The following is a 56,521-nucleotide window of genomic DNA, read 5'->3' on the forward strand; positions in this document are numbered from 1 at the left end:
GCCGCCATGATGGCGAGCCTTATTCCCAACTCCCATTATCTTGATGAAACGCGGACCTGGTATCGCAAGCAGTGGGATGGACTTGATGTTTCGACACCTGAAGGAAGGCGAGCACGTTTGGCGTTCATTGCCAATGAAGGTGCATTTTTACTTAGAAGCTTCAATTTCTTCGAGCTGACGCCGGAAGAGTGGCAGTCGATCTTCAATGATATTCAAGGACTTTTGCCTGAAAAAGATTGACTCTTCTGCCACCTGACAGGCATTCGAAACGCCTGAACAGAGGAAGAAAACGTGACAGTTCATTTCATTGGAGCCGGCCCCGGTGCCGCCGATCTTATCACCGTGCGTGGTTTGCGACTGATCGAAAGCTGTCCGGTCTGCATCTATGCAGGATCGCTGGTACCCAAGGATGTTGTTGCATCTGCACCAGAAAATGCGCTGCTGATTGATAGTTCCTCGCTGACACTTGATGAAATCATTGCGGCGATTGAGGCGGCTCATGCGAAAGGGTATGATATTGCACGCGTGCATTCAGGCGATCCGTCGATTTATGGAGCGATGGCTGAACAGATGCGCAGGCTTGATGCGCTCGGCATTCCTTATGATGTGACGCCGGGTGTTCCTGCTTTTGTTGCGGCTGCGGCTGCGATGAAACAGGAACTGACTATTCCAGAGGTCAATCAAAGCATTATTCTGACCCGGACTTCGATAAAATCATCTGCCATGCCGGTAGGTGAGGATCTCGTCACACTGGGAAAATCCGGTGCGACTTTGGTCATTCACCTGTCGATCCGAAACCTTGCGAAGATCGAAACGGAGCTGGCGCCATTATACGGATCTGACTGTCCAGTGGTCGTTGCATACCGAATTGGTTGGCCAGATGAGCAGATTCTGCGCGGAAAGCTGTCCGATATTGCCGAGAAAGTTGCGCTTTCTGGCGTGAAACGCACGGCGATGATCTTTGTCGGGAGAGGTCTCGACTCGCAGAATTTTCGCGACTCAGCGCTTTATCATGAAGCGCACAGCCATGTTGCTCGCTCAAAATCTTAAAGCTGAACGCGCAAATTCAATTGCTTTATCCACGGTGCCGACGACAATTTTGGCTTCAACAGGTGGACGTGCGATCATGATGACAGGTATGGCAAGATCACGCGCTGCTCGGATTTTTGCGTAAGATATACTGCCGCCGGAATTGCGGCTGACAATCAGGCCAATCTTTCGTTCACACAGGAATTGCTTTTCAGATTCATAGTTTCCGGGTTTTGCCAGAATGATTTCACATTCGTGTGGCAGCATAACTTCCGGCGGATCGATCATCCGTATGATGAAGTGAGCATCGCCCCGTTCTGCAAAGGGTTCGATATGTTGTCGGCCGAGTGCGAGCAAAACGCGTTCACCTGCCGGGATCATGCTTGCAGCCTGCGCTTCGCTTGCGACCTCAATCCAGTTATCACTACTTTCCTTTTCCCATGCCGGACGTTCGAGCCGAAGCAGTGGAACATTTGCGATATCGGATGCCACGACAGCATTGTGTGAAATGCGGGTTGCATAGGGATGGGTGGCATCAATCACGAGATCGATTTTCTCGGTAACCAGATAAGTTGCCAGCCCATCTGCCCCTCCAAATCCGCCAATGCGCAGCTTGCCGCTGACGGGAGCAGGGTTGGCCGTTCGGCCTGCAAGCGAGGTGATAGCTTCAACCGGCAGAGCCAACAGCGAGGAAGCAAGCTTTGATGCTTCCGCTGTGCCGCCAAGAATGAGTATTTTAGAGGCGGGCAAGGATATTGCCTTTGCGATCAGTCACAATGATTTCGACTTCAACGGGTGCGCCGCGTAGGGTTTCCAGAGCCACCTGCTTTGCTTTTTCAGCAATTGGGGTCGCCATATCGATACCAAGGCTTTGAGTCATTTCAAGTACTTCCAGCGCAGTGTTCGCAAAAAGAATCCGGTCCTTGATGTCGCTTGGCGCGCCGGCCTTTTGGGCCAATGACCAGAGGAAGTTTTTGTCGACCTGTGAGCGCGAAGAATGAAGATCAAGCTCTCCCTGAGCAAGTTTTGTCAGCTTGGCGAAACCTCCTGCAAGGGTGAGCTTATCGATTGGATGTTCACGCAGATATTTGAGTACACCACCGGCAAAATCACCCATGTCGAGAATGGCGAAATCCGGCACATCATAAAGTGCCTGTGCTGCGTCTTCAGAGGTTGAACCTGTCGCAGCGAGCACATGTGTTTGCTTTTCTGCACGCGCTACATCGATGCCGCGATGGATCGAATGGATCCATGCGGAGCAGGAGAAGGGATGTACAACCCCTGTTGTTCCCAAAATCGAAATGCCCCCAATGATGCCTAGGCGCGGGTTCCACGTTTTTTGCGCAATTTCTTCGCCACCTGGAACGGAAATCGTAATAACCAAATCGGCAGGCAGGCCATATTCAGCGCATATTTGTTCGCATATCTCTGTCATCATGCGGCGTGGAACAGGATTGATTGCCGCTTCACCTGGCGGGATTTGCAGGCCGGGCCGCGTAACAGTCCCCACGCCTTCGCCTGCCTGAAACACGATGCCAGTGCCGGGAGGGGCAGGGAAAACCGTTGAAATGATTGTTGCGCCGTGCGTGACATCCGGATCGTCGCCTGCATCCTTGACGATACCCGCCATGGCATAGCCTTCCCCCAGTCCTTCATATTCAAGCTGGAAATAGGGCACTTCACCTTTTGGCAGGATGATGCCGACCGGATCGGGGAATTCACCGGTAATAAGCGCAGTCAGTGCTGCCTTGGTGGCAGCTGTGGCACATGCGCCCGTCGTCCAGCCGCGACGCAGTTCTGTTTTTTCAGGGCTTTTATTTGAAGGGGCGGTTTCATCGTTCATGGACGCCTTATAATGTATCTGATAGCTGTGCCGCCAGATAAAGTTATGGTTGATGATGATGAATAAGCCTGAACATACGCCGGAATGTATTGTTGCGAAGAGCAAAGTCAGCTTGCCCGCGATACAGCCCGGGCATGTTTGGCTTGTCGGTGCCGGGCCAGGTGATCCCGGTCTTCTCACTTTGCACGCAGTCAATGCGCTGCGGGAGGCGGATGTGATCGTCTATGATGCGCTGGTTGATGAAGCCTGTCTTTCACTCAAGCGCGATAACGCAAGTGTTGAATACGCAGGCAAACGAGGTGGCAAGCCTTCACCAAAACAGCGCGATATTTCGCTACGACTGGTGGAGCTGGCTAAAGAAGGCAAGAAGGTTCTGCGGCTGAAAGGTGGCGATCCGTTCGTTTTTGGGCGCGGAGCCGAGGAAGCGCTGACGCTTGTTGAACATGGCGTGCCATTTCGTATTGTTCCGGGCATTACAGCGGGGATTGGCGGTCTTGCCTATGCAGGAATTGCGGCCACGCATCGCGATATCAACCAATCAGTCACATTCCTCACAGGCCACGATGCAACAGGGCTGATGCCAGACCGCATTAATTGGGAGGGCATTGCCCGGTCTTCTCCTGTTATCGTGATGTATATGGCGATGAAGCATATCGACCTCATTACAGAGCGTCTGATGACAGCAGGACGCTCGCCAGATGAGCCGGTCGCATTTGTCTGCAATGCCAGCTTGCCGGAACAGGTGGTTCTGGAGACAACATTGTCAGGCGCGGTTGCAGATGTAGAAGCATCGGGTCTCAAGCCACCGGCAATCGTGGTTGTGGGAGAGGTTGTGAAGCTGCGTGCGGGACTTGACTGGGCCGGTGCATCTGAGGGGCGAAAACTGACAAGCGATCCGCTGCATCTTAGCAGGGAGAAGAGCGCATGAAGGGTTTTATGATTGCAGCGCCAGCTTCCGGATCGGGAAAAACCACTTTGACACTTGGGCTACTGCGCGCTTTAAAGCGGCGTGGCGAGGCGGTTGCACCTGCGAAAGCTGGCCCTGATTACATCGATCCTGCCTTCCATAAAGCTGCGAGCGGCGTGGATTGCTTCAACCTTGATCCATGGGCCATGCGGCCAGAGCTTATCAGTGCCATTTCATCCCGTATGACCGAGGGCAACAAGGTTCTTGTTGTTGAAGGCATGATGGGACTTTTCGACGGAGCGCTTGATGGAAAGGGATCGTCGGCAGATTTGGCACGAACTCTTGATCTGCCAGTGGTTCTGGTAGTCGATTGTGCTCGCCAATCCCACTCGATCGCTGCCCTTATTTCGGGTTTCAGTCAGTTTCGCAACGATGTTCTGATTGCTGGTATTATTCTTAACCGGGTTGGCAGCGGCAGACATGAGGCCATGCTGCGCGAAGCGATCAAACCGCTCGGTATTTCCGTTCTGGGTGTAATTCCGCGAGATGAAGCGCTGGTTCTGCCTTCCAGACATCTTGGGCTTGTTCAAGCAGCGGAACATACCGATCTGGAGCGTTTCCTTGAACATGCTGCGGATGCGGTTGATGCGCATATTGATTTAAACGCATTAGAGCGCATCTGGTCGCGGCCAAAGCATCATGAGGCTATGGCGAATGTTCCCCGTCTCGCGCCGCTTGGAAACCGCATTGCAGTAGCGCGAGACGACGCCTTTGCCTTTGCCTATGCGCATTTACTTGCAGGCTGGCGCAGGCGTGGTGCCGAGCTTTCATTCTTTTCGCCGCTTGCTGATGAAGCGCCCGATGAAAGCGCTGACGCAATTTATCTGCCGGGCGGTTATCCCGAGCTTTATGCCGGCAAACTGAGCCAGGTGAAGCATTTCCAGCAGGGCATGAGACGCGCTGCGGATCGTGGCGTGCGCATCTACGGCGAGTGTGGCGGCTATATGGTGTTGGGTGAGACGTTGGAAGATTCGTCTTGCGTGAAGCATCCTATGCTTGGGCTGCTTCCGCTTGAAACCAGCTTTGCAAAACGGAAAATGCACCTTGGCTATCGCAAGCTGGAACCATTATCCGGTTCGCCATGGCCGTTACCGCTTTTGGCTCATGAGTTTCACTATGCGAGCATTGTGTGCGAAGGTGAGGCTGAACGGCTGTTCCGCGTCCGTGATGCGCTGGGCGAAGAGCTGGGAGAGGCAGGGCTTCGTGTCGGCTCAGTTGCTGGCTCGTTCATGCATGTGATTGATTTTTCTGGAGAGAATGCCTGAACATGACTATCGAGCATGGCGGAGCGCTGGATCGAGCCATTGCACACTTCGGCGGCAAGGCGGAAGACTGGCTTGACCTTTCGACGGGCATCAATCCCGAACATTTTCCTCTCCCAGAATTGGCCCCACGCTTATGGAGCCGTTTGCCGGATGAGGGCCTATTGTTAAGGGTTCTGACTGCGGCACGTTCCTATTATGAAACAGGTCAGAATGCGCCCATTGTTGCCAGTCCGGGAACTCAGGCGCTTATTCAGATTATTCCGAGCTTGCTTGAGCCTGCGAAGGTCGCCATTTTGGGTCCCACCTACCAGGAACATGCGGAAGCTTTTAAAGCGGCAAACTGGAATGTGATCGAATGTGCGACGCTGGACGCCATCCCGGAGGATGTGCGGGTGGTGACAATCGTCAACCCGAACAACCCGGATGGCCGGATTGTTGCGCGACCTGATTTGCTCGGACTGGCGCGAAAGCTTGGTGAGCGTGGTGGTTTTCTGGTTGTGGATGAAGCTTTCGCCGATCCGCACCCGGAGGTGAGCATTGCAAGACATGCGGCCAATGCGCCGCTGGTCGTGTTGAAATCCTTTGGAAAATTCTTTGGCCTTGCAGGCGTTCGGCTTGGGTTCCTTCTGGCCAATGATGAGCTTGTGAAGCGTGTTGCGGACAGGCTTGGTCCATGGGCGGTGGCTGGACCGACGCTTGCAATTGCACTCCATGCTTTCGAAAGTGGTGCTGAACTTGAGGCGTTTCACGGACGCATCGATACAAGACGGGCAGAACTTGCCGCGATGCTCGCACATTGTCAGCTCGTGGAAGTCGGTGGCACTGCTCTGTTTTCGCTGGTTGAACACGAAAATGCTCATGCAATTTACGATGCACTTTGTGAGCGGCATATTCTTGTCCGAAAGTTTGCCTATGCACCAAGCTGGCTGCGCATTGGACTGGCGCCTGATCAGGCGGGCCTTGTGCGATTGGAACAGGCATTGCGGGATATTCTCCGCTTGAAAAAGTGATTCAGGAAAGCGCATCAAGTCCATGGAAATAAAGCTGATTATTCTTGCTTTAGCGCTTGTACTGGATCGTGTGGTGGGCGATCCGCCACAGCTTTGGCAGAAAATTCCGCATCCGGTGGTGCTGTTTGGCAAGGCAATCAGCTGGGGTGAAAAACGTCTCAACGATGACAGTCTTTCCGTCAATGCACTGCGCAGCAATGGCATGTGGCTGATAATCGGGCTGGTGATTTCCTGTGTTGTGGTGGGGTTGGCGTTAGACTATCTGCTGCCCTTTCTTGGTACGGCAGGTGCGCTGGTTGAAATCATCATCGTGGCAGTGTTTCTGGCGCAGAAAAGTCTTGCCGACCATGTGCGGGCGGTGGCTGCCGGTTTACGTGAAGATGGTGTGGAAGGTGGACGCAAAGCTGTTTCGATGATTGTTGGGCGTAACCCGGAGCAGCTTGATGAAGGCGGTATCAGTCGTGCAGCGATTGAAAGCCTTTCCGAGAATGCGTCGGACGGCATTGTTGCTCCTGCTTTCTGGTTTCTCGTGGGCGGATTGCCGGGGTTGTTCGCCTATAAACTTATCAACACGGCAGATTCTATGATCGGTCATCTCAATGACCGCTATCGTCATTTCGGGCGTTTCGCTGCCCGTCTCGATGATGTTGCAAACTATATTCCGGCCCGGCTGACTGGCTTGCTGACTGCAATTGCTGCTGCATTTACGGTCAATAAAAAAGCCGGGAAAAGAACACTATCCGTCATGTGGCGCGACGCGCGGCTGCACCGTTCGCCCAATGCTGGGTGGCCGGAATCGGCCTTTGCAGGTGCGCTTGAGCTGGCACTTGCCGGACCGCGCCAATATGGATCGGAAAAGGTCGAAGCACCGCTGTTTTATGGTGAGGGTAAGCGGGAAGCTGATGCAGACGATATCGATGCCGCGCTTTCGCTTTTCTGGTCGAGTATGAGCGTTATGACCGGAATTATTATCGCTGCAAGCCTGATGGGGCTTATCAGTCAGCTGTTATAAAATGCGTTCCATCATAGCGCTGCAGGCGATTTGGATTGTCACTGCGCATACCGTTACCATCGAATTTGATTGTGCCAAGAGCGGTTTCAAATGAGCTGTCGCGCAAGATATCAATAAGCGGCTGCTTTTGTTGCGCAGCTTTGCTTATCGCGGAAGCGGCGAGTTCAATGGTCGCAAAGCCGGTAACGGAATAGGCTTCCGGGACTTTGCCTGCTTGATTGATGGCATCGACTGCCGTTTTTGCTGTCGAAAGATCCTGCGGCTTCAAAGGTGCAATCATCAGGGTTTCAGTGCTCAGTGGTTGAGCGCCCGGCGCTGCATTGAGGACGCTGCCGCCCGCGATCACCAGCGGATATTTAAGTGTCACAGCACTTGTGCCGATAGCTGCAATGTCGTCGCGTTCCCCACCGACATAAACATGGGTTGCGCCTGCACGGCGTAGACGCGCAACAAGCGCGTTCTGGTTTTCTAGGCCGGGGCGATACGTGTCCGTGAAAACGGGCTGAAGCTGTTGATCCTTCAGGTGAGCCAAAACCTGTCCCGCTCGTTCGCGGCCTTCAATCGTACCATCGTCTATCACCGCGAAGGGCTGAGAGCGCCATAGGCTGCCCAGAAAGCTACCCGTTGCACGCATTTCCTTCTCCAGCCCCGTCGCAATGCGGAAAACCGGAAAAGGCGTTGCTGCACGCTTTTCTGTCAGGGTTTGTTCGCTGACGCCTGAGACGATGACAGGGATATTCTGCTGGCTCAAAACGGGGAGTGCCGCTTCCAATGCTTCCGAACAAAGAAAGCCGGCTGCGATCTGTATGTTTGCTTTGATAAAAGTTTCTGCAGCAGCTTTGCCGCCTTCTGCATCACACCGATCATCTACAATGACGAGTTGCACGTTTTTAGCCGTTGCTGCCACGCGAGCGCCTTCGACGAGCTGGTTTCCTAACGGGGAGAAGCCACCACTCAAAGGCGCCGCTATTCCAATGCGGATATCAGCTGTATTTTCCTGCGCTAATGCTGGAAGGCAAAGCATTGTGAAAGCCGATAGACCCATAGCGAAGAGTTTCGTTAGGCGGAGAACGCACAATTCCGGGCGGAAAACCGCTTTCTGTCTTTCCGGAAATTGCTGTCTCTTGATCACGCGATTTGTCTTCTTCAAACATTTCATGGCTAATTGAACGAAAAGTGGGTAGCGGTTTCCTCGCCTTTGTGCAATGCCCGTATATGTATACAGGCAATCAGATAATGATTTCAGGAAGCCTGGCAGACAATACGGATGCTTGCTGACGTGCAAACGGATAAAAACACTACTTCAAATACTGTATCGGTCGAGCCGAAGACTTATCGCGATGCGATGAGTCATTATGCAGGTGCTGTGCAAATTGTAACCACCGCGGGTGCGGCCGGGAGGCGTGGCCTTACTTTAACTGCTGCCTGTTCAGTTTCTGATAACCCGCCAACTCTTCTGATATGCCTGCAGAAAATGCATGAAGAGAACCTGCTTTTTATCAAGAACGGCGTATTTGCGGTTAATACGCTGGCAGGCTCGCATCAGCAGCTTGCCGATGCGTTTTCAGGGCGCATAGGGCTTACGCAAGACCAGCGTTTCGAGCTAGCACAATGGGACATAGTCGATACCGGTGCACCTGTACTCAAAGGCGCGCTGGCGGCTTTCGATTGTCGTGTGACAAGTGTGCAGGAGCATTCCACGCATCATGTATTGTTTGGCGAGGTCGTTGGCTTGCGTTCGAATGCTGACGAAGAAGCGTTGATTTATCTCAATCGTCGCTATCATACGCTGGAACTCTGAAATTGTTCGGGGGAGGGAGAATGTACAAGCGGGCTGGATTATTGGCGGGTTTGTTGCTGTTGACTGCGACATCCGCTTTCGCTCAAGGACCGCTCCCCCCGTTCAAAGATGATTATTTCGCCTATCCGGGCGTGCTAAGTAGCGCCGATAAGGGCGATTATAAAGTTATCGATTACAACGAAATGCGCGATATCAATGGTCGCGATTCCGTGCCTGAAAAGCGCGTTAAAGACGCTTATGTTTCGCTAAAAGCGCGTGCATATCAGAAAGATGTCGTTTTCCAGACGGCGGCAGGGCCGGTAAAGGCCATGGCAGCCGGAAAACAGAGCGGTGCATCGTTTATCGTCATCTATTTGCACGGGCGCGGCGGTAATCGTCTGCAAGGCATGAATGATTTTACCTTTGGCGGCAATTTCAACCGCGTGAAAAACCTTGCAGCGACTAATGGTGGACTTTATCTGACGCCGGACTTCAAGGATTTTGCGGCAACTGGCGAAGCGCAAGTGGCGGGGCTCTTGGAAGCTGCGAAAGCGACTTCACCATCTGCACCGCTTATACTGGCTTGCGGATCGCAAGGTGGGGCACTCTGCTGGCGTATAGCATCGAATGACAAGGCGGGTAATCAGCTCTCAGGTCTGATCCTATTGGGGTCTCTGTGGGACGAGGGCTTTTTCAAGTCGCCCGCTTTTAAAAAGCGGGTACCGGTTTTTTTCAGCCATGGCAGTCGCGATCCGGTTTTTACAATCGATAAGCAGGAAGGTTTCTACCGAGAAATCCGCAAGCGCTCGCCCGACTATCCCGTTCAGTTCCGTCGTTTTGAAAGTGGCAATCATGGCACACCGATCAGAATGAGCGACTGGCGCGAGATGTTGAACTGGATATTCACGAAACAATGATGATGTCGTTGGGGATGCTCAACGAAAAACCGGCATTGTGGCCTTCCTGCCACTCGACAATCCGTCAAAAGCGAATAGTTATCTCAGTTAAAATTTTACCTAATCAGCAGATCATAAGAGGTTGATCATGTACGGATGCACCCGCAACGGAGCCCGTTTGTTTTTTATTGCGATGCTGGCTCCTTTGGCTGCCGCTTGTACGACAACCACGCAGAATGCGACGGTTCCAGGAAAGTCAGAAGCACCAGTAACAGCTTCGACAGTTTCGCTGCCACGTTTCATTCCTACGTCGACAGTCGATTCGTCTTTGGCACAGCCTTGCATTACTGCTGCTGCCAACAAGTACTTCTTGCCTGAACGTGTGATTAGTGCCGTGAATTCTCGTCCGGGTGCCGGTGGTGGTACAGATGTTGACCTGAAGGTTGATCTGCGCACGGCAGTTTGTCAGGTTTCCGCAAGCGGTTCGGTTCGTTCGGTTATCGATACGTCGCCTAAGAGTGCTGATCAGGTTGCTGCTGAAGCTGCGGCTGCTCAGGCTGCATCGGCTGCGCCAGCACCGAAAAAGTCGAAGAAGAAGTGATTCAATAAAACTTCATAAGTTGCTAAAAAGGCAGGGATTTCCCTGCCTTTTTGTTTTTCATTTATTTAGGCTTTTCGCCATACCAGCGCGGCGTGTAAACCCACTCTCCACCTTCCGCGCGTGGAAAGCGGGCAGTGTGCGATGAGCCGACAATCACCACAGTTCGCATGTCGACATCATCAGGCGTGAGTTCACCGAGCGAAATAACGCGAGTTGTTTCGGCAGGTCTGCCAATATCGCGACCAAGTACTACCGGCGTTTCAGCATCGCGATACTGCCGGAGGATTTCCAGCGCACGGCCAAGCTGGTGCGGGCGGGCTTTGGAAATGGGATTATAGAAAGCCATTGCAAGATCGGCTTGCGCTGCCAGAGCCAAACGCTTCTCAATCACATTCCAGGGCTTCAGGTTGTCAGAAAGCGAGATGATGCAGAAATCGTGACCAAGCGGTGCGCCGATGCGGGACGCCGCTGCCATGGCCGCCGAAATGCCGGGTTGGATAACCAGTTCAACGCCGTGCCAAGCAACATCAGATGATTCATGCAGTGCCTCGACAACCGCCGCAGCCATGGCAAATACGCCCGGATCGCCGGAAGATACCATCACGACATTGCGGCCTGAAGCTGCAAGTTCAAATGCATGACGTGCACGCTGCATTTCTTCGCGATTGTCGGTCATGTGAATGATCTGATCGTCGCGGAAGGGGCCTGCCATACGGACATAGGTTTCATAGCCGAGTACGTCTTCGGCCTGTTCCAGATCACGCTGTACGGCTGGTGTCATCAGATCACGGGAACCGGGGCCAAGCCCAATAACTGTGAGCTTGCCGCGCTTGCGACCGATAAAAAGAACATCGGCAGGTGCTGATGCAACAACCAGTGTCAGGTTTTCAGTTGCTGTGTGTTGAACAGGGTTTTCGACAGAGGCCGTCGCAAGATCGGCATTGCCAGCAACAAAGCGTAATGGCGCATTCAGCGCTTTTGCTGTCTGATGGATATGCGGTGAAGCGCAATCTTTTTCGTGAGTAAGAAGCAGAGCAAGTGAGTCTATAGACAGGCCAGCATCGTCAAAGGCTTTCGTGATGAGGCTCGTCAGGTCTTCTTTTGGCTTTTCGATAGCGATGGCAATTGTTCGCGGATGATAGATCAGTTCATTTGGTTGTGGCGAGCGGGTTTCGGGCGTAATGCTGATTCTAAGCAGCCCATCGTCGGCAAGTGGCAGCTTTGAAGCGGTGAGCCAGCGAGAATTGCCTTTGATTTGTAGTGTTTGACCTGCAAGAAGGTCGGACATGAAAGTCTTGGCAGCGTCCGGATTGGCGAGTGTCAGTTCTGCCGGAGGATGAAGAAGGTTAATGCCAAAGCGCAACTCGCCAGTCGTGGTGATCGCGGGCGCGACTTCCAATGCATGAGCGATTGTTCGCGCCAGATCGTTGACACCTGACAGACCGCCAAGCAATGGCACGACAGCGCTGCCATCTTCCGCAACGGCGAGAACTGGTGGTTCGATGCGCTTGTTTTGCAGAAGGGGTGCAAGGGCGCGGATGATGATGCCTGAAGCGCACAAGGCGATCACAGGTCGGCCTTCTTCATAAAGTGCGCGGATTGCATCACCAAAATGAGCAAAGCTTTTGTCTGCACCTTGAACTCGTTTTTCCAGTCCCAGCACTTCCGCATTTCCAATTGCTAATTGCACTTCCCGCGCCGTGGAAATTGCAGCTTCGCTCAAGATCAGAATTGCAGGCTTCATGCGCCGTTCCATTTGCTGCCCGGAACGAGGATGATCGAGAAATAAGGGCAATCGCTACCACTCACCTCGGCCAATGGCGCAATACGCTGGTTTTGCATGGTTGCACGTTCGATATAGAGCGCACGATCCATCAGCCCAAGTTCGCTCAGCACATCACGAACCTTGTCGAGATTTTTGCCGAGTTTCATAATGGCGGCGGCCTCAGTACCTGCGAGACGTGTTTTGAGTTCTTCTGCGCTCATGACACCCGAAAGAATCGACAGGGTCTGGTTGCGGTAGACCAAGGGCGCGCCGAGCATGGCAGCGGCGCCCAGAACAGAGCAAACGCCAGGCACGACTTGCGTTTCGTATTTTTCAGACAGTCGGTCATGGATATACATGAACGAGCCATAGAAGAATGGATCACCTTCCGCGATTACGGCCACGTCGCGGCCTGCATCGAGATGGCTTGCAATCGTCCTAGTGATCTCGGCATAGAAATCGCTGACGATTTGCTCATAATCCATGTGGGCGGGCAGTTTTTCCGTTGTTACCGGATAGATAAGCGGTACCAAAGTCTGCTCTGAAGAGAGATAAGTCTCGACAATCGTCAGCGCATTGCCCTTTTTGCCCTTGGCAGCATGATAAGCGACCACGGGAGCCGATTTGAGCAGTCGAAGCGCTTTGAGCGTGATGAGTTCAGGATCGCCGGGGCCGACGCCCAGACCATAGAGTTTGCCTTTGAGAGCCATTATTCGCGCTCCGAAGCCAGTGCATTGACGGCAGCGGCTGTCATGGCGCTGCCACCGCGACGTCCGCGCACGATGACGAAAGGAACACCACGGCTGTTTTCAGCCAGTTCATCTTTGGATTCGGCAGCGCCCACAAAGCCGACCGGCATACCAAGAATAAGCGCAGGCTTGGGTGCCCCATTGTCAAGCATTTCAAACAGGCGGAAAAGGGCGGTTGGCGCGTTGCCTATAGCAACGATGCTGCCTTCAAGGTGTGGAAGCCAGAGGTCAAGGGCTGCGGCAGAGCGCGTGTTGCCAATCTTTTCCGCCAAGTCTGGAACCGATGGATCGTTCAGCGTGCAGATAACATCATTATTGGCTGGCAGTCGCGAACGGGTGATGCCTTCCGCAACCATGCGCGCATCGCAGAGAATCGGCGCACCGTTGAGCAATGCATCGCGACCGGCCTGTCCTGCTCCTTCTGAGAAGACGATGTCTTCAACAATATCAACCATGCCAGATGCGTGAGCAACGCGCACGGCGAGCTTTTCGAGGTCCGCAGGTATGCGGCTTAGATCGGCCTCAGCGCGGATGATGGCGAAGGAGCGGTCATAAATGGCTTGCCCATCGCGGATGTAATCTGTCATGGCGTCCGCTTTTGCTATTTGTTCAGCAGCTTTGCTGCCTCATCAATGGTGATGTTTGACGCCAATAGCCGTCCGAAGCGAGCTGGTCCAGCTTTGTCTTGCAAAAATAGGTCGTAATGCATTGGGGAGCGGGCGAGAAGCGTGTGTGGCAAGGGAGAAAGAGCAGCGCAGGATTTGGCGCAGCCTGTGATGTGAATCTGTGTGGTGTCGTTTTGTAGCTCACCTGCAAGCTTTTCTCCGTCTGCCTGTGTGTCTGAAAGGGCAGAAGCACAGCCTTTGGAACCGGAACAGGCCCGAAGGCGGGCGGCAGGGGAGGCTGGCTCGGTTGAGAAGCCCAAGGCATGTAGCTCGCTGATGATGCTCTTGCCTTCAGCTTCCGCAATATGCGGGATCAGGATGCCTTGCCATGGGGTGAGATGCAGTTCTTTGCTTGCAAGCTTGTTAAGCCCACGCAGTTGCTGTGGTGTCAGGCGACCAAGAAACGGCATGGCACCGACATAAAAGTGACCGTCGAGTTGGCGATGTAAGCCAAGATGCGCTTGCCCGATGGGTGCTTTGCGCTGCCAGCTTACGGGTGCATCAAATGGAAATGGAAGCGTTCGGAGAAATTCTGCGATCGGCATCACCTCGAAGAGGTGCTTCATGCGGGCAATGCCTTTTTGGCTCGCCGCAAGGAAATGTTGTAGCAGAGCCTCGATAAAAGGCAGGGCATGATCGCTTGGAACTGCGCCAAGCGCTTTTTTGTCAGGCGAGGAAGCCAGTCCAAACGTATAGGCCTTGCCACCTTCAATTGCCGAGAGCCAGATGTCGCCTGGATGCGAAACCATAGCGCAATCTTCGCCACCGTCGATCTGGAGCGAAAATTTGGGTGATAGCGCGTGATAAGTTTCATTTTTCTGCAAAATGGAAAGCAGCTTAGCCGCTAACCCGGTCACATTGCTGATTTGGTTGGGATCAATACCAGCAGTCGGGCTGACCATGACATTACGAACATCATCAGCCGCCGCGTTTTCCGCACCAAGCCCGGCCTCATGAAGTGCACTAATTACATTCGGCCAGACGTCGGGATGAATTCCGCGAAGCTGAATATTGGAGCGAATCGACAATTCAATCGCGCCTGTTTCAAATCGTTCGGCGATATCTGCGATAGCTTGAGCCTGTGCCACGCTGAGCCTTCCGAGTCGAAGCTTGATGCGGGCGATTGCGCCGTCCTTGCTCATCACCATGCGCGAAAGCCCCGGACAGGCACTACGCCGGTCGGGTCTGATAGCAATGGTCTGGCTATTTTGCTGGCTCAACATATTTGCCTTATACGCCTTCGCGCTTGCACTTGCTACTGCACCGCCATACGAACAGAGAAAAGGAGCAATGCTTATGAGCTGCTGGCTGACAATTATTGGTATTGGTGAGGATGGGCTGGCGGGGCTTGGAAAGAACGCCCGCGACGCGCTCACCAGTGCTGATGTGATTTTCGGCGGCAAGCGGCATCTGGCCTTTATCAATCCTGACGTTCAAGCCGAGCGGATTTCGTGGCCTTCACCGTTTGATGATGCATTTCCAATGATCGAAGCCCAACGTGGCAGGCAAGTTGTCGTGCTGGCAAGCGGTGATCCGATGTTCTTTGGCATGGGCGCTTCGTTGAGCCGGCATTTCTCGACACAGGATATGCAGATCATCCCGTTTCCATCGTCATTGTCACTGGCTGCAAGCCGCATGGCGTGGCCGTTGCAAGGGGTACGCACGATCAGCGTGCATGGGCGCCCGTTTGAACTGCTAGCACCGCATATATTGCCGGGCGAGAAAATTCTTGTCCTCAGTCATGATGGAACAACACCTGCAAAAACTGCTGCACTTCTCAAGGCCAAAGGCTTTGGTCAAAGCCGTCTGACGGTGCTTGAGCACCTGGGTGGACCAAAGGAAAAATCTATCAATGAGACCGCTGATGATTGGCCGCACGAAAACTGCGCCGATCTCAATGTGCTGGCAATTGAATGTATTGCTGCGTCCGATGCGGTAGTTTTTTCGCCTGTCAGCGGATTGCCAGACCGTGCTTTTGAAAATGACGGGCAACTGACAAAACGCGATGTACGCGCAGTGACACTCTCACGGTTGCAGCCTTTCCCGCATCAGATTTTATGGGATGTCGGTGCAGGTTGCGGTTCGATTGGTATTGAATGGATGCGTGTTCATCCGACTTGTCGGGCGATCGCAATCGAAGCTGATGAAAACCGGCAGAAACTCATTGAGCGCAACGCGTGCGCCCTGGGCGTGCCCGGTTTGCAGCTTGTGAAAGGGGAGGCGCCGAAGGCGTTGAGCGGCCTTGAAGCGCCAGATGCTATTTTTATCGGCGGTGGTGTAACGGACGCGGGCGTGATTGAAGCTTGTTGGTCATCCCTAAAGCCCGGTGGGCGATTGGTAGCTAATGCCGTCACACTGCAAAGCGAAATGCAGCTTTTCAACTGGCGTCAGCAGCATGGTGGTGAGCTGACAAGGCTGCAACTCGCGCAAGCAGGCGGCCTTGGTTCTTTTGATGCTTGGCGTCAGGCACTGCCTGTCACAATTTATTGCGGCTTTAAAACGAAATGATGACTTGAATCGTCATGTTATGTTCGGTTAAGGCTTGGTCGTTATTTCTGATGAGGAGACAGGCATGTCCGAATTGAGCCTGAACGCCAACGCTCGTATCGCACTCGACAACCCTGACCATATTGTTAATCAGCTGCTTGATCATTTTGATGAACATGGTGATGTGGTGCGGCAGGATACCAGCGCCAGACTCGTTCTTAGTTTCGGACAAGCGGAAGTTCGATGGGATCATGAGGCTGTCGACGTAGATGTTCGCAGCGACGATGACGCCGGCCTTGCCTATATGAAGCTGGCAATCGCTTCCCACATATTGGAGTTTCTCGACAAGGAAGATACTGCACCGAAGATACGCTGGGTTGGCGATGGTGCAGCCGGGGAACCGCTCCCATATTTTCGTGAAATGAAGGTCGTGTCTGTTTCCAACGTCACGCCCCACATGCGCCGTGTGCGTTTGCAGGGCAATGATCTCAAGCGTTTTTCACAACATGGCCTGCATATCCGTCTTCTTTTCCCGCAGAAGGCACTGGCGCAACCGCAATGGCCAGTCATGGGGGAGGATGGCCGTCCGGTCTGGCCGGAAGGCGAAGCGCAGATCGTGGCGCGTGTTTATACAATTCGCCAGATTGATGTCGATGCTGGCTGGGTTGACATCGACATGGTTATTCATGGCGATGATTGTGACGCGCCAGGGTCTGGTTGGGCAATGAGCGTCAAGCCGGGTGATATTGTCGGCATGACCGGTCCGGGTGGCGGGGATGCAGCCCAGGATGCAAGCTGGTATCTGCTGGCTGGCGACGAAACAGCACTGCCAGCAATCGGACGAATTCTGGAACGTCTCCCGGCGGGTGTTAAGGCCGTTGTACGTGTTGAGATTGATAATGCTGCGGAAGAGCAGGTTATTCAGTCAAAGGCTGATGTTGATTTACAATGGTTGCATCGTAATGGCAAAGAAGCAGGAACCACCACGCTTTTGCAGGATGCTGTTCGTGCGGTCGAATTGCCTGAAGGTGAAGAGAATATCTACGTCTGGGCAGGTTGTGAATTCAATGCGTTTCGCGCAATCCGCACCTATATGCGCAAAGAGCGCAATGTACCCAAAGACAAGCAGTTGATCGTTGCCTATTGGCGGCGTGGTAAGGACGGAGATAATGCTCGCCGCGGAGCGGATGATTGAAAAAGGGGACCTTCTGGTCCCATTTTTCTTTGGTTATCTGCGGAAGCCTTCGCTGGCTATCATCAGGTTTTTTGTATAGTCGGCGTTGATAGTGCCGTTTACCAAGTCTGTAGCTTCAAGTTGCTCGATCACTTCACCGTTGCGCATCACGGCAAGTCGTTCACACATATGCGTAACGACACCAAGATCGTGGCTGACCATAACGAAGGTCAGTTTGCGGTCACGACGCACCTGTTCAAGCAGGTTGAGCACTTCTGCTTGGACTGATGCATCAAGTGCCGAAGTTGGTTCATCAAGAAGCAGAATACTTGGTTCAATGATGAGTGCACGCGCAATCGCAATACGCTGGCGCTGACCGCCAGATAGCTGGTGCGGATAGCGGAAGCGAAATCCAGAGCCTAATCCCACTTCATCAAGAGCGCGAACAATGCGTTGTTCAGTATCGCCAATGCCATGTACTGCAAGCGGCTCAAGCAAGAGGCGATCGACTGTCTGGCGTGGATGCAGTGAGCCGTAAGGGTCCTGAAACACCATCTGAACATTGCGATAGAACGCTTTGTCGCGCGGTGTTCTGAGCTTCTTGCCATCAATTCGGATTTCACCGTCATCGACAGGTGCAAGACCGGCTACGGCACGCAGAAGCGTGGACTTACCGGAACCGGATTCGCCAACCAGACCATAGGATTCTCCAGGTGCCACATCAATGCTGACTGATTTCAGCGCGTGGAACTCATCAAAGAAAACGTCGACTTTATCGACGCTAAGAGCTGGAGTGGTACTCATAGACGCCATGCCTCCTCACGCTGCAAGGTGGGTAATGGATGGTGGTTTGACCCAAGTTTTGGCATGCAGTTGAGCAGTCCTTGCGTATAGGGGTGTTTCGCATTGGCGAGATCGCTCGCCGCGATTTCCTCAACGATTTTTCCTGCATACATGACGATCACGCGGTCGCAAAAAGATGAAACAAGCCGCAGATCGTGACTGACAAAGATCAGCCCCATGCCGCGCTCTGCCACGAGCTTGTCGAGAATACCAAGAACTTCAAGCTGAACCGTCACGTCGAGTGCCGATGTTGGTTCATCGGCAATCAGCATTTCCGGTTCTGCTACCAGCATCATGGCGATCATGACGCGTTGTCCCATGCCCCCCGATACTTCGTGCGGATAGAGCTTCATGACACGCTCAGGATCGCGGATTTGTACTGCTTCCAGCATGGCAATTGAACGGGAGCGTATTTCCGCACTCGAAAACTTGCCGTGGGCTTTCAGCGTTTCCGCTATCTGTTTTCCAATGGTCATCACCGGATTGAGCGAATATTTTGGGTCCTGCAACACCATTGCAACCCGCCCCCCGCGCAGGCTGCGACGCTCCCGCGGCGAAGCTTTAAGAAGATCAATACCGTCGAATTCAAGTTTTTTCGCGGTTATCTTCGCATGGGGTGGGGTCAGGCCCATGATGGCACGCCCGGTTTGAGATTTACCGGAGCCTGATTCGCCGACAATCCCGAGACGCTCACGACCAAGCGTAAAGCTTACGCCGCGCACGGCTTCAATGGCACCTGTGCGGGTTGGGAAAGTGACGCGGAGGTCTTCAACTGTCAGAAGTGGCTTCATTGGTTGTTACCCCGCGGATCAAGTGCATCGCGAAGGCCATCGCCGAGGAAGTTGAATCCAAGACTGACGATGAGGATTGCAATACCCGGCATGGCTGCAACCCACCACTGATCAAGAATGAAACGGCGACCTGAAGCAATCATTGCGCCCCATTCAGGCAATGGCGGCTGAGCACCGAGGCCAAGGAAGCCGAGGCCTGCTGCGGTCAGAATGATGCCGGCCATATCAAGCGTGACACGCACAATCAGAGACGATGTGCAAAGTGGCATGACGTGCCGCAGGATGATACGGAATGGTGAGGCACCCATCAGACGCACAGCGGAGATGTAATCCGAATTGCGAATGGTCAGCGTTTCAGCGCGTGCAATACGTGCGTAAGGTGGCCATGAGGTGATTGCGATGGCGATGATGGCATTTTCGATGCCCGGTCCTAATGCTGCAACAAAGGCGAGTGCCAGAATAAGCTTTGGAAAGGCAAGGAAAATGTCTGTAATGCGCATGAGAACAGCGTCAACCCAGCCACCAGCATAACCTGCAACCGTACCGACCAGAAGCCCGATAGGTGCTGCAATAATGGCAACCAGAAGCACGACATAGAGTGTCAACCGTGAACCGTAGATCAGACGCGAAAGAATATCTCGACCCTGATCATCGGTGCCGAGCCAGTAACCTGGTGTTCCCGGAGGGAGCAGGCGGGCATTGGCGAGGTCACCCGTATAAGGTGAGTGCGGTGCCAGTAGAGGAGCGAAGGCTGCAACCAGTAGCAGCGCAATGATGATAAGCAGACCCAGAACGGCAAGCTTATTGGCGGTGAAGCGCCGCCAGATCATATAGGATCGGCCGAGGCGCGCCTGCATACGCGATTGCGGACGCTCGGAGAGCAGCCATTCGCGCCATGAAAGATTGGATGTTTCTGTCATTTGGCTCATCGTGCGCGCGTCCTTGGGTCGAGAAGCCGATACAGCAGATCGGAAACAAGATTGAGCGCGATAAACACCGACCCGATGATGATTGTCCCACCGAGAACGGCATTCATGTCAGCATTTTGCAGTGAATTGGTGATGTAAAGACCAAGTCCCGGCCATGAGAAGATTGTCTCGGTCAGAACGGAGCCTTCGAGAAGACCAGCATAGGACAATGCAATGACGGTCACCAGCGGCACAGCCGCATTACGAAGAGCATGACCCCAGATGATGCGGGTTTCCGAAATACCTTTCGCACGCGCAGCCACAATGTATTCCTGTTCAAGTTCGTTGAGCATGAAGGAGCGCGTCATACGGCTGATATAGGCTAGAGAGAAATAGCCAAGCAAAGCCGATGGCAAAACGAGGTGCGAGACGATGTTTCGCAATGCTTCCCAGTCGCGCTGTAGGATTGCGTCAACCAGATAAAAGCCGGTAATTGGCGTAAAAGTATACTCGAATGTTATGTCAATGCGTCCCGGACCGGCGGTCCAGCCAAGGCGTGCATAGAAAACCAGCAGTGCGAGCATACCAAGCCAGAAAATCGGTACGGAATAGCCCACAAGGCCGATCACCCGAACGATCTGGTCGATAATGCTGCCGCGCTTAACTGCGGCAAGGACGCCAAGCGGAATACCAAACAGAGCGCCGATAATCGTGCCGATGGTTGCGAGTTCCATCGTTGCAGGGAACACTCGACGAATATCTGTCATCACCGGGTTTGTGGTCAGAACAGATGTGCCGAAATCCCCTTGCAGGACACCTTTTACATACAGATAGAACTGCTGGTAATAGGGCAGGTTGAAGCCCATTTCTTGACGCACACGCTCAACCACATGTGAGGGGGCACGGTCGCCGACGATAGCCAGAACAGGATCAATCGGCACAACGCGGCCGATGAAAAATGTGACGGCCAGAAGGCCGAGATATGTGGTGATGACGATCACCAGAAAACTGGCAATCGCCAAAGCGATGGAAGAGGAGCGCCGTCGGGCGCCCCTCTTTTTCTTTACAGGTGTTATTGTACTCAATTGTCTGACCGATTTTCAGCTCAGTCTTTGCTGACTGGTGCGAGGAAATTTGAGTCGAATGTTGGTCCGAGCTTGTAGCCCTTCACGTCGCCGCGAAGACCTGCAACTTCGATCTGCTGGAACAGCATCACAAACGGGCTTTCTTTGAGAGCTTCCTCTTGAAGCTTCTTATATTCGTCCGCACGCTTTTCATTGTCGCGTTCAAGCAATGCTGCCTGAGTCTGCTTGGTCAGTTCCGGAATTGCCCATGCATTGCGCCATGCCAGAGTCTTGGTGGATGCATCGTCACTATTGTCAGGATTTGATGTGAATGCTTCAGCATTCGAATTCGGATCCCAGTAATCCATGCCCCACTGACCGATATAGAGGTCGTGGTTACGTGCGCGGTACTTGGTCAGCGTCTGCTTGCCGTCACCCGGTATAATGTCGATCTTCACGCCCGCTTTTGCAGCCGACTGCTGGAAGGATTCGGCAATACCTGTAACTGGCTGCGTGTTACGCACATCGAAAGTTACCTTGAGGCCATCTTTCAGGCCAGCCTTTGCCAGAAGTTCCTTCGCCTTATCGACATCAAGCTTGTAAGGGCTTGCGTCGAGCGCGCCGAGAACACCCTTGGCCTGATAGGTCTGACGGACTTCGCCGATGCCCTTGATGAGGGTCGAACCGATTGCATCGTAATCAACCAGATATTTGAAGGCTTCACGAACTTCCGGCTTTGCGAGCTCGGCGTTCTTCTGGTTGAGGCTGATGTAATAGACAGTGCCCTTCGGAGCACTGGCGACTGCCAGATCCTTGTTTTTCTGTACAGCTTCCAGATCACCCGGTTCAAGGTTACGCGCAACATCGACGTCACCCGATTCAAGCATCAGGCGCTGCGTGGCGCTTTCCTTGACGTGACGATAGAATACGCGGGCGAGCTTGGCTTTTTCACCATAGTAATTGTCGTTGCGTTCGAGAACGACAACTTCATTGGCACGCCAATCGCGGATTTTGAACGGGCCAGAGCCGGCATAACCGGTTTTCAGCCATGCAGCGGCATAGTCAGTGTCATATTTGTAATCGTCGGTTGGCGTGACTTTAACAGAATGCTCTTCCAGCAGCTTCTGGTCAACAATCGCGCCGATAGTGGCGGTGAGGCAGTTCAGCACGAAGCTTGGTGCATAAGCCTTGTCCACTTTCAGTACGAAAGTCGTGTCATCGACAGCCTTGGCATTTTCGATGACGTTTTCGCCATTGAGACCAAACTGGGTCAGAATGAAAGCCGGGCTTTTGTCGAGACGTACAGCGCGCTCAAACGTGTAAGCCACGTCTTTTGCGGTCAGCGGATTGCCGGAAGCAAACTTGATACCTGGCTTCATCTTGAATGTGTAGGTGAGGCCATCTTCCGAGATTGTCCAGCTTTCAGCCGCACCCGGTACAACTTTTGACGTGTCATTTATATCAAGACGCACCAGCATATCATAGGCATTACCGATGAATTCTGCTGGTGACAGCTCAAAGGATTCCGCTGGGTCGAGCGTAATAGTGTCGTCAATCGCCCATGCCTGAACGAGCGTATCGGCAGGAGTTGCCGACAATGCCGGATTTGCAGCCATGAGTGTAGCTAGGGCTGCACCTGCCGCGAGAAGACGCAAACGTCCGAGATTCTTCATTCTAGTTCCCTTTCTATATTTCTGTTTGTGTTCAGGCGGCTTCGTGCCATGCCTGTTTTAAAACGCGTATCCAGTTGCCGCGGCAGAGCTTTGTAAGTTCCTCACCGTTGTAGCCTGCATTCTGCAAGGCGATAACAAGGTTCTGTTGTCCTGCTGCATCGCCGATTTCGGCCGGAATGGTTGCGCCATCATAGTCGGAACCGAGCGCCACGCAATCAATGCCCATACGCTCAACCATATAGTTGATGTGACGCACCATGTCTGAAAGCGGTGTATTTGCATTCTCAATGCCGTCGGGGCGCAGCATGGTCGTCGCATAATTGAGACCGACAAGCCCCTTGCTTTCACGAATGGCATCCATCTGACGGTCGGTCAGGTTGCGTGCAACAGGCGTCAAAGCATGGGCGTTCGAATGGCTGGCAACCAGCGGCTGATCACTGAGTTTTGCCACATCCCAGAAGCCCTTTTCAGTGATGTGAGCAAGGTCAATGAGAATGCCTTTGCGATTGCACTCCTTAACCAGCCGCTCACCAGCTTCCGTCAGGCCTGGGCCTGTGTCAGGGCTCATCGGGAATGCGAAAGGCACGCCATGCGCGAAAATATTGTTGCGGCTCCAGACAGGTCCGAGTGAGCGTAAACCTGCTGCATAAAACACATCGAGCGCTGCAAGATCTGCATCGATGGCTTCACAGCCTTCCATATGAAGAACGGCTGCGAAGGTATCGCTGTTGATCGTTGCATCAAGGTCAGCACCATTGCGGCAGAGTTTCCAGCCACCAGCTTCTTCAAGGCGCAAAGCAAGCGAAGCAAATTGGAGCGCGATGTCGAGGGAAGGGGTGCGTTCTAACGGAGGTGAAAGCGGTGTTATATAATGTCCATTGGCATCCACCTTGCCCAACTCGATGTGCTCGCCTGATGGAATATAGATTGCGCATATACCACCAGAAAGGCCACCTTTGCGAGAACGCGGCAGATCGATATGACCAATCTTGGTGCCGTCTATAAATTCCCTAATCGGATCACCACCGTGTCGCTGGTTTTCCCAAAGACGCAGAAGGACATCATTATGTCCGTCGAAAACGCGCTGCATATTTCATTCCTAGCTGAACGGCTGGATTAGCCTTGCCGGTCAATTCAAAGCCGGTTTGAAACGGGAAACGATATGCTGACAATTTTTTCGGAATTGCAGATGCCGATAGCCCGCTTGAACCTTTGATATATAAGATGTTGCTCGCCAGAGGAGTCAAGCTCTCTCCTGTAAATGCCGAGTTTTCCAGCATGTGAAATGGTGCAAAAACAAAGGGCTGCACAGTGTGTGCAGCCCTTTTGCAAAAACAGCATATGTTAATGCCTAAATGGAATGATCTTCTGCGGCAAAAACCAGTGGTCTTATTCCAACGTTTGTATGCCTTGGTTCATGCCAGTGAGCAAAGTTGGAATCAGGAAAACCACTAGCAACTATATGCATCTAGTGGATTTTTCGAATTTGACGTTTGAACCAGCACATGTGTCAGCCGGGATTCGAATGTCAAATTTACTAGAAGCGATAGTTCAATCCTGCCTTGATCGAATGATTCTTAAGGTTGTTCGTCTGGCTGACACCGTTTACCTTGGACTTTACGTCACCAAAGCGCTGGAAGTCATATTCAGCCTTAACCGAAAGTGGCCCGGAAATAGCCTGTTCAACACCAGCGCCGATAAGCGCGCCACCTTCCCAACCTGGGCCGGATGTAGTTGCGTCCTTAGGTTTGAACTTTGTTACGCCATAACCGGCGGTGCCGTAAACGAGTGTTTTGTCGAAAGCATAACCAACTTTACCCTTGGCATTGGCATTCCAGGACTGCTGTAGGCTGCCGCCATTGCCAATGCGGTGTTCAGCTTCTGCGAAGTTGCCTTCCAGCTCGCCACCAAACACGATGTTCCCGCTTTGCATGTTTTTGCCGACCACCGCGCCGCCGAGAAGGCCTGTGCGATTCGTGAACGGGCCGGGAACTTTCGATGATGAAGCACCAATCTGCGCGCCTACATAGTTACCCGACCAGTCGTGTGGACCAGATGCAACAGGTTCATTGTAGTTGTAATTATTGTTGTCCATCATATCGGCAGCGGACGCCGAGCCAGCAGAGATAGCGAGTGCGGCACCGAACGCCGCGGCGATGTGGGAACGCTTCAACATTTTTTACTCCAGTTTTTCCGCCGAATACGCTGACGGAAAATATTCATGAATTCTCTTTGAAGGACCGAATTCCGGCTTCCTTCAATCTGGTTATGTCCTCGCTTGTGATTGTGTCCAAATTTAAGAAAACTCGAGTGAATTCGCTAACCAAAGGCTGCGTTTCTGGGGGTATGATTAATGAAAAGATAACGCCAGAGAGCGTTTCGATCTGACTGAATCAAATCAGTTCTCTAACCTTTTGTTTTATCGCGCATTTTTTTCCGAAAACCGTTGCACACTTCGGAACGCTCTCTAAGCGCTGTTCATTCTTGCAGTTAGGTGTTCGAGAAACTAAAACTTAGCTTATATAAGCTTCAGTCCACGCATACTAACGTGGCCGTGTTTCCCAATGATAATGTGATCATGTACCGAAATGTTCAATGCCTTGGCAGCTTCGATTAGAAGCTTGGTCATTTCTATATCCGCTCGCGATGGTGTTGGATCACCTGATGGATGATTATGAACAAGGATAATTGCAGTCGCTGAGAGCTCGAGCGCGCGCCGCATGACTTCGCGAGGATAGACAGGTGTGTGGTCAACAGTTCCTTGTTGTTGCACTTCGTCTGCAATGAGACGATTTTTCTTATCGAGAAACAAGACTCGAAATTGTTCACGTGTTTCATAGGCCATTGCTGCAGTGCAGTAAGCAATAACCTGGCTCCACGACCCCAGTAACTCGCGTTCCATCACTGCGCTACGGGCAGATCGCTTCGCGATTGCCTCAACAATTTTCAGCTCCAGCGCTATCGAGGGGCCAACACCGGGAGTTTCGGTAAGCAGTTTTTCGGAGGCGCCCAATACTTCTGCCAAAGTCCCAAAGCGACTTAGCAACGATTTTGCCAGAGGTTTTGTGTCTGCGCGTGGAACGACCCGAAACAACAGCAGTTCGAGCAATTCATAGTCCGCCAGCGCGTCGGGTGCGTTCTTGAAACGCAGCCTCAATCGATCCCTATGGCCTAAATGGTGAGGTTTCTCCAGAGAAGCTAGAACTCTGATACCTTCATCGAAACCGGGAAACTCAAAATTTCCCGGATAATTATCTTTTGCTGCCATTCTGTTTAAACCCCCGCAGAAACAGTCGACAATTCTAAGCAGATTAGCGCATGGTTGGCGGGCCGAAAACATTTTTCGGTGACAGCGTGAAAATCTCGCAGCCGTCTTTAGTGACGCCAAGGGTATGTTCATATTGTGCTGTCAGCGAACGATCGCGCGTCACAGCTGTCCAGCCATCTGAAAGCACTTTCACGCCCGGTTTGCCTAGATTGATCATCGGCTCGATCGTGAAGATCATGCCTTCCTTGATTTCGACGCCTTCGTTGACAGTGCCATAATGCAGGATATTCGGTGCGTCATGGAAAAGCTGGCCAACGCCGTGGCCGCAAAAATCGCGCACTACGGAGCAGCGTTCGCCTTCGGCATAAGTCTGGATCGCCGCGCCGATTGCGCCGGTTTTTACACCCGGTTTTACCGCTGCAATGCCACGAAGCAGGCTTTCATAGGTCACTTCGAGCAAGCGTTCTGCTGCGCGTTTGATCTGGCCTACACTATACATACGGCTGGAATCACCGTGCCAGCCATCGAGCAGATAGGTGACGTCAATGTTGACGATGTCGCCTTCGCGTAGAGGCTTATCGTCCGGAATGCCGTGGCAGACTACGTGATTGATTGAGGTGCAGGTCGACTTTGTATAGCCGCGATAGTTAAGCGTCGCCGGGAAGGCGCCATTATCCATGCCGAACTGAAACACGAAGCGGTCGATTTCATTCGTTGTGACGCCCGGTTTTACAATGTCATTCAATTCATCAAGGCAACGTGCGGTGAGGTTGCAGACCTTGCGCATACCTTCGAACGCATCCGGGCCGTAAAGCCTTATCTGCCCAGTATATTTCATAGGTGCGCTCGTCGCTTCGATATAAGTCACCATTTCGATCCGTCTTTCTCAAGCGCCTTTAAATCCGTGTTCATCAGACCGGCGCTTTATTCATTTATTGTTTCGCACTTGCTGTGCGAAAGCCGTTTCACTCTCTTCTGGATGCCCTCAGTTATTCTATCGGCACCAGAGTTTCAGCGGTGATGCCATTTTCTGTTATTTGGCATCGAATAGCCCTAGCCTCAACCCCGGCCGCTCGTGCGCGTTCAAATGCGCGGGCATAAGCCGGATCAAGATCGCCTGAGATGCTGAATCTGTTGCAATCGCTTCGCTGGATAATAAACACCATCACGCCCCGATATCCAGCGGATACCACATCAACAAGTTCATCAAGATGTTTTGCACCGCGCACGGTTACAGTATCTGGAAATTCGGCAAGGAAAGGTGTGCGGATGAAGTGGACATTTTTCACTTCGACATAGGCGCGGGGCTGGTCACCTTCATCAAGCAGAATGTCGATCCGCGAGTTCTTGCCATATTTCTGTTCACGTTTGAGAAGCCCGTAGTTGTTCAGATCGGGAATCATGCCGGAAAGAATGGCTTCCTCCGCAATCCTGTTTGGAAGTCCCGTATTGACGCCGACCAGTGTGTTGTCTGCTTCAACGATTTGCAGCGTATGTCGATATTTGCGGTGAGGGGCGTCTGAGACGCTCAACCAGACGCGGGAGCCGGGAGTAGTCAATCCGAGCATGGAACCAGTGTTGGGAACTGAAGCAGTAATGAAGCGGCCATCATCGAGCGTGATGTCGGCGAGAAATCTTTTATAACGTCGCTCTAAGCGACCTGCGACAAGGGGAGTTTGGAAAAGCATAAGCCGGTGTAGGCGCATGACCGCTTTGTTGCAAGTATGCGCCAGGGATTTAGAATAGTACTTTGACGACGTCGGCCCAGCTCATATCTGCACCCAATACCAGCATCGCAACAACAAGCCCTGCACTGAGCAGAGTAAGAGTTGTTCTTGCTTCATTTGTCATTTTCACCAACACCAATCCATCTTTGAATTGGTGAAAATTTGCGCGGAATTTAGTCCGCAATATGATGTGAAAACGACTATTCGGGGTAATTTACGGGCAATTTTTAGTAGAGGTAAAAGGGCGCGAAAGCGCCTATTCCTTGACCCAGTTGAAGACCAGCTCTTCACGGAACGCAAAACGCACGACGTGGCTTGCAACGACGTCTTCCATTTGGGAAAGACATTCTTCAGGCGCCTCCACCGTGGTGACGAGATTTTCTGGGCTGGCATCCATCACTACCACGCGATTCTCGCCAAGATCGATTCGACCATGCTCCGGCGTGAATTCAACAGTGAATTTGTGAGCCCAATGTTTGCACAGTTGTTGCAAATAGCGGCTGGCGTGAGCGGTCGGTACGATTGCTTTGGTTCTAGACATAATCTTGCTGTCCAATTTCAAGTTTTACGGACAGTTCGTAACATTGCTGCCGACGCTATGTCACCTACCAGTACTTCAATTTTTGGAAGAAAAACAAAAACCAGCAAGTGGTACGCCCAAGGGGAATCGAACCCCTGTCTGCGCCGTGAAAGGGCGCTGTCCTAACCGCTAGACGATGGGCGCCTGTTGCTGGTGTGGGTCGGCTTATATGGAGGAAATTTAAATCACGCAAGTCCTTTTTTGGAAAAAATCAAAGAAAATTTTGAGCGCGTGTTTTTTATATGTTTCTTTCAAATCAAGAAGATACGGCGGCTTATGCAAAGACAGCATGAGGAACGGGAGCGACAATGGCCTGTGTCACTCTTCACCGTGCGGAATAGCAATAAAATGTTCTGAGAAAGAAAAACCAACAAGTGGTACGCCCAAGGGGAATCGAACCCCTGTCTGCGCCGTGAAAGGGCGCTGTCCTAACCGCTAGACGATGGGCGCCTGTTGCTGGTGTGAGTGGGCTTATATTCAGGAAGATACTGACTCGCAAGCCCTTAATATAACTTTTCTAAAAAAAACTCGTCTGATTGCCATTTTTTTCGCAGGCGACGGATTTGCGGCACTGCAACTATATGAAAAACAATGAAAAAGCCGGATTTTTAATCCGGCTTGACTTATTGTGATTATCTTTTGCAACTCCAGTTCCAGTCACGTTCTGGCCCAATATCAACATGAACAGCAGTTGTATGGCAGTAGGTGCCCACACCGCCCCGTCCAGGCATATTGCGGGCGAAGCGCGCGATTTCGTGCTTGGAAACGCCAGAAATTTGAATGTCCGCCGCGGCGCAGATCATATGAAGTGATTTGCGCGCACCATTGACCTTGCGGTTGTAGGAAGGGCTACGATAGCCGGAAGTAACCATGACCGGCTTGCGGAAATGCCGTTCCATGGTTTTCAGCATGGTGACAAGCTGAGGCTTAAGGCAGGCAACATCAACTGTTTCGCGCTGAACCTTCAATCCATTGGGGGCTAGACGAGCAAGCCCTGGAGCCGATGCGAGCTGAACGGATGCGTAATCGTCATATTCATTCGCATCTATATCGCTGTCGTCATAGATGCTCTTGCGATGCTTGATTTCGAAGCCGCCATTCGGGCGCACGCCAGGTAAGGAATAATTATATTCACGTGTAGATTTTGCGGCAGGTCTTATAACTGCGAGCTTCTTGTTTTGCGATGTACCAGAGCTATTTGCTGATTCATCGGAGAAGAGACGAGCGATGCTACCTTGGCCTGCCGTTGTGTTGGGGCGCGGGGGGGCAGCATAAGCGCTGGCATTTTTTGCAGACCCAAAAAGTGATGTCACTTGTGTAGGTTTTTCAGATTCTGCGGGCTTCGGCGCTTCAGCTTGTTTGGCTTCTGCCGCAGTTGGCTTGGCTTCCGGTGCTTGAACTTGCTCTTTTGTCTGCTCCGGCTTTGCTGATTCAGTTGTTTCAGGTGCTGCTGTTGGATTCACAGACTGTTCAGCTGGCTTTTTGCCAAAGATGCCAAACAGGGACGTGGATTTCGTCTGAGGAGCGAGTGCTGCAACCTGAATAGAATCGTCTTGGTTCGGTTGGACATCGTTTGCCGCTACTGTTACCGGCTTTTGTTCTGTATCGGTGGGTTTGGTTTCGGCGACAGCAGCTTTAGCTTTTTCAGTCGTTGCTTCGTTTCTTTTTATTTCAGCCTTGCCGGATTCTGTCGCTGCTTCAGCTGCAACTGTCTGATCGGCCGCACTCTGAAGAGTATCGGCAATCATGGAACCATCGGCGTTATTCGTCATTTGTAAAGGCGAAGTGCCATTTCCGGTTGAAGTGCAGGATGCAAGTACAAGTGCGAGCAAAGCTACGCTGCTTGTCAGCAATCTGCCGGTCTTCCGGTGTGAAGGTTCTGCAAATTTCAATGTCTGCTCCAGCTCGACGTCCCTGCTGTTTTATCAGCTTATCGGGATTGATCAGTCCGACGAACCGGAAACCCGCGCCCGCCTGGTTTCGGGAGATAGGATCCCCCGTGTGAGTCTCGCCGGTTTAAAAGAAGGCGAAGTGACTCACAGAAACCGGTCATTTGTACCGGGGTAGATAAACCAAGAGTTTCAGCACTTTAAAGCGACTACACCACATCTGTAAACGCATTTGAGTGCGAATATACAAATCACTCGGTGATAAGTAATAACTAATTTTTAGGATTTTTAACTGCCAAACGCAACTATTGAAAGTGCTATATGTTGCGGGGGCGGTTACTACACCCTTTAAACTACCATGATATAACGCAATGTTACTATTTGTAATTTTTAGTTATACTTATTTCTCATTCATATTTCCATCGCTGTCGAATGAAGCCAATCGCAACTCACTTGTTGACATGATGCATCGAGTTAGTGCTATCCATTCCCCACTATAGTATCTGTTATGCGCTAGGTAATATATTTAGCGTCTTCTGAGCATCAGGATCGGGACCCGAAACATGACCAAAAGCACACGGAAGTTTGCCAATCTCATGCTGGCAGCAACAGCCGTGGCGCTTCTCGCGGGTTGTGCCGGTGGACCTGAGTTTCAGGGGGCGCCTCAGGAAGGCGCGAAGCGGACGGATACCTATCCGACTTTTGGTCGTATGCCAAAGGCTGCGACTACACAGATTACGCCGGAAGAAAAAGCGCAGCTTATGTCTGGCCTCGATTCTGATCGCACGCGTCTAGCGGCCACACGTTCTTCCAATGCGACTCTCACGCCAGCTCAGGCCGCCGCATTGCGCAAACAGGCACAGGAAGAAACAGACGCGACCCTGAAGCAGATCGAAGCTGGGGAATAACGAGCTTTTCTTTCTGTAAAAGCTTCGTCGCAGAACTGTAAGAAGTCTCGACCCGATTCGATAACAAGTGTATAGCTCCTAACCTGGTGCATACGCGCCATTTCATTCAACCCTCTTTTGGAACAGGATCATGTCGGAAGAATTTCATAAAGTCCGTCGCTTGCCACCTTATGTCTTTGAACAGGTAAATCGCCTGAAGGCATCAGCGCGAGCGGCCGGAGCCGACATCATTGATCTCGGAATGGGCAATCCTGATCTGCCGACGCCAAAGAACATCGTCGACAAACTTTGCGAAGCTGTTCAGGATCCGCGCGCGCATCGTTATTCGTCATCGAAGGGCATTCCCGGTCTGCGTCGTGCGCAGGCACAATATTATGCGCGTCGTTTTGGTGTGAAGCTCAACCCGGATACACAGGTTGTTGCGACGCTTGGTTCCAAGGAAGGCTTCGCCAATATGGCGCAGGCGATCACGGCGCCCGGCGATGTCGTGCTTTGTCCGGATCCAACCTATCCGATTCATTCTTTCGGCTTCATCATGTCGGGCGGTGTGATCCGTTCGATTCCTGCGAAGCCGGATGAGGATTTCATTCGTGCACTGGATCGTGCGGTCAAGCACTCCATTCCAAAGCCGCTCGCACTTATTCTTAACTTCCCTTCTAACCCGACTGCCTATATCGCGACCCTTGATTTCTACAAGGATGTGGTCGATTTCGCGCGCAAGAATGATCTGATCATTCTGTCGGATCTCGCATACTCGGAGATCTATTTCGATGATAACAACCCGCCACCATCGGTTCTTGAAGTGCCGGGTGCGATGGATGTTGCTGTCGAGTTCACTTCGATGTCGAAGACATTCTCGATGCCGGGCTGGCGCATGGGCTTTGCGGTTGGCAATGAACGCCTGATCGCAGCGCTGACACGCGTAAAGTCCTATCTTGATTATGGTGCATTCACGCCTATTCAGGTTGCAGCAACCGCAGCTCTCAATGGTGATGGCTCTGACATTGCTTATGTTCGGAATGTCTATAAGCAGCGTCGCGATGTGCTGGTCGACAGCTTTGGCCGTGCAGGCTGGGATGTGCCGCCACCAGCGGCAACCATGTTCGCATGGGTCCCGATTCCTGAACGTTTCCGTGCGCTGGGCTCGCTCGAATTCTCCAAGCTGCTGGTTGAAATGGCCGATGTGGCTGTTGCGCCGGGCGTAGGCTTTGGCGAACACGGTGATGAATATGTTCGTATCGCATTGGTCGAGAACGAACATCGCATCCGTCAGGCTGCGCGTAACATCAAGCGCTTCCTGTCCGCCAAGGACGAGAATGTGCAGAACATCATTCCGCTTGAAGGTCGCCGTTAAGCGATTTTAACCGGACAAAGCAGGGGCCGTCTTCTGGTCGGCCCTTGTTTCCCACCACATACAAATTCAACAAATCGGAAAGACAGAACAATGAGTGATGCATTGCGGATCGGCGTTGCCGGACTGGGCACCGTTGGTGCTTCGGTGTTGCGTATTCTACGTGACAAGGCCGAAATGCTCACTCGTCAGTGCGGCAAGCCAGTTACTGTTACTGCGGTGAGCGCACGCGACCGAACGCGTGATCGCGGTATCGATCTTGATGGCATTGAATGGGTTGATGATCCAATCGAACTTGCCAAAAATGCTAATATAGATGTTTTTGTTGAGCTGATCGGTGGCGATGAAGGCCCGGCCAAATTGGCGGTTGAAACCGCCTTGCGTACCGGTCATCATGTTGTGACGGCCAACAAGGCGCTTCTCGCAAAGCATGGCGTGGCGCTTGCCAGGATTGCCGAAGAGAAGGGCGTTCTTCTTAATTTTGAAGCAGCCGTTGCTGGCGGTATTCCGGTCATCAAGGCGATGCGTGAATCACTCACCGGCAATACGGTGTCGCGCGTTTACGGCATCATGAATGGTACTTGCAACTACATCCTAACCCGGATGTGGGAAGAGGGCATTTCGTTTGAAGATTGCCTCGCTGACGCGCAGCGCCTCGGTTATGCTGAAGCTGATCCAACTTTTGACATTGAAGGCAATGACACCGCACACAAGCTTGCGCTGCTCACAAGCCTTGCATTTGGCAGCCAGATTGCTGCCGATGATATTTATCTTGAAGGTATCAGCAATATTTCCCTGGCCGATATTCGCGCTGCCGATGAGCTTGGATATCGCATCAAGCTGCTTGGTGTCGCACAAAAGACCGATACTGGTATCGAACAGCGCGTGCATCCCACCATGGTTCCCACCTCGTCGGTGATTGCCCAGGTGCATGGTGTGACCAATGCGGTTGCAATCGAAACCGATCTTTTGGGTGAATTGCTGCTTTCCGGTCCGGGTGCAGGTGGCAATGCTACGGCTTCAGCTGTAATCGGCGATCTCGCAGATATTGCCAAAAGTCGTCCCGGCTTTCAGCATGGCCCGGTTTTCGGTACTCCTGCGAAAGCCTTGCAGCCATATAAGCGGGCAAAGATGCGCAAACATGCAGGCGGTTATTTCATTCGCCTGACGGTTTATGACCGTATCGGAGCCTTTGCTGGAATTGCCAAGCGTATGGCTGAGAACGACATTTCGCTTGAATCAATCGTTCAACGTCCTTTGATGGATAGTGACGTAAGTGATGGCATCAAGACTGTTATCCTTGTGACCCACGAAACAACTGAATCCGCTGTGAAGAAAGCTCTTGAAGCAATTCTCAAGGACGATCATCTGGTCAACAAGCCGCAGATGATCCGCATCGAACGCGCAGGCTGATTATATCCGTTAGTGTTGCCGCTCTTGAAGGGCGGCAACGATTTTGCTAAGAATCATTCATCGGAATAGTCCGGTTTAGAGACAAATAAGAAAAGGAGGGCTGTAATATGGATGTGACGCGTCACGACCGTCATCGTCAGTATGGCCCTGATTTTGCCCTGCAACAGTAAATTGTGCAGGGCCGACTAAGACTGAAACTCAGGTCTTTTTCTGCCTTTTCTGAAGGCGCAGCTTGAATTGCTGTAGCCGAAAATTTGCAAGCATTTTGATTGAAGCTGTTTGAGAACTGCTCGTCAGTGCTTGGCCGAATTGGGCCTATCACCATGTCTCTTATTTCTGTTCAGAATCTTTCGCTTACCCTTCACCAGACTTTGTTTGCAAACCTCGATTTCGTTGTAGGTGAGGGCGAACGGCTCGGTATCGTTGCCGCCAACGGTCGTGGCAAGACCAGTCTGTTCGGCCTTGTCGCAGGCGAGGGCGAGCCGAGCAGCGGGGTGATCACGCGCTCGCGTGGGCTTAAAATTGGTTATGTCAGTCAGTATGTCCCCGCTCAACTGATGGACCTGTCTTTTTATGACGTGGTTCTCGGGGGACTGGATGAAGACGCACGCGCTTATGAAAGCTGGCGTGCTGATATCGTGCTTGACGATCTCAATGTTCCGGCTGAATTGCGTGAACTTGCCATTCGACAGTTGAGTGGTGGCTGGCAGCGGCTTGCGCTTCTGGCTCGCACATGGGTGTCTGAGCCTGACGTGCTTTTGCTGGACGAACCGACAAACCATCTCGACCTTGAGAAGGTGCATTTGCTGGAAAACTGGCTTGATGCGCTCCCGCGTTCAGTAGCCGTCATTGTTTGCAGTCATGACCGCGCCTTTCTTGATGTGGTGACGAAAAGAACGCTTTTCCTGCGTGCGGATAAGTCGTTCGTCTTTGCGTTGCCATACAGCCAAGCGCGTGTGGCGCTTGACGAGATAGATGCCGCTGATGCTCGCCAGTTTGAAAAGGACATGAAGACTGTTCAGCAATTGCGCAGACAGGCCGCGAAACTCAACAATATAGGCATTAACTCGGGAAGTGATTTGCTGGTGGTAAAAACCAAGCAATTGCGTGCAAGAGCCGAGAAAATAGAGGAAAGCGTGAAAGCCGCATATGTCGAACGCTCTGCTGGCAAGATCAAGCTTGATGGTCGGGGTAGCCATGCCAAGGCACTGGTCGTAATCGATAAGGCCGAGATTGCGACCCCTGACGGTCGGCTCCTCTACAAAACCGGTCAATTATGGGTCAATCCCGGTGATAGAATCGTGCTGCTTGGCTCTAACGGTACGGGTAAGACGCGATTGCTCACATTGGTACGTGAAGCAATCCTTCAGCCGGAACAATCGCTTGCGGGCATTAAAGCGACGCCGTCACTCGTGTTGGGTTATAGTAATCAGGCTTTATCCGAGCTGAATAGTAACTGGACGCCGTTTGAAACGATCATGAAGCGTTTCGATGTCGGTGACCAGCGAACCCGGTCCCTGCTTGCCGGGGCAGGTATGACGCTTGAGATGCAGACCAAACCCTTGTCCCGGCTTTCGGGCGGACAAAAGGCGCGGCTTGCCATGCTGGTTCTGCGTCTGATCAAGCCGAACTTCTACATTCTCGATGAGCCGACCAATCATCTGGATATCGATGGGCAAGAAACGCTGGAAGCAGAACTGTTGAACGACGAAACTGCAAGTCTCATCGTATCACATGATCGCAGTTTTGTGCGTAATATTGGAAATCGTTTCTGGGTAATCGACAGAAAAAAGTTGATTGAAGTGGATAGTCCAGAGTTTTTCTTCGAAGCAGTTGCAGGTTGATCTCCTGAAACTTCTTGCGGTTGCTTTCAGCTTTCGGGTCTCAATGGTCGGGTGTGTTTTTTCATATCCGACCAAGACATGATATCAGGCATTTGACCTTAAATCGATTAAGCGCTTGAGTGCATAATATTTTTGGCTTTCTTTCTCTTGCAGGTGGCACGGGACTTTGACAAAAGATTTGCATATTGTCGTTATAAGTGACGACACTGTCGTTCTATCGACGCAGCAACCTCATACAAATTCAGGACTTTGTTCACATGGCCAAGACCGCAGAGCATCAACCGCATGGAGTAGCCCACGGATTGGATCGTATTCTCACACTCGAACTCGTTCGTGTGGCAGAACGCGCGGCAGTGGCTGCAGCACGCCTGCGTGGACGTGGTGATGAAATGGCTGCCGATCAGGCCGCAGTTGACGCCATGCGCCAGGAGCTCAACCGTCTGCCTATTGCAGGCACAGTTGTAATTGGTGAAGGCGAACGCGATGAAGCGCCGATGCTTTATATCGGTGAAGAAGTTGGCACCAAGCAGGGACCTGATGTCGATATTGCGCTCGACCCTCTGGAAGGTACGACCATCTGTGCCAAGAATCTGCCGAATTCACTGGCTGTCATCGCAATCGCCGAGAAGGGGAATCTGCTTTACGCGCCAGATGTTTATATGGAAAAGATTGCGGTTGGTCCCGGTTATCCGAAGGGCGTTGTCGATCTCGACGCAACGCCGACTGATAACATCATGGCCATTGCCAAGGCTAAGGGCGTGAAGCCATATGAAATTACGGCCTGCATTATGGATCGTCCACGCCACGCGCGTCTTATCGAAGAAGTGCGTGCGACTGGTGCTTCCATTCGTCTGATTGGTGATGGTGACGTGGCGGGGGTCATGCACACGACCAATCCGGATGAAACTGGCATCGATATTTATATCGGTATTGGTGGTGCGCCGGAAGGTGTGCTGGCAGCTGCCGCCTTGCGTTGCATTGGTGGTCAGATGCAGGGACGACTTCAGCTCAATTCCGATGAGAAAATCGCACGTGCAGCCAAGATGGGCATTTCAGACCCGAAAAAGGTCTATACGCTGGAAGAGATGGCAAAGGGCGACGTGCTTTTTGCTGCAACCGGCGTGACGGATGGCAATATGCTTTCTGGCGTCAAGTTTGCCCGTGATTATATCCAGACCCACACAATCGTCATGCGCTCAAGTTCACAGACGGTTCGTGAAATTAAGGCACGGCATCAGGACTTGTCGAAGTTCTGACATAACTACCGTCGGGTTGTTTAAAAGGCGGCATTGCAAAAATGTCGCCTTTTGTGTCTTTAAGGAACCATGACAACAGAACGCTTTTTTCTTGGTATCCGGAAATCCGTCACTGGCCAGAAGTGGATTGACCGGCTCGGTCCCCGCGAGGCCAATACCGCGCTTGCAATCGCCCAACATCATGGAATTTCCGATCTGGTATCGCGCGTGCTTGCAGGACGCGGGGTTTCTGTTGAAGGCGCGCCGGAATTTATCGATCCGAGCCTTCGCAATCTCATGCCTGATCCAGCGATGCTGACCGATATGGAGAAAGCCGCAAACCGCATCGCCGACTCTATTATGCGTCGCGAAACCGTTGCGATTTTTGGCGACTATGATGTGGATGGTGCATGTTCATCCGCGCTCATGGCGCGGTTTCTGAAACATTACGGTATCGCGCATTCAATCTATATTCCTGATCGTATCTTTGAAGGATATGGCCCGAACCCCGATGCCATGCGTGAATTGGTCGCAAAGGGGGCGTCGCTGATCGTGACGGTTGATTGCGGAACCAACAGCGCGCCATCGATTACCGCTGCCAGAGAAGCTGGTGCTGATGTCGTGGTTCTCGACCACCATCAGGTCGGTGGTGATTTGCCTGATGATGCAGTGGCCATCGTCAACCCGAACCGCGAAGACGATATTTCACAGCAGGAGCATCTATGTGCCGCGGGCGTTGTTTTCCTGACGCTTGTTCAAGTGACAAAAGTTTTGCGCGAACGTGGGAAGGGTTCAGGGCCGGACCTTCTCTCGCTGCTCGATTTGGTAGCGCTTGCGACAGTTTGCGATGTGGTTCCGTTGAAAGGCGTCAATCGCGCCTTCGTCGTGAAGGGACTGCTCGTTGCGCGTAGCCAGAGCAATGCGGGACTGGCAGCGCTTGGCCGTGTTTCGCGCATTGGCGAGCCACTCAATGTGTTCCACCTTGGCTATCTGATCGGCCCGCGCATCAATGCCGGGGGGCGTATTGGCGATGCAGGGCTGGGCGCTCGGTTGCTTACACTGGACGATTCAACCGCGGCTGATCCAATTGCTGTGGAACTCGACCGGCTCAATCAGGAACGGCAGGCTATGGAAGCCGAAATGTTGATTGAGGCCGAGGCGGAAGCCTCCCTTGAGCTTTCCGGCGGCGCAGGTGCATCGGTGATTGTGACAGCAAGTGATCGCTGGCATCCGGGTATCGTCGGATTGCTCGCTTCCCGGCTCAAAGAAAAGGCACGTCGCCCCGCCTTTGCCATTTCATTTAATGCGAATGGCATTGGCTCGGGGTCTGGCCGTTCTATTTCCGGACTTGACCTTGGCAAACTGGTTCGTGGTGCAATGGAGCGCGGGTTGCTGGTCAAGGGCGGTGGTCACGCCATGGCAGCTGGCATCACCATTGAGCGCGGTAAGCTTGGCGCGCTTCGCGCGTATCTTGAGGAAGAGTCTGCCGATATTGTCGCGCGTTTGCGTGAAAATCAGAGTCTTTCGATTGACGGGGCGGTTGCAGCTTCGGGCGCGACTGTTTCGCTCTATGAATCTTTGCAGAAAGCTGGTCCTTTCGGTTCAGCGCATCCACAGCCGGTGCTTGCACTTCCGCATCATATATTGGCGGATGTACGTTTAGTGGGACGCGATCATGTGCGTGTTGCTCTGCGTGGCGCAGATGGCAAACGCGTCAACGCGATCGCTTTCCGTGTTGCTGAAGGGGATCTGGGGCGGTTTCTGTTTAATAACATCGGGCAGAGTGTCCATATTGTCGGGAATTTGTCGCTCAATCACTGGAACGGTTCAGTCACTCCTCAGATACAGATTCTGGATGCAGCTGTGCCTATTTGAATTTTCTCAATTTTTTTGCCTTCACGCTCTTGTGAAAACGGGGAGCGAATTCCCATATAATCACGGAATAAAATATTCTGTGATTACTCTATTGGGAGATACTTATGCCGGGTTCCGGAAACCGCCTGACCAAACTGACCGCTGCAATGGTCCTTGGGCTTATAGCCTCATTTGCCGCTGTTGATTTCGCCGAGGCCCGCCGTGCTGGCGGGGGCGGTTTTGGTAGCCGTGGTGCGCGCACATATCAGGCGCCGGCGCCTACACGTACTGCACCAAACAATGTAGCGCCTGTGGAACGTTCGATGACGCCAAATACGGGCGCAACCCAGACCAATCGTCCGGGGACAGCTGCAGGTACACAGAATGCAGCTGCAGCTCGTTCGGGCGGCATGTTTGGCAATTTCGGCCGTTCTATGCTCGGTGGCCTTCTTGTTGGTGGTCTGATCGGCATGTTGTTGGGCAATGGCCTGGGTGGCATGGCTGGCATGTTCGGCCTGTTGTTGCAGGTCGCGGTTATTGCACTGATTGCAATGTTCGTCATGCGTATGTTTGCTAACCGCCGCCAGGCAGCAACTGCCGGGGCTGGTGCCAGTAATGCCGGAGCGCAGGCTTTTGGTGGTGCCTCGAATTTTGGTGCAGCAAAAAGCGCTGCACCACAATCGGGTAGCTTTGGTGGCCGCACGCCTTCGGTCAATCCGTTTGGTGCAAAGCAGGAAGGCGCGCCGGTTGCACCTGTTGTTGAAGACGAACCAATGGATGTCGGACAGGAAGAGCTTGATCGATTCGAGCAGATGCTTTCTGAAATCCAGACCGCTTATGGCCGTGAGGATTACTCAGCACTTCGCAAGCTCGCAACGCCTGAAGCCATGTCTTACCTTGCAGAAGAACTTGGGGAGATCGCTTCCAGCGGTATGCGCAATGAAGTGAAGGACGTGAAGCTTCTTCAAGGCGACGTTTCGGAAGCATGGCGTGAAGGCAATGTCGAATATGCGACTGTTGCTATCCGCTACTCGGCGATTGACGTTATGTTGGATCGCAATACCGGCGCTGTCGTGGAAGGCAACCCTGATGAGCCGGTTGAAAGCGTCGAAGTCTGGACATTCACCCGAATTGATGGTGGTGACTGGTTGCTCGCAGCCATTCAAGGGACGGAATAAAATGAAAAGCCCGGTCGCGAGACCGGGCTTTTTTGATTACCAGCTGCCGATATTTTCGGCAGAAGCCCACGGCTCTTGTGGTGGAAGGCGTTCGCCCTTCTGGATCAGCTCGATGGAAATGCCATCAGGCGATTTGATGAAGGCCATATGGCCATCGCGCGGCGGACGGTTGATTGTGACTCCAGCGTCTTTCAGCTTTTGGCAAGTCTCATAGATATTATCGACAGCATAAGCGAGATGGCCAAAGTTGCGACCACCGACATAGGTTTCCGGATCCCAGTTGTATGTCAGCTCCAGCTCTGGTGCGCGTTCTGCCTTTGCTTTGTCCTTGTCGGATGGCGCGGCAAGGAAGATGAGCGTGAAGCGGCCTTTTTCATTTTCAGTCCGGCGAATTTCTTCAAGCCCAAGCTTGTTTACATAAAAATCAAGTGATTCATCAATGTCATGAATTCTGACCATCGTGTGCAGATAGCGCATAGTCTTCTCCTGTTTCGCATGTTTGCCGAGTATAGGATTTAACGCTTTCCCCTACAAATGGTTCAGCTTTTATATCTGTATGTTCAGTTGTCCTTGCAGGGCTTCAAAGAGGAATTGCATGGATAGGCGGCTTAAGAAAAAATCCAAGTCTACAAGTTGTCGAATTGTCATCTTGCCTTATGTTTTTGACGCGGTGGGGGGCGCCGCTATTTTAAATTTTAGAGATATGTGAGTTAACGATGAAATCACAAAGGCTGTGGTCATCTTCAATTCTACAAAAGATAGTGCTTGCCGCCTATGGTTAAGGAAGTGTTATTCTTTGGGCAAGAATCAGGTCAGAGTCGCAACGGGACATAACGAGGAGGGATGAGCGCATGGCAGACAAATCTGTGTCAAATGACCAGCTTCGCAGTCAGGCCTCCTCAAAGGAAATGGGCGAACTCGTTGAAGTGTCAGGCCACATCAAATGGTTTGATGTCGCAAAGGGCTATGGCTTCATCGTACCAGATCAGCCAGAGTTGTCTGATATTCTCCTTCATGTCACCACGCTTCGTCGTGATGGTTTTCAGACTGCGCTTGAAGGCGCACGCATTGTTTGCGAGGTGCGCAATGGTGATCGCGGCATGCAATGCTTCCGCGTTCTTTCCATGGATACATCCACTGCAGTCCATCCTGCGGAGATGCCGCCGCAACGCACGCATGTTACAGTTACTCCGTCGAGCGGGCTTGAGCGCGTTATTGTCAAGTGGTTCAATCGCACCAAAGGCTTCGGCTTTCTGACGCGGGGCGAGGGTACAGAAGATATTTTCATCCATATGGAAACATTGCGCCGGTTTGGTATGATGGAACTGCGTCCCGGCCAAGTCGTTTTGATCCGGTTTGGGGATGGCGAAAAAGGCCTGATGGCCGCTGAAATTCATCCAGATTTGGGAACTGCGATCCCGGTTTCTCACTGAGTTTTCTGTTTTTTGTAACAAGCCAGTGATGGCGGTGAGTTATCCTTGTGATACTTGCTTCCGATGGTTATCTTTGCGCTCTTTCGTGCAACCCGCATGATTGCAGTATGAGAGCAGGGTATGAGCCGCATTCTTTTCGCATTTGCTTTTCTTTTTTGTGCTTTTTCTGCCCAAGCGCAGGAAACCAAGCCAATGCTATTGCCTTTGGATGAAGAGCCGCTGACCTTCGTTACCTCAAAGGGCAAAGTTTCATTCGGGTTGGAAATTGCTGCGACTGATGAAGCGCGAATGCGTGGACTCATGTGGCGCACGGATTTTCCCAAAGACCGCGCGATGCTTTTTGTTTTCGGCGAAATGCGCAATGTGATGATGTGGATGCAGAACACGCCGTCGCCACTGGATATGGTTTTCCTGGATGATACTGGCCATGTGTCTGCCATCCATGAAAATGCGCAGCCTTTCTCCGAAGCGATCATATCTTCGCAGGGACCTGCGGCTTATGTGGTTGAACTTCTGGCCGGGACTGTTAAACGAACCGGCATCAAGCGTGGTGACAGGGCCCTCCACAAGGCCATTTGTGGCGAGTGTCGCGGGTAAACTGTCAAAATCCCGCATTCTGAAATTCAAAAGGAATACACAATTGAGCGCGCTCGATATCGAATATTTCGAACATGATGGACTGCGTCTTGCCTATCGTCAGGACGGCGAGGGCGATCCGATCTTGCTCATTCATGGTTTCGCTTCCTCAAGTCTTGTCAATTGGGTGTCTCCGGGTTGGTTTCGCACGTTGACTGAAGCTGGCTATCGCGTGATCGCCATTGACAATCGTGGTCACGGCTTTTCTGCAAAAAGCCATGATGCTGCCGATTACACACCGAGCGCGATGGCGAGCGATGCTGCGGCGCTGCTGGATCATCTTGGCATCGAGAAAGCGCATGTCATGGGTTATTCGATGGGCGCGCGCATCACTGCGTTTTTGACAATCGAGCATCCAGAACGCGTTCGTAGCGCCGTGTTTGGGGGGCTTGGCATCGGCATGGTGACAGGTGCAGGGGACTGGGAGCCGATTGGTGAAGCGCTACTTGCGGAGGATCCATCGACCATCACGCATCCGCGCGGTATGATGTTCCGCAAATTTGCCGATCAGACAAAGAGTGATCGTATTGCATTGGCCGCATGTGTCATTACATCCAAAGAACTCGTTTCTACCGAGGCAATTGCGCGCATCATGCAGCCAGTTCTTGTAGCTGTTGGTACATCCGACGATATTGCTGGCAGTGCGCAGGAACTGGCAGATATGTTACCAAATGGCCAGGCCCTCGACATTCCAGACCGGGATCATATGCTTGCGGTTGGGGATAAGGTTTATAAAAAAGGCGTGCTTGCCTTCCTTAAAGAAAACCCTCTTTGAGTTAATGCGGGTTGCCATAGAGCCAGCTATCAGATTTATGCGGTGTAAAGGCGTGGCATTTTGAGATATGTTGTCTGCCGAACTCGCATTGCAATGCAGGTTTGATGAGCAACGAGAATGTTCACGCCCTGCAAGAAGCAAAATTGGAGTATGCATGATGTCCGTTCGTTCGAACGCAAAATTATCCCCGTCTTTGGGGCAGGTTGATCCGATCTGGCATTCCATTCGCGCTGAAGCGGAGGAAGCGGCCAAGAACGATCCCGTGCTTGGAACGTTTCTCTATGCGACGGTCCTCAATCAGCCGACGCTGGAAGATGCTGTCATGCACCGTATTGCGGAACGTCTCGGTCATGCAGATTTAAGTGCCGATATTTTGCGCCAGACTTTTGATGCAATGTTTGAAGCCAATCCTGATTGGTCACATATCGTGCGCGTCGATATTCAGGCCGTCTATGATCGCGATCCAGCCTATAGCCGTTTTATGGATTCTATTCTTTATCTCAAAGGATTTCATGCCATTCAGACGCATCGTCTGGCGCACTGGCTTTATAAGGAAGGCCGCAAGGACTTTGCCTATTATCTGCAAAGCCGGTCGTCGTCGATCTTTCAGACCGATATTCACCCGGCTGCGAAATTTGGTAGCGGTCTTTTCCTCGATCATGCGACAGGGCTTGTGGTTGGTGAAACCGCTGTCATCGAAGACAATGTTTCGATCCTGCATGGCGTAACGCTTGGCGGTACAGGCAAAGTCAGCGGTGATCGTCATCCAAAGATTCGGCACGGTGTATTGATTGGCGCTGGTGCGAAAATTCTCGGCAATATCGAAGTTGGTAATTGCTCCAAGATTGCAGCTGGTTCTGTGGTCTTGAAGTCGGTGCCGAACAATGCGACGGTTGCGGGCGTTCCCGCCAAGGTCGTCGGTGAGAGCGGATGTTCTGAGCCGTCACGTGTCATGGACCAGATGCTGAGCGAAGCCGCATTCGGCGAACATATGTATGGTGAAGGTATCTAACGCCAAGCTGGCAGGGCAGTTTATAGAACCAACTTTTTCTGGTTTTTAAGTGAGAGCGGCCTATATATCCGAGCAGCTATTCCAACTAACAGTGCATGCGTTCATTCGCTCGTGCGTTAGTGCTTTACATCAAATGATGCCGGGTGCATTAAACCGGCCTCAATTCAATATCAGGAGAAGCCGGTTGAAACCCGAAGAACTCAAGAAACTCGACGCATATTTCAAGCGGACTTTCAACAATCCGGGGCTTCAGATCAAGGCGCGTCCACGCAAGGATGATTCTGCTGAAGTTTATCTGGATGATGAGTTCCTCGGTCTCGTGTATAAGGACGAGGACGAAGGCGAACTTTCTTATAATTTCTCGATGGCGATCCTCGACGTCGATCTCTGAAATTGTTCATATCTGACTGAAACGCCCTTTCTGCACGGCAGAGAGGGCGTTTTTTATTTAAAATCGCATTCCGTTCTCAGGATAAATGGCGCATTCTGCATCGAAACTTCGTGATGGAGGAAAGCTGATGCCAATCTATGTTTATAACGGACATAAGCCAGAGTTTGCAGACCGTGCCAGCAATTGGATAGCACCAGATGCAACGTTGATTGGCAAGGTTCTCGTTGGCGAGAATGCGGGCTTTTGGTTTGGTTCGGTTTTGCGTGGTGATAATGAGCTGATTACTGTGGGCGCCAAGACCAATGTGCAGGAACATACCATCATGCATACGGATATTGGATTTCCGCTTAGCATTGGAGAGGGCTGCACAATTGGCCATCGTGCGATTCTGCACGGCTGCACTATCGGCAGTAATACGCTGATCGGCATGGGGGCAATTATTCTTAACGGTGCGAAGATCGGGAGTAACTGTCTTATCGGCGCGGGTACGCTTGTCACTGAAGGTAAAGAGTTTCCAGATAATTCGCTGATCGTTGGCTCACCAGCGCGGGTCGTTCGTGAACTTGATTCTGCCGCGGTTGAAAAACTGAAACTGTCAGCGAAGCATTATGTCGAAAAAGGCCAGTCATTTATGCGTGGGCTCGAACCTGCATAAGCAAGGAATGGGAATGATAACTTTCTTTGTTTCGGATTGGTAACTGTAAGGTCAGTTACGAATACTGCTCACGAAAGTGTCCCGGCCACTTTTAATAGATACCCAAGCACCAGAGTTCAGTGTCGACTGGCGCTTGAGGTAAGTATAACTGGTTTCAGTCCAGAGCCTCACACGCTGATCGAGATTATCGAGAATGAAGTCTCCCCGGTCAGTCCGAATTGTCAGAACCGCATGCCCTTCACCATTTTTCTGACGGACAACGGTCATTAGCAAAGTGTTTGCCGGAATGCCCAGAGCAATTAATTCGCGACGCTTTAGGAGCATATAGTCATCGCAATCGCCGGCGGTTGTTGGAAATTCCCAATACTCGTCCTGGCCCCAGACTTCGATGTCCGTGCCGGGTGCGATTCGTTCGTTGATGCCGGCGTTGATCGTGACAATTTCGTGCCAGATTTTCTCGTTGAGCTTCAGCGGTGCGCTGTTTTTATTGGTTGCGCTACACTCAGCCGGTTTGCGCTGGCAAAATTCATAATGACCGATCGGCTGTGATGTTCGTTCCCCCGTTGGCATCCAGTGGGAATTGGATGCTGGATTTGCCGCATGTGCAAATGCCGATCCCAGTATGAGTAGTATCGCAGCGATAATTGGTTGCTTCATCATTCTTTTGTCTCCCTGTTGGGAAAAAGAATGCGTTCAAGACTTTGAAAGTGAGAAAATTTGGGTGCGAAAATGCTAATCTAATTTGAATAAAACTTCGCCGAATGCCGCAAGGTTTTGTTCAGAAATAGCGTATTTCAGCACATTTTAGCTCGATTTTTGACCTTTTGATGTCCAAAAAGGTCTGAAATATAATTTGTGATTCCGTAACCTTAGTGCGCGTTTACTTTTTGATTTTCACCAGTTAACTCTTTGCCACCAGTGATCACACGCAACTTTGGAATGTTACGAGTTGGCATCGGCTGCACCCAGCGTTGTCGTCTGTTCGTTGCATTCATTGTAATGGCAGATGACTTGCTATCCTCTTCTGCCACAATCAGATCAGGCGCAAGCGGTTCAATTCGATTGAGATTGCCTAGCACAATTGGATCGGCGCCTGCCCATGCGACATCATCAAGAACTGAAATACTGCCGAGCAGGTTCAGTTGGCCATTATCGCTTACAGAAAGCGGTGCAAGCAGCATTTCGAAAGACAAGCTGCGCCCCGAAAGACTGATGCCATCATTGTGACTCACGGCAGGAACGAGCAACTCATGAATGTTTCGGGCCAGTTCATTGAGTGCACGACGATTACGTTCAGGCCAAAGTGCGAGAAACTGGGTGTTCTTCAGTTCGCGTCCAAATAAGGCACAGATGCGGGTCCCTGCGAGGCGGAATACTAGCTTTCCTGACTTATCTTCTTCCAAAAAGAACAAATCCGACAGGTGTCTTCCGAGTTTGCGGGGCTGAATAGATTCGCGTGAGGGGGCATGCAAACTTCCGCTCTGACTTAATGCCAGTCGCTGCCATTCGCCAAAAATTGCGATCGTGCTGCGGTTTTTCATCTTGCGCTGCTTACTGTTGATTTAAGGGTTCAGGGCCACGCCCGTCGCTCGGTACATTAAAATAGTATTAACAGCGGCTGCGCCAGCTTAACCCTTTCCTCATCCACGAGGGATAGTCGTTAAGGTTAACAGAAGGTAATGGTTGCAAAAGTTCTTATATAGCGCTTTGATGAAGCATCAGAGCAAGCCATTGTGATAATTTGCTTTTTCTGATCTCCAGATTTCGTCTTGCAACGTTTAAGCATTTGCGACAAGGCCGTACGGTACAATCCGGCGGCCTTTATTTTTAACGAATTCTCACTTATCTACGTTCAATCTGCAGCCGATAAAAGATTAGCTGGAAAGCGGCGACACATGAGTATTCCTCAGCCTGATATGGGCGGAAATTTTAATTCTCCTCAAAGGGGAGAGCCGATATTCAACATACCCAGCGTCGTACTGGCATTGATGGCAATTTGTGTCGGGGTTTATATCTATCAGAATTATATTCTCAGTGAGCAGCAGAACTATGCCTTTATGTTGAACTTCGCACTGATTCCCGCGCGGTTTTCACTCGCTGGCGGCTTTGCGGATCCGGCAGCACTGTTTACGCTCATCAGTTATTCTTTCATGCATGGCGGGTTGGCGCATATAGCAGTGAATATGATCTGGTTTGTCGCTTTCGGCTCGCCACTTGCTGGCCGTATAGGCACTGGCCGAATGATTGTATTCTGGATTTTGACGTCTGTGATCGCCGGACTCACGCATTATGCGATCTATCCTGACAGTGTCACGCCGCTTGTGGGTGCCTCCGGCGCAATTTCCGGCATGATGGGGGCCGCGGCGCGTTACGGATTCCGTAGAGTTAGCCATGGTCGCAGATCTGAATTTGCAGGGCCTGTATTACCAGTCGGTTTGACGTTGAGGTTGAAGCCCGTGCTAACATTTGTCGGTGTATGGTTTTTGATCAATATTGTCACCGGCCTTTATTCAACAGGCGGCGCAGACCTTTCTGGAATCGCATGGGAAGCGCATATTGGCGGATTCGTAGCAGGCTTTTTAGGCATAGCTTTGCTCGATAAGCCGCGAAGTTATGATGCTGTCATCCGGCGCAGGGGCTAATCCTTGCTGTTTCGTCCGCTTGCAAAGCAACAAATCAAAGCGCACATTTAAGGGAACGTAGCTGGAGGAGCTGCGTTAGAATCAGGTGGCTTCGCCGCATGATGGATTGCTGAACCTTGGGAGGGATTTTGGCATGACAGTTAGATCGATTCTCGAAAGCAAGGGTAGGGATGTCGTCGTGATCAGACCCGATGATACGCTCTCCCACGCCATTGCCATTCTTGCGCAGTATAAAATCGGCGCGATTGTCGCTTGCGACGAGGCCGGGCATATCGAGGGTATTCTTTCGGAGCGTGATGTTGTCCGCGCGATGGCAAGCATGGATGCGGAAATCTTGAACCGTCCCGTATCTGAATTTATGACTGCAAAAGTGCAGGTGTGCCGAGAGCATCACACAATCAATCAGGTAATGGAAATTATGACGCATCACCGCTTCCGCCATATGCCGGTGGAAGAAAACGGTAAGCTCGCGGGAATCATTTCCATTGGTGACGTGGTCAAGCGTCGTATTGAAGACGTTGAACGCGAAGCAGAAGACATTCGTACCTATATTGCGACAGCGTAAGCATTTTAGCCGCTGACGAATCGATATCTGGGGCTGTCATGCACCCCAGATATGATTTATGGCCTATGAGCCTTTACGCGCGCGCAGATAACGCTCGGCGGCATAAAGCGAAATCGCTGCCGCATTGGATACATTGAGTGACTTAATTTCACCCGGCATATCTAACCGCGCCAGAGCGGTGACTGTTTCGCGTGTTTTCTGACGCAAACCCTTGCCTTCCGCACCGAGAACCAGTGCAAGGCGGCTTCCTTCAAGGGTTGCTTCCATTTCCAAGGGGCCTTCCGAATCGAGGCCGATGGTCATGAATCCGAGGGAGTGAAGCTCTTCAAATGCTTCTGCGAGGTTCCGGACTTCGATATGCGGAATAAGCTCGAGCGCGCCAGAAGCAGCTTTTGCAAGAACACCGCTTTCCTGGGGACTGTGGCGGCTTGTGGTGATGATCGCGCCAGCACCAAAAGCAACGGCAGAGCGAATGATCGCACCGACATTATGTGGATCGGTCACCTGATCAAGTACGAGCAAAAGCGGGCATTCTTTAAGTTCAGAAAGCTTTTTGTGTCGAAGCGGTTCTGCTTCGATCATGACGCCTTGGTGCACGGCGTCGGAACCTGTTTCCTTATCAATCTCTTTGGGCTCTACGATTTCAACGGGGAAGGGCAGGTTTTCTGCTTCACCGATTTCGAGGCGGGTGAAGCCGTTGCGTGTGGCGCGCATGCGCAGAATCTTGCGTGCCGGGTTTTCGACTGCTGCACGTACAGTGTGCAGACCGTAAAGACGAACCGTCCCTTCGGCGACGCGCCCCGCCGGGATAGGCGCGCGCTGAGGCCGATGGGGAGTTTTTCCTTCCGATGCCGCTTTCTGATCGCGATGTTCGCGACGCAGACGTGCATAATGAGAATCTTTTGGGGTGCGGGGAGAATTTTGATCGTTCATGAGCGGCTTATATCCTGTCCACAGCAGGGAAGATAGCGTTTGCAATTTTATTTAGGCCAATAAAAGAGTGTTCGTATGAGCTTCAAATCCCAGTTTCTGGCGGTTCTTTGGCGTCTCATATGTATCGACATACGCAAGTTGTGGAAAGTTCTGCATTCTTTTCACTTTTACCCTGTTGACAGGAGCGACGCATATCGGCATAAGCCCCCTCGCAGAACAACGGAACAGTCCAAACGGACAGCCTGAACTTCTGCAGAAAATGCCTAGTTACTCGACTCTGCTGATAGTGATATTAGGAGGAATGCCCGAGCGGTTAAAGGGGACGGACTGTAAATCCGTTGGCTAAGCCTACGTTGGTTCAAATCCAACTTCCTCCACCACTGTCGGATCAGAGTTTAGAGTATGCGGGTATAGCTCAATGGTAGAGCAGCAGCCTTCCAAGCTGAATACACGGGTTCGATTCCCGTTACCCGCTCCAAATCAAGTGAGCGGATAGGCAGTAAGGTATCATCGACGGGCGGTTCGCCGTTCCGTTTTGGCATAAATGTCGGCGTAAGGGTCTTTCAGGCTTTTGTGCTGGCGCTCGAGCGGTTCTAGAACAAAGAGAACAACGGCGATGGCAAAGAGCAAGTTTGAACGTAACAAACCACACGTTAACATTGGCACGATTGGTCACGTTGACCACGGCAAGACCTCGCTGACTGCAGCGATCACCAAGTTCTTCGGTGACTTCAAGGCCTATGACCAGATCGACGCTGCGCCTGAAGAAAAGGCTCGTGGTATCACCATTTCGACGTCGCACGTTGAATACGAAACTGCAAACCGTCACTACGCACACGTCGACTGCCCAGGTCACGCTGACTATGTCAAGAACATGATCACCGGTGCGGCACAGATGGACGGCGCGATCCTGGTTGTTTCGGCAGCTGATGGTCCAATGCCACAGACCCGTGAGCACATCCTGCTCGCTCGTCAGGTTGGTGTTCCTGCGATCGTCGTGTTCCTGAACAAGTGCGATCAGGTTGACGATGCTGAACTTCTCGAACTCGTAGAACTCGAAGTTCGTGAACTTCTCTCGAAGTACGACTTTCCGGGTGATGAAACCCCAATCATCAAGGGTTCGGCACTTGCAGCTCTCGAAGATTCCTCGAAGGAACTCGGTGAAGACGCAATCCGCAATCTGATGGCTGCTGTTGACGATTATATCCCAACTCCAGAACGTCCGATTGACCAGCCATTCCTGATGCCAATCGAAGACGTTTTCTCGATTTCGGGTCGTGGTACGGTTGTTACCGGTCGTGTTGAACGCGGTATCGTCAAGGTTGGCGAAGAAGTCGAAATCGTTGGCATCAAGCCTACCGGCAAGACGACTGTTACCGGCGTTGAAATGTTCCGCAAGCTGCTCGATCAGGGCCAGGCTGGCGATAACATCGGTGCACTGGTTCGCGGCATTGGTCGTGAAGACGTAGAGCGTGGTCAGGTTCTCTGCAAGCCAGGTTCGGTTAAGCCACACACCAAGTTCAAGGCAGAAGCATACATTCTGACGAAGGACGAAGGTGGTCGTCATACACCATTCTTCACCAACTACCGTCCACAGTTCTACTTCCGTACGACTGACGTGACCGGTGTTGTTACCCTGCCAGAAGGCACGGAAATGGTTATGCCTGGCGACAACGTTACGGTTGACGTTACGCTGATCGTACCGATCGCAATGGAAGAGAAGCTCCGCTTCGCTATCCGTGAAGGTGGCCGTACCGTTGGTGCAGGCATCGTTGCTTCGATCATCGAGTAAAGATTTTGGCTGACGGTTTTGCTGTCAGTCAGACACTTCGGTGTCAAATAGGGGTATAGCTCAGTTGGTAGAGCGACGGTCTCCAAAACCGTAGGTCGCGGGTTCGAACCCTGCTGCCCCTGCCATTTTAAAACGGGTGCTCGTGGCTTGACTACGAGCACCCGTTTTTTGTATTCTGAGTTAGCATTTTTGCTGGCTTATCTGTTTGGCGCTCTAACTTGAAGTGCGTTGACAGATAATGATAACTTTCCATCGGTTTCATGATCGGGTGGGGAAGGTTGCTGCTGTACGGTTGAATGGTTCGGCAAGTGATGTTCGTAAGGATCGGTTTTCCGATAAGCCTGTATGGTATTCTTTTAACTATTGGGCTTGTTTTTTTTGGGAATCGATTCTATGTAAGGTCAACAGACACGCGGTGCGTGGGGCTGAATTTTCAGCTTTGCGTACCGTATACGCGTGGGTTCCTGTTTTTGATTCGCTTTTTGCTTCAAAAACGGTGGTTCACCAAGCAGGCAGAGTGACAGATGGCATCGAAGACGAATCCGATCACCTTTTTCCAGCAGGTTCGCGCTGAAACGGCGAAAGTGACCTGGCCGACACGGCGTGAAACGATCATCTCCACAATCATGGTTGTGGTTATGGCCTTTCTGGCTGCTACATTCTTTTTTCTAGCCGATCAGCTTATGGCCTATGGCGTAGAATTTATACTTGGCCTTGGCCGCTAAGCAGGATTGGGGATCTACGAGATGACAGCGCGCTGGTATATCGTTCACGCCTATTCCAACTTCGAAAAGAAGGTGGCTGAGGATATCGAACTGAAGGCTGCTCAAAAAGGGCTTTCAGGCCTTATTGAGCAGATCGTTGTGCCGACAGAGAAGGTAGTTGAAGTTCGTCGTGGCCGTAAGGTTGATGCAGAGCGTAAATTCTTCCCTGGTTATGTTCTTGTTCGGGCAACGCTGACGGATGCTGTTTTCTCGCTGATCAAGAATACGCCTCGCGTTACCGGTTTTCTCGGTGATTCGAAGCCGGTTCCTGTTTCGCAGAAAGAAGTTGATCAGATTTTGAATCAAGTTCAGGACGGTGCGGAGCGTCCGAAGGCTTCGATCACCTTCGAGGTTGGCGAAAATGTTCGTGTTTCCGATGGTCCGTTTGCGTCGTTTAACGGTATTGTTCAGGAAGTCGACGAAGAGCGTGCGCGTCTCAAGGTTGAAGTTTCCATTTTCGGGCGCGCGACGCCTGTGGATCTGGAATACGGTCAGGTAGATAAAGTCTGATCGTTTGCCCCTGCGGGGTTTCGTCGTAAGTGACGAACAAATGGTGGGAGGATAGGCAGCTTAGCCGGTTGCCGATTTCGCACCACCGAACTGCCCGTCAGTTTGTCTGACGTCAGTCGAGAGCCGGATTTACGGCATTAATCGAGAACGCTGTTTTACAGCATTTATATGAAGGCAGAATGCAATGGCTAAGAAAATTGCAGGCCAGTTGAAGCTGCAGGTAGCAGCCGCCTCGGCCACCCCATCGCCTCCGATCGGCCCAGCACTGGGTCAGCGCGGCATCAATATCATGGAATTCTGTAAGGCATTCAATGCTGCCTCGCAGGAAATGGAAAAGGGTTCCCCTGTTCCAGTCGTGATTACTTATTATCAGGACAAGTCTTTCACTTTTGTGATGAAGACGCCTCCGGTAACCTATTTCTTGAAGAAGGCTGCGAACCTCAAGTCTGGTTCGAAGGCTCCAGGCAAGGAAAAGGCCGGCACGATTGCACGCGACAAGGTTCGCGAAATTGCTTTGGCTAAGATGAAAGATCTTAACGCAACTGACGTCGAAGCGGCTATGCGCATGGTCGAAGGTTCTGCCCGTTCGATGGGCCTGGAAGTGGTGGGCTAAGACTATGGCAAAGATTTCCAAGCGCATTGCTAAGATCCGTGAAGGCATTGACGTCAACAAGCTTTATGATCTGTCCGATGCAATCGGTCTTGTTAAAGAGCGTGCTGTTGCAAAGTTCGATGAAACCATCGAAATCGCAATGAATCTCGGCGTTGATCCACGTCATGCAGACCAGATGGTTCGCGGCGTTGTCAATCTGCCAAACGGCACTGGTCGTACTGTTCGTGTAGCGGTTTTTGCGCGCGGCGATAAGGCTGAAGAAGCCAAGAAGGCTGGCGCTGACATCGTTGGTGCAGAAGACCTTTTTGAAATCGTCAATAGCGGCAAGATCGAATTCGATCGCTGCATTGCGACACCTGACATGATGCCGCTTGTTGGTCGTCTGGGTAAGGTGCTTGGCCCACGCGGCATGATGCCAAACCCTAAGGTTGGTACTGTAACTGTTGATGTTGCAGCGGCTGTTACCGCTTCCAAGGGTGGTGCAGTTGAGTTCCGCGTTGAAAAGGCTGGTATCATCCACGCCGGCATCGGCAAGGTTTCCTTCGACAATCAGAAGCTCGAAGAAAATATCAAGGCTTTTGCTGATGCAGTTATCAAGGCAAAGCCTTCGGCTGCGAAGGGTGAATACGTCAAGCGCGTATCTATCTCGTCCAGCATGGGCGTCGGCGTTAAGGTCGATCCGGCAACTGTTAAAGTTGTAGCATAATTTGGGGCTCCGGTTTGCCGGAGCCTGCTCCTTCCTTTGATGGAAGGGGGCTGGTGGTACTGCCAGATCGCGGAAGTGATCAAAAGTACAAAGATTCCGGATCGCATGATCCGGATAACCAGGCGAAAGTCTGGTTATCCTGTCCGAGATTGCAGGCGGATATTCATCTTAGGATGAGTTTCCTTAAACACCTAGCCTGCATGAGACGTGGAATAACCCTGTTTCGCACGAACGTGCATACAAGGTTTGAACCGTAGTTGCCTTTGAGTGATGCCTGTTACTGGGATAGCTGAAGGGGACAGGATCCTCGAACGTCGGGCTGACTGTGAAGTTTGCCCGGCAAAGGCAACCCGGCAGGACCATGTGGTCCTGTCTACTGGAGAGAGACAGTGGATAGAGCGGAAAAACGCGAATTTGTCTCGTGGCTGAACGGCGCTTTCAAAGAGTCCGGTTCGGTCGTCGTGGCCCACTATACCGGTCTCACAGTTGCGCAGATGAGCGATCTTCGCTCAAAGATGCGTGACGCTGGTGGTACCGTTAAAGTCGCGAAAAACCGCCTTGCCAAGATCGCTCTTCAGGGCACGGAATCGGAAGGCATTTCTGACCTGTTTACAGGCCAGACGGTTGTTGCTTACGCAAACGACCCAATTGCTGCTCCGAAAGTAGCCGTCGAATTCGCCAAGACTAACGACAAGCTCGTTATTCTCGGCGGTGCAATGGGTGCAACGACGCTTAACGCCGATGGCGTAAAGTCGCTGGCTTCGCTCCCATCGCTCGACGAACTGCGCGCAAAGCTGGTTGGAATGATCCAAACCCCGGCTCAGCGTCTCGCAGTACTTACCAGCGCACCAGCGGGCCAGATCGCTCGCGTTATTGGCGCGCACGCCCGGAAGAACGAGGCGGCGTAAGGCCGTTTTTCGCTGTCAATTGTTCAAACCTTAACTCAAGGAAATACCAAAATGGCTGATCTCGCAAAGATCGTTGAAGACCTGTCGGCTCTGACCGTTCTCGAAGCTGCTGAACTTTCGAAGCTGCTGGAAGAAAAGTGGGGCGTTTCGGCTGCTGCTCCTGTAGCAGTTGCTGCTGCTGGTGGCGCTGCTCCAGCTGCTGCTGCTGAAGAAAAGACCGAATTTGACGTCGTTCTCGCTGATGGCGGCGCAAACAAGATCAACGTGATCAAGGAAGTTCGCGCGATCACAGGTCTCGGCCTCAAGGAAGCTAAGGACCTCGTTGAAGCAGCTCCTAAGGCTGTCAAGGAAGGCGCTTCCAAGGACGAAGCTGAAAAGATCAAGGCACAGCTCGAAGCAGCTGGCGCTAAGGTTGAACTTAAGTAAGTTCTTTATTCTGGCGGACGGAAACGTCCGCCAGTTTAACTCTGGGCTTGCATCTAGAGTAAATGCATGAAAAGAAACGAAAAGCGCGAAAATAGGTTCTCTTTATGCAAATCATAGTCAGAGCGAATTTAGTTACACCGTTCTGATCTTTTTAAACCCTTTTTCTGATGGCCTTGAAGGGGCTATCAGGAAACGGGTTTTAGCCCGTTAGAAGGACCGCCGAAAGGCGGCGCACGATAAAGGCCGCAAGGCGTGAGCAAGCCGTAAGGCTATAGAACGAGGAGCGACGATGGCTCAGACCCATTCTTTCAATGGTCGCAAGCGCGTACGCAAATTTTTCGGTAAGATTCCCGAGGTCGCGGAAATGCCTAACCTCATTGAGGTTCAAAAGGCATCTTACGACCAGTTTCTCATGGTTGAGGAACCAGCTGGTGGGCGTTCTGACGAGGGTTTGCAGGCCGTTTTCAAGTCTGTTTTCCCAATTCAGGATTTCTCCGGCTCTTCAATGCTCGAATTCGTTCGCTACGAGTTCGATGCACCAAAATTCGACGTTGACGAATGCCGTCAGCGCGATTTGACGTATTCGGCACCGCTCAAGGTTACGCTGCGTTTGATCGTGTTCGATATTGATGAAGATACCGGCGCGAAGTCCATCAAGGACATCAAGGAGCAGGATGTTTACATGGGCGATATGCCGCTCATGACAGACAATGGCACCTTCATAGTCAATGGTACGGAACGTGTTATCGTTTCGCAGATGCACCGTTCGCCTGGTGTTTTCTTCGATCACGACAAGGGGAAAACGCATTCCTCGGGTAAGCTTTTGTTTGCTGCTCGCGTCATTCCGTACCGTGGCTCGTGGCTTGACATCGAATTCGATGCCAAGGACGTTGTCTATGCACGTATTGATCGCCGCCGCAAGCTTCCAGCTACCACGCTTCTTATGGCGCTCGGTATGGACGGCGAAGAAATTCTCTCGACGTTCTACAACACGGTCACCTACACGCGTGATGGTGATAACTGGCGCATTCCTTATTCTGTTGAACGCTTCAAGGGCATGAAGGTCATTTCTGATCTTATCGATGCCGACACAGGCGAAGTCGTTCTCGAAGCTGGCAAGAAGCTGACAGCGCGTTCAGCAAAACAGCTCGCCGAAAAGGGCCTGAAGTTCATCAAGGCTACCGAAGACGATCTCTTTGGATCTTACCTTGCTGAAGACACAGTCAATTATGAAACCGGTGAAATTTATCTCGAAGCCGGTGATGAAATTGATGAGAAGGTTCTCAAGACGATTCTCGACACAGGTGTTGATGAGATTAACGTTCTCGATATCGATCATATCAATATCGGTGCGTATATTCGTAATACCCTTTCGGTTGACAAGAACGAAAGCCGTCAGGAAGCGCTGTTCGACATCTACCGCGTCATGCGTCCCGGGGAGCCACCGACAATGGACTCGGCTGAGGCCATGTTCAACTCGCTGTTCTTCGATGCAGAGCGCTATGACCTTTCGGCTGTTGGTCGCGTGAAGATGAACATGCGTCTTGACCTTGATGCAGAAGACACCGTGCGTGTTCTGCGCAAGGAGGACATCCTTGCTGTCGTCAAGATGCTCGTTGAACTGCGTGATGGTCGCGGCGAAATCGACGATATCGATAACCTCGGTAACCGTCGTGTCCGTTCGGTCGGCGAGCTGATGGAAAATCAGTACCGCGTCGGTCTTCTGCGTATGGAACGTGCGATCAAGGAACGTATGTCCTCGATCGAAATCGACACGGTCATGCCGCAGGATCTGATCAATGCTAAGCCTGCCGCAGCAGCTGTGCGTGAGTTCTTCGGATCTTCGCAGCTGTCGCAGTTTATGGATCAGACCAACCCGCTTTCGGAAATCACCCACAAGCGCCGCCTTTCGGCTCTTGGACCTGGTGGTTTGACCCGTGAGCGTGCTGGCTTTGAAGTCCGCGACGTGCATCCGACACATTATGGTCGTA

Annotated in this window: 58 protein-coding genes and 5 tRNA genes (2 of these 63 only partly in view); 37 read left to right on the top strand and 26 right to left on the bottom strand. The window is 52.0% G+C overall.

All coding sequences use genetic code 11. The annotated features are described in order from the left end of the window. Positions 1-240, top strand: partial view of a TetR/AcrR family transcriptional regulator gene (locus tag H5024_RS06190; protein ID WP_247875217.1) — the 3' portion only. The gene continues 315 nt to the left of window position 1, outside the view; the window shows 240 of its 555 coding nt (coding positions 316-555); its start codon lies off the left edge, out of view; the stop codon is at positions 238-240. A gap of 51 nt (positions 241-291) precedes the next feature. Beyond that, on the top strand, positions 292-1,050 hold the full coding sequence (gene cobM / locus H5024_RS06195; protein ID WP_187544508.1) for a precorrin-4 C(11)-methyltransferase: 759 nt from the start codon (positions 292-294) through the stop codon (positions 1,048-1,050). Here the strand turns inward: cobM and H5024_RS06200 are convergent. Together H5024_RS06200 and H5024_RS06205 are read right to left on the bottom strand one after the other, a co-directional pair. After that, positions 1,039-1,779 carry a cobalt-precorrin-6A reductase gene (locus H5024_RS06200; protein WP_187544509.1) on the bottom strand — a complete coding sequence of 247 codons (741 nt, stop codon included), beginning with the start codon at positions 1,777-1,779 and terminating at the stop codon, positions 1,039-1,041. The genes cobM and H5024_RS06200 overlap by 12 nt on opposite strands. Continuing rightward, a complete protein-coding gene (locus H5024_RS06205) occupies positions 1,766-2,872 on the bottom strand; it encodes a cobalt-precorrin-5B (C(1))-methyltransferase (protein ID WP_187544510.1) in 1,107 nt (368 codons plus the stop codon). The genes H5024_RS06200 and H5024_RS06205 overlap by 14 nt, the downstream gene beginning before the upstream one ends. Positions 2,873-2,930: 58 nt before the next feature. On the opposite strand from H5024_RS06205, the gene cobA reads away from it, so the two are divergent. From cobA to cbiB, 4 genes are read left to right on the top strand one after another with little or no spacing between them, the layout of a single operon-like run. Beyond that, entirely contained in the window at positions 2,931-3,800 is an 870-nt protein-coding gene (gene cobA, locus H5024_RS06210; RefSeq protein ID WP_187546664.1) for a uroporphyrinogen-III C-methyltransferase, read from the top strand. Continuing rightward, positions 3,797-5,104, top strand: coding sequence for a cobyrinate a,c-diamide synthase (locus H5024_RS06215; RefSeq protein ID WP_187544511.1), 1,308 nt, complete (start codon positions 3,797-3,799; stop codon positions 5,102-5,104). The genes cobA and H5024_RS06215 overlap by 4 nt, the downstream gene beginning before the upstream one ends. Then, a complete protein-coding gene (cobD, locus tag H5024_RS06220; RefSeq protein ID WP_187546667.1) occupies positions 5,101-6,114 on the top strand; it encodes a threonine-phosphate decarboxylase CobD in 1,014 nt (337 codons plus the stop codon). Before H5024_RS06215 ends, cobD begins: the two co-directional genes overlap by 4 nt. Positions 6,115-6,136: 22 nt before the next feature. Beyond that, positions 6,137-7,126: an adenosylcobinamide-phosphate synthase CbiB gene (gene cbiB / locus H5024_RS06225; RefSeq protein WP_187544512.1), complete on the top strand. Its 990-nt coding sequence runs from the start codon at positions 6,137-6,139 to the stop codon at positions 7,124-7,126. On the opposite strand, the gene H5024_RS06230 is transcribed toward cbiB, so the two are convergent. Then, complete coding sequence (locus H5024_RS06230) at positions 7,110-8,150, bottom strand: branched-chain amino acid ABC transporter substrate-binding protein (protein ID WP_247875218.1); 1,041 nt, start codon at positions 8,148-8,150, stop codon at positions 7,110-7,112. The two genes, cbiB and H5024_RS06230, sit on opposite strands and share 17 nt — an antisense overlap. A 243-nt stretch (positions 8,151-8,393) precedes the next feature. On the opposite strand from H5024_RS06230, the gene H5024_RS06235 reads away from it, so the two are divergent. From H5024_RS06235 to H5024_RS06245, 3 genes are all read left to right on the top strand, one after another. Further along, a complete protein-coding gene (locus H5024_RS06235) occupies positions 8,394-8,927 on the top strand; it encodes a flavin reductase (RefSeq protein ID WP_187544514.1) in 534 nt (177 codons plus the stop codon). Between the two features lie 20 nt (positions 8,928-8,947). After that, complete coding sequence (locus tag H5024_RS06240; RefSeq protein ID WP_187544515.1) at positions 8,948-9,823, top strand: alpha/beta hydrolase; 876 nt, start codon at positions 8,948-8,950, stop codon at positions 9,821-9,823. Between the two features lie 127 nt (positions 9,824-9,950). Beyond that, a complete protein-coding gene (locus H5024_RS06245) occupies positions 9,951-10,403 on the top strand; it encodes a hypothetical protein (protein ID WP_187544516.1) in 453 nt (150 codons plus the stop codon). A 61-nt stretch (positions 10,404-10,464) separates the two neighbouring features. Here the strand turns inward: H5024_RS06245 and cobJ are convergent, their stop codons facing one another. From cobJ to cobG, 4 genes are read right to left on the bottom strand one after another with little or no spacing between them, the layout of a single operon-like run. After that, positions 10,465-12,147 carry a precorrin-3B C(17)-methyltransferase gene (gene cobJ / locus H5024_RS06250; RefSeq protein ID WP_187544517.1) on the bottom strand — a complete coding sequence of 561 codons (1,683 nt, stop codon included), beginning with the start codon at positions 12,145-12,147 and terminating at the stop codon, positions 10,465-10,467. Then, on the bottom strand, positions 12,144-12,878 hold the full coding sequence (locus H5024_RS06255; RefSeq protein WP_187544518.1) for a precorrin-2 C(20)-methyltransferase: 735 nt from the start codon (positions 12,876-12,878) through the stop codon (positions 12,144-12,146). The genes cobJ and H5024_RS06255 overlap by 4 nt, the downstream gene beginning before the upstream one ends. Next, on the bottom strand, positions 12,878-13,504 hold the full coding sequence (locus tag H5024_RS06260; RefSeq protein ID WP_187544519.1) for a precorrin-8X methylmutase: 627 nt from the start codon (positions 13,502-13,504) through the stop codon (positions 12,878-12,880). The genes H5024_RS06255 and H5024_RS06260 overlap by 1 nt, the downstream gene beginning before the upstream one ends. 14 nt (positions 13,505-13,518) lie before the next feature. Beyond that, positions 13,519-14,805, bottom strand: a complete 1,287-nt coding sequence (gene cobG, locus H5024_RS06265; protein ID WP_187544520.1) for a precorrin-3B synthase — start codon at positions 14,803-14,805, stop codon at positions 13,519-13,521. A gap of 73 nt (positions 14,806-14,878) precedes the next feature. On the opposite strand from cobG, the gene cbiE reads away from it, so the two are divergent. Beyond that, positions 14,879-16,090: a precorrin-6y C5,15-methyltransferase (decarboxylating) subunit CbiE gene (gene cbiE / locus H5024_RS06270; RefSeq protein ID WP_187544521.1), complete on the top strand. Its 1,212-nt coding sequence runs from the start codon at positions 14,879-14,881 to the stop codon at positions 16,088-16,090. 64 nt (positions 16,091-16,154) lie between these two features. Further along, positions 16,155-17,264, top strand: coding sequence for a siderophore-interacting protein (locus tag H5024_RS06275; protein WP_187544522.1), 1,110 nt, complete (start codon positions 16,155-16,157; stop codon positions 17,262-17,264). A gap of 33 nt (positions 17,265-17,297) precedes the next feature. Here the strand turns inward: H5024_RS06275 and H5024_RS06280 are convergent, their stop codons facing one another. The 15 genes from H5024_RS06280 to H5024_RS06350 all read right to left on the bottom strand — a co-directional run bounded on the left by H5024_RS06280 (position 17,298) and on the right by H5024_RS06350 (position 29,989). Further along, on the bottom strand, positions 17,298-18,047 hold the full coding sequence (locus tag H5024_RS06280) for an ABC transporter ATP-binding protein (protein WP_187544523.1): 750 nt from the start codon (positions 18,045-18,047) through the stop codon (positions 17,298-17,300). After that, complete coding sequence (locus H5024_RS06285) at positions 18,044-18,877, bottom strand: ABC transporter ATP-binding protein (protein ID WP_187544524.1); 834 nt, start codon at positions 18,875-18,877, stop codon at positions 18,044-18,046. Before H5024_RS06285 ends, H5024_RS06280 begins: the two co-directional genes overlap by 4 nt. Next, positions 18,874-19,806, bottom strand: coding sequence for a nickel transporter permease (gene nikC / locus H5024_RS06290; RefSeq protein ID WP_187544525.1), 933 nt, complete (start codon positions 19,804-19,806; stop codon positions 18,874-18,876). The genes H5024_RS06285 and nikC overlap by 4 nt, the downstream gene beginning before the upstream one ends. After that, a complete protein-coding gene (locus H5024_RS06295) occupies positions 19,803-20,870 on the bottom strand; it encodes an ABC transporter permease (RefSeq protein ID WP_187544526.1) in 1,068 nt (355 codons plus the stop codon). The genes nikC and H5024_RS06295 overlap by 4 nt, the downstream gene beginning before the upstream one ends. A 20-nt stretch (positions 20,871-20,890) precedes the next feature. Continuing rightward, a complete protein-coding gene (locus H5024_RS06300) occupies positions 20,891-22,522 on the bottom strand; it encodes an ABC transporter substrate-binding protein (RefSeq protein ID WP_187544527.1) in 1,632 nt (543 codons plus the stop codon). A gap of 31 nt (positions 22,523-22,553) precedes the next feature. Further along, positions 22,554-23,612, bottom strand: a complete 1,059-nt coding sequence (locus H5024_RS06305; protein WP_187544528.1) for a dipeptidase — start codon at positions 23,610-23,612, stop codon at positions 22,554-22,556. After that, the gene (locus H5024_RS06310; protein WP_187544529.1) at positions 23,587-23,832 is read right to left on the bottom strand and encodes a hypothetical protein; all 246 of its coding nucleotides are present in this window, start codon (positions 23,830-23,832) and stop codon (positions 23,587-23,589) included. Before H5024_RS06310 ends, H5024_RS06305 begins: the two co-directional genes overlap by 26 nt. A gap of 227 nt (positions 23,833-24,059) precedes the next feature. Further along, on the bottom strand, positions 24,060-24,698 hold the full coding sequence (locus tag H5024_RS06315; RefSeq protein WP_187544530.1) for an outer membrane protein: 639 nt from the start codon (positions 24,696-24,698) through the stop codon (positions 24,060-24,062). Positions 24,699-25,040: 342 nt separating this feature from the next. Next, the gene (gene radC / locus H5024_RS06320) at positions 25,041-25,790 is read right to left on the bottom strand and encodes a DNA repair protein RadC (RefSeq protein WP_187544531.1); all 750 of its coding nucleotides are present in this window, start codon (positions 25,788-25,790) and stop codon (positions 25,041-25,043) included. A gap of 43 nt (positions 25,791-25,833) precedes the next feature. Next, complete coding sequence (gene map, locus H5024_RS06325) at positions 25,834-26,661, bottom strand: type I methionyl aminopeptidase (protein ID WP_187544532.1); 828 nt, start codon at positions 26,659-26,661, stop codon at positions 25,834-25,836. A gap of 118 nt (positions 26,662-26,779) precedes the next feature. Continuing rightward, a complete protein-coding gene (sfsA, locus tag H5024_RS06330; protein WP_187544533.1) occupies positions 26,780-27,478 on the bottom strand; it encodes a DNA/RNA nuclease SfsA in 699 nt (232 codons plus the stop codon). A gap of 295 nt (positions 27,479-27,773) precedes the next feature. Beyond that, positions 27,774-28,058, bottom strand: coding sequence for a DUF2218 domain-containing protein (locus H5024_RS06335; protein ID WP_187544534.1), 285 nt, complete (start codon positions 28,056-28,058; stop codon positions 27,774-27,776). A 108-nt stretch (positions 28,059-28,166) separates the two neighbouring features. After that, a tRNA-Glu gene (locus H5024_RS06340) sits at positions 28,167-28,241 on the bottom strand. A gap of 231 nt (positions 28,242-28,472) precedes the next feature. After that, positions 28,473-28,547 (bottom strand) — tRNA-Glu (locus H5024_RS06345). Between the two features lie 182 nt (positions 28,548-28,729). Then, positions 28,730-29,989 (bottom strand): D-Ala-D-Ala carboxypeptidase family metallohydrolase, encoded by a 1,260-nt coding sequence (locus H5024_RS06350; protein ID WP_187544535.1) that lies wholly within the window; start codon positions 29,987-29,989, stop codon positions 28,730-28,732. A gap of 560 nt (positions 29,990-30,549) precedes the next feature. Between H5024_RS06350 and H5024_RS06355 the strand changes: the two genes are divergently transcribed. From H5024_RS06355 to H5024_RS06385, 7 genes are all read left to right on the top strand, one after another. Beyond that, on the top strand, positions 30,550-30,894 hold the full coding sequence (locus H5024_RS06355; RefSeq protein WP_187544536.1) for a hypothetical protein: 345 nt from the start codon (positions 30,550-30,552) through the stop codon (positions 30,892-30,894). A gap of 130 nt (positions 30,895-31,024) precedes the next feature. After that, positions 31,025-32,248 carry an LL-diaminopimelate aminotransferase gene (locus H5024_RS06360; RefSeq protein ID WP_187544537.1) on the top strand — a complete coding sequence of 408 codons (1,224 nt, stop codon included), beginning with the start codon at positions 31,025-31,027 and terminating at the stop codon, positions 32,246-32,248. 90 nt (positions 32,249-32,338) lie between these two features. Continuing rightward, positions 32,339-33,658, top strand: a complete 1,320-nt coding sequence (locus tag H5024_RS06365) for a homoserine dehydrogenase (RefSeq protein WP_187544538.1) — start codon at positions 32,339-32,341, stop codon at positions 33,656-33,658. A 323-nt stretch (positions 33,659-33,981) separates the two neighbouring features. Continuing rightward, positions 33,982-35,502 carry an ABC-F family ATP-binding cassette domain-containing protein gene (locus H5024_RS06370; RefSeq protein ID WP_187544539.1) on the top strand — a complete coding sequence of 507 codons (1,521 nt, stop codon included), beginning with the start codon at positions 33,982-33,984 and terminating at the stop codon, positions 35,500-35,502. Between the two features lie 257 nt (positions 35,503-35,759). Further along, entirely contained in the window at positions 35,760-36,758 is a 999-nt protein-coding gene (gene glpX, locus H5024_RS06375) for a class II fructose-bisphosphatase (protein WP_187544540.1), read from the top strand. Positions 36,759-36,827: 69 nt separating this feature from the next. Then, positions 36,828-38,612 carry a single-stranded-DNA-specific exonuclease RecJ gene (gene recJ / locus H5024_RS06380; RefSeq protein WP_187544541.1) on the top strand — a complete coding sequence of 595 codons (1,785 nt, stop codon included), beginning with the start codon at positions 36,828-36,830 and terminating at the stop codon, positions 38,610-38,612. Between the two features lie 104 nt (positions 38,613-38,716). Continuing rightward, entirely contained in the window at positions 38,717-39,769 is a 1,053-nt protein-coding gene (locus H5024_RS06385) for a Tim44 domain-containing protein (RefSeq protein WP_187544542.1), read from the top strand. A 36-nt stretch (positions 39,770-39,805) separates the two neighbouring features. On the opposite strand, the gene gloA is transcribed toward H5024_RS06385, so the two are convergent. Continuing rightward, positions 39,806-40,246 (bottom strand): lactoylglutathione lyase, encoded by a 441-nt coding sequence (gloA, locus tag H5024_RS06390; RefSeq protein WP_187544544.1) that lies wholly within the window; start codon positions 40,244-40,246, stop codon positions 39,806-39,808. A 374-nt stretch (positions 40,247-40,620) separates the two neighbouring features. Here gloA and H5024_RS06395 point away from each other — a divergent pair, with 374 nt between their 5' ends. From H5024_RS06395 to H5024_RS06420, 6 genes are all read left to right on the top strand, one after another. Further along, the gene (locus H5024_RS06395) at positions 40,621-41,202 is read left to right on the top strand and encodes a cold-shock protein (RefSeq protein ID WP_187544546.1); all 582 of its coding nucleotides are present in this window, start codon (positions 40,621-40,623) and stop codon (positions 41,200-41,202) included. Between the two features lie 120 nt (positions 41,203-41,322). Then, positions 41,323-41,799 carry a DUF192 domain-containing protein gene (locus H5024_RS06400; protein WP_187544548.1) on the top strand — a complete coding sequence of 159 codons (477 nt, stop codon included), beginning with the start codon at positions 41,323-41,325 and terminating at the stop codon, positions 41,797-41,799. 43 nt (positions 41,800-41,842) lie between these two features. Then, positions 41,843-42,613 (top strand): alpha/beta hydrolase, encoded by a 771-nt coding sequence (locus H5024_RS06405; protein WP_187544550.1) that lies wholly within the window; start codon positions 41,843-41,845, stop codon positions 42,611-42,613. 157 nt (positions 42,614-42,770) lie between these two features. Then, a complete protein-coding gene (cysE, locus tag H5024_RS06410; protein WP_187546669.1) occupies positions 42,771-43,625 on the top strand; it encodes a serine O-acetyltransferase in 855 nt (284 codons plus the stop codon). 184 nt (positions 43,626-43,809) lie between these two features. Further along, positions 43,810-44,016 carry a DUF3126 family protein gene (locus H5024_RS06415; RefSeq protein WP_095446832.1) on the top strand — a complete coding sequence of 69 codons (207 nt, stop codon included), beginning with the start codon at positions 43,810-43,812 and terminating at the stop codon, positions 44,014-44,016. 127 nt (positions 44,017-44,143) lie between these two features. Then, complete coding sequence (locus tag H5024_RS06420; protein WP_187544553.1) at positions 44,144-44,671, top strand: gamma carbonic anhydrase family protein; 528 nt, start codon at positions 44,144-44,146, stop codon at positions 44,669-44,671. A 51-nt stretch (positions 44,672-44,722) separates the two neighbouring features. Here H5024_RS06420 and H5024_RS06425 read toward each other — a convergent pair whose 3' ends face one another. Both H5024_RS06425 and H5024_RS06430 read right to left on the bottom strand, forming a co-directional pair. Continuing rightward, entirely contained in the window at positions 44,723-45,331 is a 609-nt protein-coding gene (locus H5024_RS06425) for a transglutaminase-like cysteine peptidase (protein ID WP_187544555.1), read from the bottom strand. Between the two features lie 209 nt (positions 45,332-45,540). After that, positions 45,541-46,212 (bottom strand): PAS domain-containing protein, encoded by a 672-nt coding sequence (locus H5024_RS06430; RefSeq protein WP_187544557.1) that lies wholly within the window; start codon positions 46,210-46,212, stop codon positions 45,541-45,543. A 354-nt stretch (positions 46,213-46,566) separates the two neighbouring features. Here H5024_RS06430 and H5024_RS06435 point away from each other — a divergent pair, with 354 nt between their 5' ends. Then, positions 46,567-47,313: a rhomboid family intramembrane serine protease gene (locus H5024_RS06435; protein WP_187544559.1), complete on the top strand. Its 747-nt coding sequence runs from the start codon at positions 46,567-46,569 to the stop codon at positions 47,311-47,313. A 133-nt stretch (positions 47,314-47,446) separates the two neighbouring features. Further along, positions 47,447-47,878 carry a CBS domain-containing protein gene (locus H5024_RS06440; protein WP_187544561.1) on the top strand — a complete coding sequence of 144 codons (432 nt, stop codon included), beginning with the start codon at positions 47,447-47,449 and terminating at the stop codon, positions 47,876-47,878. 63 nt (positions 47,879-47,941) lie between these two features. Here the strand turns inward: H5024_RS06440 and rlmB are convergent, their stop codons facing one another. After that, positions 47,942-48,811: a 23S rRNA (guanosine(2251)-2'-O)-methyltransferase RlmB gene (rlmB, locus tag H5024_RS06445; RefSeq protein WP_187544563.1), complete on the bottom strand. Its 870-nt coding sequence runs from the start codon at positions 48,809-48,811 to the stop codon at positions 47,942-47,944. Positions 48,812-49,106: 295 nt separating this feature from the next. Between rlmB and H5024_RS06450 the strand changes: the two genes are divergently transcribed. From H5024_RS06450 to rpoB, 11 genes are all read left to right on the top strand, one after another. After that, a tRNA-Tyr gene (locus H5024_RS06450) sits at positions 49,107-49,191 on the top strand. A 24-nt stretch (positions 49,192-49,215) separates the two neighbouring features. Continuing rightward, a tRNA-Gly gene (locus H5024_RS06455) sits at positions 49,216-49,289 on the top strand. Between the two features lie 138 nt (positions 49,290-49,427). Next, entirely contained in the window at positions 49,428-50,603 is a 1,176-nt protein-coding gene (gene tuf / locus H5024_RS06460; protein ID WP_187544566.1) for an elongation factor Tu, read from the top strand. Between the two features lie 49 nt (positions 50,604-50,652). Next, positions 50,653-50,728, top strand: a tRNA-Trp gene (locus H5024_RS06465). 399 nt (positions 50,729-51,127) lie between these two features. Next, positions 51,128-51,328: a preprotein translocase subunit SecE gene (gene secE, locus H5024_RS06470; RefSeq protein ID WP_094577505.1), complete on the top strand. Its 201-nt coding sequence runs from the start codon at positions 51,128-51,130 to the stop codon at positions 51,326-51,328. Between the two features lie 21 nt (positions 51,329-51,349). After that, on the top strand, positions 51,350-51,877 hold the full coding sequence (gene nusG / locus H5024_RS06475; RefSeq protein WP_187544568.1) for a transcription termination/antitermination protein NusG: 528 nt from the start codon (positions 51,350-51,352) through the stop codon (positions 51,875-51,877). A gap of 184 nt (positions 51,878-52,061) precedes the next feature. Next, entirely contained in the window at positions 52,062-52,490 is a 429-nt protein-coding gene (rplK, locus tag H5024_RS06480; RefSeq protein WP_187544570.1) for a 50S ribosomal protein L11, read from the top strand. A gap of 4 nt (positions 52,491-52,494) precedes the next feature. Next, on the top strand, positions 52,495-53,196 hold the full coding sequence (rplA, locus tag H5024_RS06485) for a 50S ribosomal protein L1 (protein ID WP_187544573.1): 702 nt from the start codon (positions 52,495-52,497) through the stop codon (positions 53,194-53,196). Between the two features lie 389 nt (positions 53,197-53,585). Further along, positions 53,586-54,104, top strand: coding sequence for a 50S ribosomal protein L10 (gene rplJ, locus H5024_RS06490; RefSeq protein ID WP_187544575.1), 519 nt, complete (start codon positions 53,586-53,588; stop codon positions 54,102-54,104). 51 nt (positions 54,105-54,155) lie between these two features. Further along, positions 54,156-54,530, top strand: coding sequence for a 50S ribosomal protein L7/L12 (gene rplL / locus H5024_RS06495; protein ID WP_094539769.1), 375 nt, complete (start codon positions 54,156-54,158; stop codon positions 54,528-54,530). A 289-nt stretch (positions 54,531-54,819) separates the two neighbouring features. Beyond that, a protein-coding gene (gene rpoB, locus H5024_RS06500; protein WP_187544577.1) for a DNA-directed RNA polymerase subunit beta crosses the window boundary here: on the top strand, positions 54,820-56,521 show its 5' portion. Its footprint extends 2,429 nt past the window's final position; only the first 1,702 of its 4,131 coding nucleotides appear in the window; its start codon is at positions 54,820-54,822; the stop codon falls past the right edge of the window.

It is taken from the genome of Ochrobactrum sp. Marseille-Q0166 (genome assembly GCF_014397025.1).
GTDB lineage: Bacteria > Pseudomonadota > Alphaproteobacteria > Rhizobiales > Rhizobiaceae > Brucella.

What these genes read in the sequence shown, in the direction of transcription:
- cysE (WP_187546669.1), top strand. Translation starts at nt 42,771, where the DNA reads ATGTCCGTTCGTTCGAACGCAAAATTATCCCCGTCTTTGGGGCAGGTT.
- rplK (WP_187544570.1), top strand. Translation starts at nt 52,062, where the DNA reads ATGGCTAAGAAAATTGCAGGCCAGTTGAAGCTGCAGGTAGCAGCCGCC.
- H5024_RS06430 (WP_187544557.1), bottom strand. Translation starts at nt 46,212, where the DNA reads ATGAAAAACCGCAGCACGATCGCAATTTTTGGCGAATGGCAGCGACTG.
- H5024_RS06365 (WP_187544538.1), top strand. Translation starts at nt 32,339, where the DNA reads ATGAGTGATGCATTGCGGATCGGCGTTGCCGGACTGGGCACCGTTGGT.
- H5024_RS06235 (WP_187544514.1), top strand. Translation starts at nt 8,394, where the DNA reads ATGCTTGCTGACGTGCAAACGGATAAAAACACTACTTCAAATACTGTA.
- glpX (WP_187544540.1), top strand. Translation starts at nt 35,760, where the DNA reads ATGGCCAAGACCGCAGAGCATCAACCGCATGGAGTAGCCCACGGATTG.
- H5024_RS06315 (WP_187544530.1), bottom strand. Translation starts at nt 24,698, where the DNA reads ATGTTGAAGCGTTCCCACATCGCCGCGGCGTTCGGTGCCGCACTCGCT.
- H5024_RS06400 (WP_187544548.1), top strand. Translation starts at nt 41,323, where the DNA reads ATGAGCCGCATTCTTTTCGCATTTGCTTTTCTTTTTTGTGCTTTTTCT.
- sfsA (WP_187544533.1), bottom strand. Translation starts at nt 27,478, where the DNA reads ATGCTTTTCCAAACTCCCCTTGTCGCAGGTCGCTTAGAGCGACGTTAT.
- H5024_RS06260 (WP_187544519.1), bottom strand. Translation starts at nt 13,504, where the DNA reads ATGACAGATTACATCCGCGATGGGCAAGCCATTTATGACCGCTCCTTC.
- H5024_RS06230 (WP_247875218.1), bottom strand. Translation starts at nt 8,150, where the DNA reads ATGCTTTGCCTTCCAGCATTAGCGCAGGAAAATACAGCTGATATCCGC.
- H5024_RS06300 (WP_187544527.1), bottom strand. Translation starts at nt 22,522, where the DNA reads ATGAAGAATCTCGGACGTTTGCGTCTTCTCGCGGCAGGTGCAGCCCTA.
- rplA (WP_187544573.1), top strand. Translation starts at nt 52,495, where the DNA reads ATGGCAAAGATTTCCAAGCGCATTGCTAAGATCCGTGAAGGCATTGAC.
- H5024_RS06425 (WP_187544555.1), bottom strand. Translation starts at nt 45,331, where the DNA reads ATGATGAAGCAACCAATTATCGCTGCGATACTACTCATACTGGGATCG.
- H5024_RS06205 (WP_187544510.1), bottom strand. Translation starts at nt 2,872, where the DNA reads ATGAACGATGAAACCGCCCCTTCAAATAAAAGCCCTGAAAAAACAGAA.
- cobJ (WP_187544517.1), bottom strand. Translation starts at nt 12,147, where the DNA reads ATGAAGCCTGCAATTCTGATCTTGAGCGAAGCTGCAATTTCCACGGCG.
- H5024_RS06245 (WP_187544516.1), top strand. Translation starts at nt 9,951, where the DNA reads ATGTACGGATGCACCCGCAACGGAGCCCGTTTGTTTTTTATTGCGATG.
- H5024_RS06280 (WP_187544523.1), bottom strand. Translation starts at nt 18,047, where the DNA reads ATGAGTACCACTCCAGCTCTTAGCGTCGATAAAGTCGACGTTTTCTTT.
- H5024_RS06395 (WP_187544546.1), top strand. Translation starts at nt 40,621, where the DNA reads ATGGCAGACAAATCTGTGTCAAATGACCAGCTTCGCAGTCAGGCCTCC.
- tuf (WP_187544566.1), top strand. Translation starts at nt 49,428, where the DNA reads ATGGCAAAGAGCAAGTTTGAACGTAACAAACCACACGTTAACATTGGC.
- recJ (WP_187544541.1), top strand. Translation starts at nt 36,828, where the DNA reads ATGACAACAGAACGCTTTTTTCTTGGTATCCGGAAATCCGTCACTGGC.
- rlmB (WP_187544563.1), bottom strand. Translation starts at nt 48,811, where the DNA reads ATGAACGATCAAAATTCTCCCCGCACCCCAAAAGATTCTCATTATGCA.
- gloA (WP_187544544.1), bottom strand. Translation starts at nt 40,246, where the DNA reads ATGCGCTATCTGCACACGATGGTCAGAATTCATGACATTGATGAATCA.
- H5024_RS06355 (WP_187544536.1), top strand. Translation starts at nt 30,550, where the DNA reads ATGACCAAAAGCACACGGAAGTTTGCCAATCTCATGCTGGCAGCAACA.
- H5024_RS06255 (WP_187544518.1), bottom strand. Translation starts at nt 12,878, where the DNA reads ATGGCTCTCAAAGGCAAACTCTATGGTCTGGGCGTCGGCCCCGGCGAT.
- map (WP_187544532.1), bottom strand. Translation starts at nt 26,661, where the DNA reads ATGGTGACTTATATCGAAGCGACGAGCGCACCTATGAAATATACTGGG.
- rplL (WP_094539769.1), top strand. Translation starts at nt 54,156, where the DNA reads ATGGCTGATCTCGCAAAGATCGTTGAAGACCTGTCGGCTCTGACCGTT.
- H5024_RS06240 (WP_187544515.1), top strand. Translation starts at nt 8,948, where the DNA reads ATGTACAAGCGGGCTGGATTATTGGCGGGTTTGTTGCTGTTGACTGCG.
- secE (WP_094577505.1), top strand. Translation starts at nt 51,128, where the DNA reads ATGGCATCGAAGACGAATCCGATCACCTTTTTCCAGCAGGTTCGCGCT.
- nikC (WP_187544525.1), bottom strand. Translation starts at nt 19,806, where the DNA reads ATGAGCCAAATGACAGAAACATCCAATCTTTCATGGCGCGAATGGCTG.
- H5024_RS06440 (WP_187544561.1), top strand. Translation starts at nt 47,447, where the DNA reads ATGACAGTTAGATCGATTCTCGAAAGCAAGGGTAGGGATGTCGTCGTG.
- H5024_RS06360 (WP_187544537.1), top strand. Translation starts at nt 31,025, where the DNA reads ATGTCGGAAGAATTTCATAAAGTCCGTCGCTTGCCACCTTATGTCTTT.
- H5024_RS06420 (WP_187544553.1), top strand. Translation starts at nt 44,144, where the DNA reads ATGCCAATCTATGTTTATAACGGACATAAGCCAGAGTTTGCAGACCGT.
- cobA (WP_187546664.1), top strand. Translation starts at nt 2,931, where the DNA reads ATGAATAAGCCTGAACATACGCCGGAATGTATTGTTGCGAAGAGCAAA.
- H5024_RS06385 (WP_187544542.1), top strand. Translation starts at nt 38,717, where the DNA reads ATGCCGGGTTCCGGAAACCGCCTGACCAAACTGACCGCTGCAATGGTC.
- radC (WP_187544531.1), bottom strand. Translation starts at nt 25,790, where the DNA reads ATGGCAGCAAAAGATAATTATCCGGGAAATTTTGAGTTTCCCGGTTTC.
- H5024_RS06335 (WP_187544534.1), bottom strand. Translation starts at nt 28,058, where the DNA reads ATGTCTAGAACCAAAGCAATCGTACCGACCGCTCACGCCAGCCGCTAT.
- nusG (WP_187544568.1), top strand. Translation starts at nt 51,350, where the DNA reads ATGACAGCGCGCTGGTATATCGTTCACGCCTATTCCAACTTCGAAAAG.
- H5024_RS06370 (WP_187544539.1), top strand. Translation starts at nt 33,982, where the DNA reads ATGTCTCTTATTTCTGTTCAGAATCTTTCGCTTACCCTTCACCAGACT.
- H5024_RS06275 (WP_187544522.1), top strand. Translation starts at nt 16,155, where the DNA reads ATGTCCGAATTGAGCCTGAACGCCAACGCTCGTATCGCACTCGACAAC.
- H5024_RS06435 (WP_187544559.1), top strand. Translation starts at nt 46,567, where the DNA reads ATGAGTATTCCTCAGCCTGATATGGGCGGAAATTTTAATTCTCCTCAA.
- H5024_RS06215 (WP_187544511.1), top strand. Translation starts at nt 3,797, where the DNA reads ATGAAGGGTTTTATGATTGCAGCGCCAGCTTCCGGATCGGGAAAAACC.
- cbiE (WP_187544521.1), top strand. Translation starts at nt 14,879, where the DNA reads ATGAGCTGCTGGCTGACAATTATTGGTATTGGTGAGGATGGGCTGGCG.
- cbiB (WP_187544512.1), top strand. Translation starts at nt 6,137, where the DNA reads ATGGAAATAAAGCTGATTATTCTTGCTTTAGCGCTTGTACTGGATCGT.
- H5024_RS06305 (WP_187544528.1), bottom strand. Translation starts at nt 23,612, where the DNA reads ATGCAGCGCGTTTTCGACGGACATAATGATGTCCTTCTGCGTCTTTGG.
- cobG (WP_187544520.1), bottom strand. Translation starts at nt 14,805, where the DNA reads ATGTTGAGCCAGCAAAATAGCCAGACCATTGCTATCAGACCCGACCGG.
- H5024_RS06285 (WP_187544524.1), bottom strand. Translation starts at nt 18,877, where the DNA reads ATGAAGCCACTTCTGACAGTTGAAGACCTCCGCGTCACTTTCCCAACC.